The sequence below is a fragment of the Streptomyces sp. NPDC058632 genome (assembly GCF_042717095.1).
Lineage (GTDB): Bacteria > Actinomycetota > Actinomycetes > Streptomycetales > Streptomycetaceae > Streptomyces.
Genome location: NZ_JBHXQZ010000008.1, coordinates 56,831 through 111,535, shown reverse-complemented (window position 1 = coordinate 111,535; position 54,705 = coordinate 56,831). Strand labels below are relative to the sequence as shown.

Here is a 54,705-nt window from a genome sequence, read left to right as displayed (position 1 = left end):
CGTCGTCGTCATCGACTGCACCGACACCGGCGCGTCCCCACCCACCGCCACCGACCCGACCTGGATCCGCCGGCTCCTGCGCCGCGGGGCGAGCGTGGTCGGAACGGACGGCATGCCGAGAGAAATCGCAGTCATCTGCTGTGCAACCCCAAGTCGTGGATCAAGGTCCGGCTCCCGGTGAGCAGCGGGCTCCGCGCTCCGAGATTACGGCACCGCCATCGGCTCCGGCACATCCCGGTCGTAAACCCATCCAAAGGGCGACGGCCCGGAACGAAAGGGTTCCTCTACGAGGTGGCGGAGGCGGCGCGGGTCACGTGCGGGCGGGTGCCGGGCCCGAACTCGCCCGGACCGTCAGCTCGGGCGCGATCAGCACGACCTCGTCCCCGCCCCGGCCGTCGAGCTTGGCGACCAGGTGCTCCACGGCGTGCCGGCCCATCTCCTGCGCGGGGATGGCGACCGACGTCAGCCGCACCGACGCCTGGACGGCGACCTGGTCGGGGCAGACCGCGACCACCGAGACGTCCTCCGGCACGGCCCGCCCCTGCTGCCGCAGCAGGGCGAGCAGTGGTTCCACCGCCGACTCGTTCTGCACGACGAACCCGGTGGTGCCCGGACGCTCGTCGAGGATCCGGGCGAGCGTCACGGCCATCGCGTCGTACCCGCCCTCGCACGGCCGGTGCAGCAGGCGCACACCCAGCTCCCGCGCCTCGGAGCGCAGTCCCTCCAGGGTGCGTTCGGCGAAGCCGGTGTGCCGTTCGTACACCGCGGGGGCCTCGCCGATGACGGCGATGTCGCGGTGCCCCAGCTTCGCCAGATGCTCCACGCAGAGCGCGCCGGTGGCCCGGAAGTCGAGATCGACGCAGGTCAGGCCGGAGGTGTCGGCGGGCAGTCCGATCAGCACCGCCGGCTGGTCCGCCCGTACGCCCGGCCGCGCTCCACCGGGGGCGTCCAGGGCATCCCCGCCGCGCAGCAACGGCAGCCGCTCGTCCTCGAGTTCGACGTCCATCAGGATCATCCCGTCGGCGAGTCCGCTGCCCGCGACGCGGCGCACCGCGTCGGGACCCTCCTCGCCGGTGAGCAGCAGGACGTCGTACCCGTGGGTGCGGGCCGTGGTGGCCACGGCGATGGCGATCTCCATCATCACGGGTACGTACATGTCCGTCCGCAGCGGGACCATCAGCGCGATGATGTTGGACCTGCTGCTCGCCAGGGCGCGGGCCCCCGCGTTCGGGTGGTACCCGAGCTTTTGGATGCTCTCCTCGACCCGCTGCCGGGTGTTCGCGGAGATGGACCGCTTGCCGCTGAGGACATAACTCACCGTGCTCGCCGAGACTCCGGCGTGCTGGGCGACCTCGGCGAGGGTGACCATCCAGCTCTCCAATTGTTGTGAAGCGCTTCGACGGTGCGCCAGGACGATGGGACGGGTGCGGGTGGCTCGATCGGTGAGTCGACCCTAATACCAGCGCGGGTGCGTGTCCATACAGCTGTCGAAGCGCTTCGACAGCTGGAGTGCGCCGATGGGTCCGACGCTTCATGGACGGGATGCGAGCCGGACCCCGTGCACTCAGGTTGCCACGAACGCGCCGCGCCCCGAGAGGGCCCGGCGCGGCCCGGAGGTCACGGTGGGTCGGCCGAACGGGTGCACGAAGGGTGGCGGGGTCGCTACGAATCGGGTACATACGTACGGGTAGCACCAGTCGGTAACGTAACCCCCCGAGACCGCATGAAACGATCTCCGGGTCCGGTGCCCAGCCTTCACGCATTCCGCATACCCCCGACCCCCCGACCCTTTCGATACGCGGCGAGGTGAGCCTCATGTCCGCAACACCCGAGACACCCCGGTCTCCGTCTCGACCCACCGTCACCGAACGTGAGGCCCGCCAGGTGGCCGAGGCCGCCCGGGAACAGGACTGGCGCAAGCCCAGCTTCGCCAAGGAACTGTTCCTCGGCCGCTTCCGGCTCGACCTCGTCCACCCCCACCCCCTCCCGGCCCACGAGGACACCGAACACGGCGAGGAGTTCCTCGCCAAGCTCCGCGACTTCTGCGAGACGCGGATCGACGGAGCCCTGATCGACCGCGAGGCGCGCATCCCCGACGAGGTGGTCACCGGCCTCAAGGAGCTCGGCGCCTTCGGCATGAAGATCGACACCAAGTACGGCGGCCTCGGCCTGACGCAGGTCTACTACAACAAGGCCCTCGCCCTGGTCGGCTCCGCCAGCCCCGCGATCGGCGCACTGCTCTCCGCCCACCAGTCGATCGGCGTCCCGCAGCCGCTGAAGATGTTCGGCAGCCAGGAGCAGAAGGACACGTTCCTGCCGCGCTGCGCCCGCACCGACATCTCGGCCTTCCTGCTCACCGAGCCCGACGTCGGCTCCGACCCGGCACGGCTCGCCACCACCGCCGTCCCGGACGACGGGGACACCTCCCGCTCGGACGGAGCCGAGAGTGGGGGATCCTACGTCCTCGACGGCGTGAAACTGTGGACGACCAACGGTGTGGTCGCCGACCTCCTCGTCGTCATGGCCCGCGTGCCGAAGTCCGAGGGCCACCGGGGCGGCATCACCGCGTTCGTCGTGGAAGCGGACTCCGAGGGCATCACCGTCGAGAACCGCAACGCCTTCATGGGCCTGCGCGGCCTGGAGAACGGCGTCACCCGCTTCCACCGCGTCCGGGTCCCCGCCGCCCACCGCATCGGCGAGGAGGGGCAGGGCCTGAAGATCGCGCTCACCACGCTGAACACCGGACGGCTGTCCCTGCCCGCGATGTGCGTCGGCGCCGGAAAGTGGTGCCTGAAGATCGCCCGCGAATGGTCCGCGGCCCGCGAACAGTGGGGCAAACCGGTGGCGCTGCACGAAGCGGTCGGCTCGAAGATCGCGTTCATCGCGGCGACCACCTTCGCCCTGGAGGCCGTACTCGACCTGTCCTCGCAGATGGCCGACGAGAACCGCAACGACATCCGCATCGAGGCCGCCCTCGCCAAGCTGTACGGCTCGGAGATGGCCTGGCTGATGGCCGACGAACTGGTCCAGATCCGCGGCGGACGCGGCTTCGAGACGGCCGACTCCCTCCGGGAGCGCGGCGAGCGGGCGGTCCCCGCCGAGCAGATCCTGCGCGACCTGCGCATCAACCGCATCTTCGAGGGTTCCACCGAGATCATGCACCTGCTGATCGCGCGGGAGGCCGTCGACGCCCACCTGTCCGTCGCCGGCGACCTCATCGACCCCGACAAGACCCTGGGCGACAAGGCGAGGGCCGGGGCGAACGCGGGCGTCTTCTACGCGAAGTGGCTGCCCAGGCTCGTCGCGGGCCCCGGACAGCTCCCCGGCGCCTACGGAGAGTTCAAGCACGGGATCGACCTCTCCCCGCACCTGCGGTACGTCGAGCGCACGTCCCGCAGGCTCGCCCGCTCCACCTTCTACGCCATGTCCCGCTGGCAGGGCCGGATGGAGACCAAGCAGGGCTTCCTGGGCCGGATCGTCGACATCGGTGCCGAACTGTTCGCGATGAGCGCCGCCTGCGTCCGCGCCGAGCTCCTGCGCACCCGCGGCGAGAACGGCCGCGAGGCCTACCAGCTCGCCGACGCCTTCTGCCGTCAGTCCCGCGTCCGCGTCGAGGAGCTCTTCGGCCGGCTGTGGACCAACACCGACGACATCGACCGCAGGGTCGTCAAGGGTGTGCTCTCCGGCACCTACACGTGGCTGGAGCAGGGCGTCGTCGACCCCTCGGGCGACGGCCCCTGGATCACGGACGCCGCGCCCGGCCCGAGCACCCGCAAGAACCGGCACCGGCCGATCCGCTGACGCGCGAGCTGCCGGGGCGGGGCCCCGGCAGCGCCCGCGACCGGACACAATGGTGCCCATGACCGACGCTCCAGCTCCGCTCGCCGACCCGCACCTGGTGTACGACCCCGTGGCGGGGGACGGCCCCAAGGACGTGGTGATCCTCGGCTCCACCGGGTCGATCGGCACCCAGGCCATCGATCTCGTACTGCGCAACCCCGACCGCTTCCGCGTCACCGGCCTGTCCGCCAACGGCGGCCGCGTCGCGCTCCTCGCCGAGCAGGCCCACCGGCTGCGGGTGCGCACGGTCGCCGTCGCCCGCGAGGACGTCGTCGGCGCGCTGCGCGACGCCCTGGGCGCGTGGTACGGCGTGGGGGAGCCGCTGCCCGAGATCCTGGCCGGAGCGGACGCGGCCACGCGGCTCGCCGCCTCCGACTGCCACACCGTCCTCAACGGCATCACCGGCTCCATCGGGCTGGCCCCGACCCTCGCCGCCCTGGAGGCGGGCCGCACCCTCGCGCTCGCCAACAAGGAGTCGCTGATCGTCGGCGGCCCGCTGGTCAAGGCACTGGCCGAGCCGGGCCAGATCATCCCGGTCGACTCCGAGCACGCCGCGCTGTTCCAGGCGCTGGCCGCCGGAACCCGCGCCGACGTCCAAAAGCTCGTCGTCACCGCCTCCGGCGGCCCCTTCCGCGGCCGTACCAGGGAGGAACTGGCGAACGTCAGCGTCGAGGAGGCCCTCGCCCACCCCACCTGGGCCATGGGCCCGGTGATCACCATCAACTCCGCGACCCTCGTCAACAAGGGCCTCGAAGTCATCGAGGCCCACCTCCTGTACGACATTCCCTTCGATCGCATTGAGGTCGTCGTCCATCCGCAGTCGTATGTCCACTCGATGGTTGAGTTCACGGACGGATCGACACTGGCCCAGGCGACGCCCCCCGACATGCGCGGGCCCATCGCCATCGGCCTCGGCTGGCCCGAAAGGGTCCCCGACGCCGCCCCGGTCTTCGACTGGAGCAAGGCGTCCACCTGGGAGTTCCACCCCCTCGACAACGAGGCCTTCCCCTCGGTGAACCTCGCCCGGCACGTCGGCGGGCTCGCGGGAACCGCCCCGGCGGTGTTCAATGCGGCGAACGAGGAGTGCGTGGAGGCGTTCCGCGCCGGCGCGCTGCCGTTCAACGGGATCATCGATACGGTCACCCGGGTGGTCGAGGAGCACGGCACCCCCCGGCCGGGAACCTCTTTGACGGTCCCGGACGTCCTCGAAGCGGAGACCTGGGCGCGAGCGAGGGCCCGGGAACTGACAACCCGTACGGCGAGCGCGGAGGCGCGTGCATGACGACCCTGATGTTCATCCTCGGCATAGTCGTCTTCGCGGTCGGCCTGCTGTTCTCGATCGCCTGGCACGAGCTGGGACACCTGTCCACGGCCAAGATGTTCGGCATCCGGGTGCCCCAGTACATGGTCGGCTTCGGCCCGACCCTCTGGTCACGGCACAGGGGCGAGACCGAGTACGGCGTCAAGGCGATCCCGTTCGGCGGCTACATCCGCATGATCGGCATGTTCCCGCCCGGCGCCGACGGACGCCTGGAGGCCCGCTCCACCTCACCGTGGCGCGGCATGATCGAGGACGCCCGCTCCGCCGCATTCGAGGAACTGCAGCCCGGCGACGAGAAGCGCCTGTTCTACACACGGAAACCCTGGAAACGGGTCATCGTGATGTTCGCGGGCCCGTTCATGAACCTGATCCTCGCGGTCGTGCTGTTCCTCACCGTGCTGATGGGCTTCGGCATCCAGCAGCAGACCACCACCGTCAGCTCGGTCTCCCCCTGCGTCATCTCGCAGAGCGAGAACCGCGACGAGTGCGAGCGGTCCGACCCCCGGTCCCCGGCCGCCGCGGCCGGCATGGAGGCGGGCGACAGGATCGTCGCGTTCAACGGCGTCAGGACCGACGACTGGGGCACGCTCTCCGACCTCATCCGCGACAGCGCCGGCCAGGCCGTGCCGATCGTCGTCGACCGCGACGGCCAGGAGGTCACCCTCCAGGCGGAGATCGCCACCAACCTGGTCGCCAAGAAGGACTCCAACGGGCTCTACGTCGAGGGCGAGTACGTCAAGGCCGGCTTCCTCGGCTTCAGCGCGGCCACCGGCGTCGTCAAGCAGGACTTCGGCGACTCCGTGGTCTGGATGACCGACCGGGTCGGCGACGCGATCGACTCCCTCGTCGCCCTGCCGTCCAAGGTGCCCGCCCTGTGGGACGCCGCCTTCGGCGACGGCCCGCGCGAGCAGGACTCCCCGATGGGCGTCGTCGGAGCGGCCCGGGTCGGCGGCGAGATCGCCACGCTCGACATCCCCGCCTCGCAGCAGATGGCCATGTTCGTGATGCTGCTCGCGGGCTTCAACCTCTCCCTGTTCCTGTTCAACATGCTCCCGCTGCTGCCCCTCGACGGCGGGCACATCGCGGGTGCCCTGTGGGAGTCGCTGCGCCGCAACCTCGCCAGGGTGCTGCGCCGCCCCGACCCGGGCCCGTTCGACGTGGCGAAACTGATGCCGGTGGCCTACGTGGTGGCCGGGATCTTCGTCTGCTTCACCCTCCTCGTCCTCGTCGCGGACGTGGTGAACCCGATACGGATCTCGTAGGGCCCGTCCGGCACGCATCCGCCGGACACCCGCCGTTCACGATGGCCTGGCCCCCCACCACCTCGTTCCCGCTCCTCCGCCCGGTGGACGGCCCGGCCGCCCGCCGGGCGGAGACAGGGGTCAGCTGCTGCTGACCGTCAGGTTGTCGGTGCGGAAGTCCAGCCCGCCGGACGACGAGGTGATCTCGTAGCCGAACTGCACGTCACCGATGGTCTCGTTGCCCATCCAGCCCTTGGTGTCCTTGATCCAGTCGAGGATCGGCAGGATGTTGACGGTCCCGGAGTTCGAGTCGGACGTACGCAGGAACGAGAAGACCTGGTTGGCGCCGTTGTCGCCCTTGTAGACGTTCCAGGTGTGGCCGCCGAGGCTCACCGTGCCCTGCGGGCTGCCGAGCGGGCCGACGGCACCGTGGTGGTTGACCCAGAGCATGATCTCGTAGTCGTAGTCCGTGTCCCAGATGTCGTACGACGTGTTGTACGCGCCCGCGGACGGGACAGTGACGTTGTAGCTGCTGGTGAGCGAACCGAGCGAGTCGATGGGCTTGTTGACCACCTTCTTCGCGTTCGGGTACGACTTGATGCCGCCGGTGTTCGGGTGGTCGGCCCACGCGCCCCAGTTGGTGCCGGAGTTGGCCCAGACGCACTGGCTGCCTGCGCCGGAGCCCCAGATGTTGTTGTAGAGGATGTAGCCGTTCAGCGTGGTGTTGCCCCACTGGTCGCAGGAGCTCCAGACCGCGGCGTGGGCGGGGGCGGAGGCCACGCCCACGGTGATGCCGAGGGCGAGGGCGGGCGCCGCCAGGACCGTGCCGACCCTGCTCGTGATGCTTGGTGCCATGAAATGTCCTTCCATGGGTGGGGGGATGACGCCGGTGTCACCGCGTCTTCAGGGTGAGGACGCGGTCTTCGTGGGCGACGAGGTCGAGCGGCTCGGCGCCTTCGGAAGTCCTCAGTTCGATGCGGACGGTGCGGGTGGGGCGCAGGACGGCGGTGACGCCGTCCGGGGTCCAGGTGAGGTCGAGGGCGGCGCCGAAGCGGGTCCGTACGCCGCGCAGCGCCCCGCGCGGGTACTCGGCGGGCGGGGCGGGCAACAGGACCAGCCGACCGGGGGTGGACTGCACGAGCGCCTCGATCAGCACGGCGGGGAGGGTGTGGGCGGCGTCGGCGTTGTAGACGTCCCGGTGGGGGTAGTGCGCGCTCATCAGGGAGGCGTGGAAGAAGTCGCCGTCGAGCACCCGGCCGAGGGCGCCCGCGACCCGTTCCGCGTCGCGCAGACGGGCGGCGATCAGGGCGTGGTGCAGATGGCCGTGCGCGGAGTCGTTCTCGAAGCCGCGCAGTTCGAGGGCGCGGTGGGCCGCGGCCGCCAGGTCCGGGGTGTCGTACGGGGTGATCTCGTGCAGCGGCCAGACGGCGTAGAGGTGGCTGAGGTGGCGGTGGTCGTAGGAGTCCGCGAGGCCCGGCCGGGCCCATTCGGCGAGGGCGCCGTCGGCGTTGATCCGGTGCGGCGGGAGCCGGTCGGCGAGGGCCCGCCAGCGGTCGGCGTGCTCGGGGTGACGGTCGGCGGCGGTGCGCAGCGCGTGCCGGGCGGCGGAGAGGTCCATGGCCGCGTTCACGGTGCCCCAACCGGCGTTCGCGGGCCGGTTCTCGGGCGAGTAGGAGGGGACGACGACCAGGTGGCCCCCGTCGTCGGTGCGGGTGAGGAAGTCCTCGTAGAAGAGGGCGACTTCGGCGAGGGCGGCGGTGGTGCGGGAATCGTGCTCGCCGCGGGTGTCGTCGTGGTCGACGAGCGGCTTGAGGAGCCAGTCGGCGCCCGCTGTCCACAGGTGCAGCGGGTACTCGCGGTTGAAGTGGTAGCTGTGCCCGGACTCGCCGTCGGAGTGGGCGGGCGCGACCACGCCCCGGGCGCCGAAGACCTCGCGGGCGTTGTCCCGCCAGTCGGGAAGCTGACGCCGGACGAGGGACGCCAGCGCCTCGGTGACCTCGGGGAGGGCCGCCGCGGCGGCGGAGGCGGTCTGGAGGTTGAGGTTGGCGTCGTTGGTGAAGGCGCCGGACCAGGCGGTGTCCCAGTCGCCGGTCCACAGGCCGGTGAGGCGGGGCGGGAACAGGCCGCCGGAGGACAGCAGGTGATAGCGGCCGGCCGCGAAGAGACGCTCGAGCAGGGCCGCGCTGCGCGGCCGGACCAGCACCTCCGATCCCGGCAGGGCGCGTTCGGCCGGGTCGGCGGCCAGGTCGAGGGTGACGCGGTCGTAGGCGGTGCGGTGGAGGGACAGGTGGCGGGCGAGGAGGGCGTCGTACGCCTCGGCGGGGGAACCGGGCCCTGCCGGCACGCCTTCGCTCCCGCCGTCGCCGCAGCCGTCCGCGAGCAGGTCACGGAGTGCGCGGCCCTCGGCGGCCACGTCCGCCTCCCCGGTGTGCCGGCGTACCCGGGTGAGCAGGAGTACGGACCGCGCGCCCGCGACCCGCACGCCCTGCGGGGCGAGTGCCGTCGTGCCGCCGGTGACGGCGACCAGGGTGACGCCGGTGTACGCGAGGTCGCTGTCCGGGTAGCGGGCGCGCAGACTGAGCAGGGCGCCCTCGGCGGTGAGGACGGCGCCGTGCCCGACACCGAGCGTGGCCGGGGCACCGGGGAGGCGGTGGTCCAGGCTGATGTCGAGGGTGAGGTCCGGCCCGGTGACGTACTGGACGATCACGTCGTCGGCACGGGAGACGAGGACGCGGCCGGTCCGGTCGGCGCGGGTGGCCTCCGCCACCCCGGTACGGAAGTCGACGGCGCGGCGGTGGAACGGCGGGGCCCCGGTGTCGCCCCGGGCGCCGTCGGGCCGGCGCAGGCGTACCTGGAAGGCCGGGTGGAAGGGCCGGACCCACTGGAGCGGGCGGCCGTCGGTGAAGGTCTCGGCGGCGTTCGTGTCCCCGGCGAGCAAGCGGTCCTGGAGGGCCGGGAGTTCCCCGGCCAGCCGGGGCGGCAGCCGGTCCTCGTCGGCGCCGACCGGACGGACCAGGGTGTGGTGGGTGACGACGACCCGTTCGTCGTCCGGGTCACCGAACACAAGGGCGCCGTGGTGGCCGTTGCCACTCAGGAAGGCGTCCTCCCAGCGGGCGGCGGGCTTCGGTTCCCAGGTCCCGTGGACGGGTGCGGTGTGGTTCACAGGCTCGTTCACCGACGCGTTCACAAGTGCGTTCATGGGCGGAGCACCGCCGCGCCGTGGCGGCCGAGGGTGACCCGGTCGGTGACGTCGGTGCCGGTGAGCAGGTCGTGGTGGGTGCCCGGCAGGTCGACGGCGACCGGTTCGCGGCCGTGGTTGAGCAGGAACAGCAGGTCGCCCCGGCGTACCGCCTCGACCTGGTCGGGAAGCCCGTCGAGCACCGGCCGTACGCCCGCGCCGGCGGCGATCCGGGTGAGCAGGTCGCGCAGCGCCCCGGGTTCCGGGAGTGTCGAGACGTACCAGGCGCGGCCCTTGCGCAGGACGGCGGGCAGGCCGTCGAGTTCGCCGCCCTTGTAGGGGGTCGTCGCGTCGGCGGTGCCGTCGGCCTCCAGTTCCTCGGACCACAGGGTGCCGTGGAAGCCCTCGCAGGCGACGGTCTCCCCCGCGTCCAGCGGCCACCACTCGTGCAGGGTGCGGATGCCGAAGAGGTCCCGCAGCCGGGCGTCCATGCCGCCGGGCCGCACCCGGTCGTCCTCGTCGGCGACGCCGGTCAGAAAGCCGCAGACGAGGGTGCCGCCACCGTGTACGTAGGCGAGAAGGTTGTCGACGGCCGCGTCCGTGAGCAGGTAGAGCTGCGGGACGACGACCAACGGGTAGGCGGACAGGTCGTGTTCGGGGTGGGCGAAGTCTGCGGTGAGATGGGCCTGCCACAGGGCGCGGTGCCAGGCGCGCAGCATGCCGGGGTGGTCGACCTCGTGGGACGGCCGGGCGTCCTGGTCGCCGGCCCACCAGGAGTTCCAGTCGTGCAGTACGGCGACGCGGGCGGTGCTGTGCGCGCCGGTGACGTGCGGGGCGATCCGCGCCAGGTCGGCGCCGAGCTGCCTGACCTCCTGGTACGTACGGCCCTGCTCGCCGGCGTGGCTCACCATCCCGGAGTGGAACTTCTCCGCGCCCTGCCGGGACTGGCGCCACTGGAAGTAGCAGACGGCGTCCGCGCCGCGTGCCACCGCCTGCAGGGACCACAGGCGGTTGAGGCCGCGGGGCTTGGGGTGGTTCACGCCGCGCCAGTTGACCGGCCCGGCCGCCTGCTCCATGAGCATCCAGGGGCCGCGCGCCTGGGAGCGTGTCATGTCCTGGATCAGGGCGCCCTCCTGGGCGCCGAAGGGATCGCGCGGGTCGGGGTAGAGGTCGACGGAGACGACGTCCTCCTCCTCGGCCCAGCGCCAGGCGTCCTGCCCCTCCCACAACGGCATGAAGTTGGTGGTGACCGGGAGGTGCGGGGTGTGCCGGCGGACGATGTCGCGTTCGGCGGTGCAGCACTCCAGGAGCATGTCGGAGGTGAACCGTTTGAAGTCCAGCACCTGGGTGGGGTTCTTCAGGTAGTGCGGGTGGCGGGGCGGCATGACCTCGGCCCAGTCGCCGTAGCCCTGGCTCCAGAAGGCGGTGCCCCATGCGGTGTTGAGGGCGTCGAGGGTGCCGTGGCGCCCTCGCAGCCAGTCGCGGAAGCGGGCGGCGGCCTCGTCGCCCCAGTCGTACGTGCAGTACTCGTTGTTGATGTGCCACATGGTGAGGGCCGGGTGGCCGGCGTAGCGGGCGGCCAGGTCCTCGGTGATGGCGGCGGCGTAACGCCGGTAGGTGGCGCTGGAGTGGGAGAAGTGCTGCCTGCCACCCCACCACTCGGTGCGGCCTTCCTCGTCGCGGGGCAGGGTGTCCGGGTGGAGGTGCCCCATCCAGGGCGGCGGCGAGGCGGTCGGGGTGGCGAGGACGACGCCGATGCCGGCCTCGTGCATCAGGTCCATGATCCGGTCCAGCCAACCGAAGTCCCGTGCCCCCGGACGGGGTTCGAGCTTCGCCCACGAGAAGACGCCCAGCGTCACGGAGTTGACGCCGGCCTGCCGCATCAGACGGACGTCCTCGTGCCAGGTCTCCTCGGGCCACTGCTCGGGGTTGTAGTCACCGCCGTAGAGGATGCGCCCGCGGGTGGCGTCGCTCAGTCCGGGCATCAGACACGCTCCTGGCGGGTGAGGAACGTACGGGATGTGCGGGACGCGTGCATGACCTGGCCTGTCTCGTTCGGCGGATGGTGGGAAGTGGGGTGGGACGACCGGTGGGGAGCCGCGGCGGACCGCCGGGGCGCCCCCACCCGTCAGCCCTTCACGGCGCCCGTGAGCATGCCCTTCTTGAAGTGCTTCTGGACGAAGGGGGACAGCACGGCGACGGGGAGCAGGGCCATGACCATGACGGCCATCTGGACGGCCAGTCCCGACAGTTCACCGGTCTTGATGGCCTGGCCGAGGCCGACGGGGGCCTCCTGCTTCTGGACGAGCTGGATCATGACGTTCTGCAGGGGCAGCATGTTCTGGTCGTTGAGGTACAGCGAGGCGTTGAACCAGGCGCTCCAGTAGCCGACGGCGTAGAAGAGCGTGATGACCGCGATCACCGCGCGGGACAGCGGCATGACGATCTGCCACAGGACGCGGAAGTCGCCCGCCCCGTCGATGCGGGCGCTGTCGATGAGTTCCTGCGAGATGTTCATGAAGAAGCCGCGCAGGACCAGGATGTTGAAGACGCTGATGGCACTGGGGAGGATCAGCGCGAGGTAGCTGTCGGTCAGGCCGAGGGTCTGCACCAGCAGGTACGTCGGGATGAGACCGGCGCTGAAGAACATGGTCGCCAGCAGCGTCATCAGGATCCCGCGGTGCCCCAGCGAGTCGGTACGCGACAGACCGTAGGCGCAGAGCACGGACACGGTCATCGAGAACACGGTGCCGACCAGCGTGACTCCGATGCTGACCAGGGTGGCCCTGGTGACCTGGCCGCCGCTGAGCAGTTCCTGGTAGGCGATGAAGGTGATGTCCTTGGGCACCATCACCAGGCCGCCGGCCTCGTCGATGGTTTTGCGGGTGGACAGGCTGGTGACGATCACGATCCACAGCGGGAAGACGACCGCCAGACAGGCGAGGGCCAGGACGATTCCCTTGCCCGCGAGTCCGGCCCTGGTGGGCGCTTCCTCCCACACCGGGCGGGGCGGGGCGGCCCAGCCCCGGACCTTGTGCGTCGTGGGTTCGTCGATCACGGCGGTCATTTCTTGTACACCCCCTGCTCGCCCATGAGATGGGCCACCTTGTTCGCGGCGAGGACCAGACCGAGGCTGACCACGCCCTTGATGAGGCCGGCGGCGGCCGCGTAGCCGAAGTCCTGGTTGCGCACGCCGTTCCACCAGACGAAGGTGTCGAGGACCTCCGACGCCCCCGGCCCGACGGCGTCGCGTTGCAGCAGGATCTGTTCGAAGCCGACGGTGAGCGCGTCGCCCACCCGCAGGACGAGCAGCAGCGCGATCACGGGCCGCAGCGCGGGCAGGGTGACGTGCCACATCCGGCGCCAGCGTCCGGCGCCGTCCATGGCGGCGGCCTCGTACAGGTCGGGGCTGACGGAGGCCAGCGCGGCGAGGAAGACGATGATTCCCCACCCGGCGTCCTTCCACACGCTCTGCGCGGTGAGCAGGAACATGAAGGTGTCGGGGTTGGTCATGACCTCCAGGCCGTCGTGGCCGTTCTGGCGCAGGAGCTGCGAGAAGATGCCCGCGCCGCCGAACAGCTGCTGGAAGACGGCGATGACCAGGACCCAGGAGAAGAAGTGCGGCAGGTACAGGATGGCCTGCGCGACCGCCCGCACCCGGGGCCTGATCACGCTGTTGATGAGCAGCGCGAGCAGGATCGGGATCGGGAAGAACAGCACGAGCTGGAGGAAGAAGAGCACCAGGGTGTTCTCCAGGGCGCTCCAGAACGCCGAGTCCTCCATGATCCGCTGGAAGTTCTCCAGTCCCACCATGGGACTGTTCAGCATCGAGACGACGCCGTTGTCGCTGATGTAGGGGTCGTAGTCCTGGAAGGCGACGACGTTGCCGAGGATCGGCAGGTAGTTGAAGACCAGGACCAGCGCCACGGCGGGCAGGGTCATCAGCAGCAGGACGCGGTCGCGCCGGTATCTGAGCCGCAGGCTCAGCTTGCCGCGCTTTTCCCGGGGTGGTGTGTCCGGGGGGCCGGCGGCGTCACCGGACGCCGCCGGCTCCTCGACCGGCTTCGTGGCCTCGGCCTTGCTCCGAGGCACCGTGCTGTGCGACACGGCGGTTCTCCTTGCCTCGGCCCCGGATCAGCCGGCCGCCGAACCGTTCTCGTCGAGGACCTTCTGGTACCAGTCGCGCAGTTTGTCCCCGCCCTTGCTCTTCCAGTCGGAGACGGCCTGCTGTACGTCACCGATCTTCTTGCGGCCCCGGATGACGTCGTCCTCCAGCTGCTCGAAGTTGTTGGAGAGGTTGGTGTAGCGGGTGGGCTCGGTGATCTGCATGCCGTAGAAGGGCGACTTCCTGGTGAACGCGCCCATCCGCTGCTGCCACTCGACCTGGCCCTTGGCGACGTCGGGGAAGTCGGGGTGGGCGATGGTCGCGGCGGGGCTGGCGACCATCACGTAGGCGTTCATCACATCGATGTTGCCCTGGTCGTTCTTGGTGGGTACACCGTCCTTGACGGCGTAGTGGGTGCCCTCCACGCCGTAGTTGGTGAGCATGTACTCCTTGGTGCCGTACGGCGCGGCGGTGACGTTGGCGACGGCCAGCACGTCACGGATCACGGCCTCCGACGCCTTCTTGTTGACGAAGGCGAAGATGCCGGCCGGGTTCTTGGCCCACAGGGTGGGATCGCCGCCGTCGTGGCCGAAGATGTCCATGCCCCAGATCTTGAAATCCGGGTTCTGAGTGGCCTGCTCCGCGGTACGGCTCCACCACTGCGAGGAGTCCTGGTTGTAGATCAGGAACTCGCCGGCGGCGAACTTGGGCCCGGGGTCGGTGGCGTTGCTCTTGCCCAGTTCGGCGTCGGGGTGCACGACACCGGCGGCGAACAGCTTGCGCGTCCACTCCAGGGCCTCGAGGTACTCGTCGGTCTCGATGCGGTAGAGCAGCTTGCCGTCGACCTGGTTCCAGCCGAGCGACTTCTCCTCGCCGGAGAGCACGCCGAAGGCGTTGAAGGCGGTCCACTTCATGTCCAGGCAGGCCCAGCGCTTGGCCCTGGCATTGGTGGCGTCCTTGGCCAGCGCCATGAACTCGTCGCAGGAGCGGGGGACCTCGTACCCCTCCTTCTCGAAGATGTCCTGGCGGTAGAGCGGCACGATGCCCGTGACGTACGAGGAGGGCATGGGCAGGCCGCGCAGCTTGCCGCCGAAGATGGACCGCTGCCAGGCGTCGGTGGGGATCGCCGCGAGGTTCGGGTAGTCCTTCACCGCGTCACCGGAGAGGTACGGGCCGAGGTCGGCGAACTTGCCGATGATGGCGCTGGGGATCTTGCCCGTCATGTTCCAGCCGGGCACGACGACCACGTCGGGCACGTCACTGGAGGCGAGGACCGCGCCGAGCTTCTGGTCGTAGGTGTTGCCGTCCTGGTTCTGCCAGACCACGTCGACGCCGATGAGGTCGTTCATCGCCGTGTAGTAGGCGTTGCCGCCCTTGGGCGGGGAGCCCCAGAACGGCGACATGACGGTGACCTCGTTGCCCTTGCCGAGCTTCTTGGGCACCGACGTCTTCAGACCCGCGAGGTCGAGCTTGCTGGTGAAGCCGACCGCCGAACCGTTCTTGCTGGGGATGTCGGGGGCGACCACGTTGCTGGCCACGTACGTCGGCAGCAGCTTCTTGGCGTCCTTGCCCGACGTGGTGCCCTCCCGCGAACCTCCGTCGGACCCACCGCACGCGGCGAGCAACGGCATTCCCCCCGCCACCGCTGCGGTGGCGACCGCCGTGGAGGCGAGGAAGCTTCTCCGGCTGCGTCCGGAGGAGGTGGAGGCGTTCGGCGTCATTGCGTCAACCCTTCATGGCACACCAGGACACCCGGCGGTGGCCGTCGGCTGCGGTGTCTTCACTGGAACTGGCTGAGCCGAAGCGGTCGTTCGGAGGGAACGTGCCGGGGAGGCGGCCCCGCAGTCGAAGCGCTTCGATGTTGCTGCGAGGTTAAGTGAACACCCAGAGGCGCACAAGAGCTGCTTACAAGATTCCTCCGAGGTGTGCCGAGGAACTGCGCGATCACCGTGCGCGCGCACTCCTCACGGAATGTCCGTGAGATCCCCCGGGGTGTCCGATCCGTCGCACCCATGTCCTTGACACCCACCCCTGCTCGGAATGAGCATCGAAGCGCTTCGAAAGCGCCTCGCCGCTCCACCGCAAAGGGATGTCCACGTGACCGCACCAACGCCGCCCACGCCGCCTTTCCGCGATCCGCACCTGCCGTTCGCGAAGCGCATCGACGACCTTCTGTCACGGCTCACCCTCGAGGAGAAGATCGGAGCTCTGCACCAGTTCACGCCCGCTGTCGAGCGGCTCGGCATCGCCGCCTTCCGCACCGGCCAGGAGGCGCTGCACGGCGTGGCCTGGATGGGTCCGGCGACGGTGTTCCCTCAGGCCGTCGGGCTGGGGGCGACCTGGAACCCCGAGCTGGTGCGCCGGGTCGGCGAAGCGGTGTCCCGGGAGACCCGCGCGATGCGCGCCCGGGACGAGCGGGTCGGCCTCAACGTGTGGGCGCCGACCGTCAATCTGCTGCGCCACCCCCTGTGGGGCCGCAACGAGGAGGGTTACTCGGAGGATCCCCGGCTCACCTCGGCGATCGCCACCGCCTACACCCGCGGCCTGCGCGGCGATCATCCGGTGTACTGGCGGACGGCCCCGGTGCTCAAGCACTGGCTCGCGCACAACAACGAGACGGCCCGGGACACCGCCTCCAGCTCGGTCCGCCCGCGCGTGCTGCACGAGTACGACCTGCGCGCCTTCCGCGACGCCGTCGAGGCGGGCGCGGTGGCCGGGGTGATGCCCGCGTACAACCTGGTCAACGGCCGCCCGAACCATGTCTCGCCGTATCTGCGCGAGCAGCTGCGCACCTGGACGGAGGAGGAGCTGCTGGTCTGCTCGGACGCCGGCGCACCGTCCAACCTGGTCGATTCCGAGCACTACTTCGACACCCACGAGGAGGCCGTCGCGGCCTCGCTGCGGGCCGGGGTGGACAGTTTCACGGACCATGGCACGGACAGCTCGGTCATCGTGGGGCGCCTCGAGGCGGCGTTGCGGCAAGGGCTGCTGACGGAGGCCGAGATCGACGGCGCCGTCCGCCGGCAGCTCTCGGTGCGCTTCCGGCTCGGCGAGTTCGACCCGGGTGAGGACCCGTACGAGGACGGCGGTGACGGCGGTGACGGCGGTGACGGCGGGGACGCCGGTGTCCCGCAGGCGAAGGGGCGCGCCGACGAGCACGCCTTCGACACCCCGGAGCACCGGGCGCTGGCGCAGGAGGCCGCCGAGCAGGCGGTCGTCCTGCTGAAGAACGACGGCCTGTTGCCCCTGGCCCCGGCACCCACCCGTGTCGCCGTGGTCGGCCTGCTCGCCGACGAGTGCAAGCTCGACTGGTACAGCGGCACCCTCATCCACCGCTCCACTCCCCTGGAGGGGCTCTACGCGCGGTTCGGCGCCGAGCGGGTGGAGTTCACGGAGGGCGTGGACCGCGTCCTGCTGAAGACCTCCGCCGGCGCCTTCCTGCACGTCCCGCCCGCGCCCGACAGCCCCGACGAGGTGCGTGGCGCCGCGGGCGCGCTGGACCCGGCGCTGCTCGCGGGCCGGACCGACCTGGCCCCGCTCACCGCCGGGCCGGAGGGTACCGAGCTCGCCCTGGTCGACTGGGGCGAGGGCGTGCTGACCCTGCGTGCCCCGGACGGCCGGTACCTGTCGGTCGCCGAGGACGGCTACCTCCGCGCCTCCGCCGACCAGCCGGGCGGCTGGGTGGTGCAGGAGACGTTCCGGCTGGAACCGCACGGCGGCGGTCACCTCCTCAGGCACGTGGGAACGGGACGCCCTGTGCAGGTCGCCGCCGACGGTGTGAAGGTTGCCGCCGAGAACGCGGTGGACGAACCGGGTGCCGAGGTCTTCGAGCTGATCGTCACCGAGAACGGCGAGGAGGCGGTGGCGCGGGCCGCGGCACAGGCCGACGTGGTCGTGGTGGTCGCCGGCAACGACCCGCACATCAACGGCCGGGAGACCGAGGACCGGACGACGCTCCGGCTGCCCGCCCAGCAGGAGCTGCTGCTGCGCGCGGCCCGCGCCGCCAACCCGAACACCGTGCTGGTGCTGGTCTCGGCCTACCCGTACGCGGTCGATCCGACGGACCTGCCGGCGGTGCTCTGGACCGCGCACGGCGGGCAGGCCGCGGGCACCGCGCTGGCCCGGGTGCTCGCCGGTGACGTCTCCCCCGCCGGCCGGCTTCCGCAGACCTGGTACGCCGACGACGCCGATCTCCCCGGCCTGCTGGACTACGACGTGATCGGCTCCCGCCAGACCTACCTGTACTTCGGGGGCACTCCGCTGTTCCCCTTCGGGCACGGTCTGTCGTACGCGGCCTTCGCCTACGGCGGGTTGACGGCACGCGCCGAGGGGCAGGCGGTACGGGTGTCGTTCACGGTCACCAACACCGGTGCCGTCCCGGCCGACGAGGTCGCCCAGCTCTACACGCGGGCCGTGGACCCGTCGGTGCCGCGTCCGCTGCGCGAGCTGGTGGCCCACCGGCGGCTGACCCTCACGCCCGGCGAGACGGCCGAGGTCGTCTTCGAGCTCCCCCTGTCCGCCTTCGCGTTCTGGGACGTGGCGGTGGGCCGGTGGCGGGTGGAACCGGGCCGGTACGAGCTGCTGGCAGGCGCGTCCAGCACGGACGTCCGGCAGTGGACCACCGTCACGCTCGACGGCGAACCCGCCGTCCCCCGTGCGGTCCTCGAGCACGGTCTGGACGCGGCCGGCTTCGACGAGCAGAGCGGCACCGAGATCGTCGACCGGACCAGGGAGTCGGGCGACGCGGTGACGCCGGTTGCCGGGCAGGAGGGCGAACTGGTCTTCCGCCGCTGCGACCTCGGAAACGGGACGACGGGGGTGAGTGTCGAGGTGTCCGGCGAGGGCAGTGTCGAACTCTCCCTCGACAACGGCCCGGTGCTCGCCGTGCTGTCCCCGCGGGAACCCACCTCGGGCCCGTACGCCTATGTCACGCTCGAGGCCCCCCTCGCTTCCGCCGAGGTCCCCGTGGCCACCGCCGGCGTGCACGAGGTCCGCCTGAGGCTGCGCGGCGCGCTGCGGCTCGCGCGGGTCGGCTTCTCCGGCTGAAAGACAGGAAGAGGTACGCATCGGCACCGGAAGGAAGGGGCCCGGCACCGGAAGGCATCGGTGCCGGGCCCCTTCCTTCCGCTGTCAGGCACCCACCGCCCGTCTCACAGGGCGAGGCCGGTCAGGACCATCACCCGCTCGTAGGTGTAGTCGTCCATCGCGAACCTCACGCCCTCGCGGCCCACACCGGACTGCTTGGCACCGCCGTACGGCATCTGGTCGGCGCGGTAGGAAGGCACGTCGCCGATGACGACACCGCCGACCTCCAGGGCGCGGTGGGCCCGGAAGGCGGCCTGGAGGTCGTGGGTGAACACTCCTGCCTGGAGGCCGTACTTGGAGTCGTTGGCGGCGGCGAAGGCCGCTGCTTCGCCGTCCGCCTTCGTCACCGTCAGGACGGGCCCGAAGACCTCCTCGCGGGCGATCGTCACCCCGGCCGGTACGTCGGCGAGCACGGTCGGCGCGTAGGAGGCTCCGTCGCGCTTGCCCCCGGTGAGGACGGCGGCGCCGGCCTCGACGGCCTCCTGCACCCATGCCTCGACCCGCTCGGCGGCGTCCTGGCCGACCAGGGGGCCGACGTCGGTCGCGTCGTCGGCCGGGTCGCCGGTGACCTGGGCCTCGACGGCGGCGACGATGCGCGGCAGCAGCCTGTCGTACACGGAGGCGTCCGCGATGACCCGCTGCACGGAGATGCAGGACTGACCGCCCTGGTAGTTGGAGAAGGTGGCGATGCGCTGCGCGGCGTGGTCCAGGTCCTCGTCGCTCGCCCAGTCGGCGAGGACGACGGCCGCGCCGTTGCCGCCGAGCTCCAGGGTGCAGTGCTTGCGCGGCACCGAGTCCATGATCGCGTAGCCGACCTTCTCGGAGCCGGTGAAGGAGATCACCGGCAGCCGCTCGTCCTGCACCAGGGCGGGCATGCGGTCGTTCGGGACCGGGAGGATGCTCCAGGAGCCGGCCGGCAGTTCGGTCTCGGCGAGCAGCTCACCGATGAGCAGCCCGGACAGCGGAGTCGCCGGCGCGGGCTTGAGGACGATGGGGACACCGGCGGCGATGGCCGGGGCGATCTTGTGGGCGCACAGGTTCAGCGGGAAGTTGAACGGCGCGATGCCCAGGACGACGCCCTTCGGGAACCGCCGCGTGAGGGCGAGCCGTCCCTGGCCGCCGGCGTCGGTGTCGAGCCGCTGGCCCTCGCCGCCGTTGAACCGGCGTGCCTCCTCGGCGGCGAACCGGAACACGGACACGGCCCGGCCGACCTCGCCGCGCGCCCACTTGATCGGCTTGCCGTTCTCGGCGGAGATCAGCCGGGCGATGTCCTCGGCGCGCTCGACGAGCCGTCGGCCGACGTGGTCGAGAGCGGCGGCGCGGACATGGGCGGGGGTGGCCGCGAACTCGTCCCGTACGGCGTACGCGGCGGCCACGGCCTCCTCGACCTGGGCGTCGGTGGGCTCGCTCACCGTGCCGACGACCCGGCCGTCCCACGGAGAGGTGACGTCGAAGGCGGCCTCGCCGGTGGCCCGACGGCCGGCGAGCCAGAAGGCGTGGGTGGCCGCCGTGTCTTTCTGGGGCATGAGTGATCCGGCCCTTCCGCGTGGGGGTGTACGTGGCCTGCTGCGTCCACCGTAGGGGCGTGCCGACGACGTGACGCTTGTCCGAGTCGTAGCAGTCGGTTTCCGGTGCGCGCCGCTTTGGCAGATCGGTCGGCGGCCGTCAGTCGGACGACGTCGCCTTCAGTGCCAGCCACAGCTCCATGCGGACGTCCGGGTCGTCCAGGGAGCGGCCGAGGATCTCCTCGACGCGGCGCATGCGGTAGCGCAGGGTGTGGCGGTGCACGCCGAGGTCGGCGGCCGCGGCGTCCCACTGCCCGTGCCGGGAGAGCCAGGCGCGCAGGGAGGCGACGAGGTCGCCGCGCCCGGTCGCGTCGTGTTCGTTCAGGGGCCGCAGCAGTCCGTCGGCGAAGGCGCGGACCGCGTCGTCCGCGAGCAGCGGCACCACGGACCCGGCGGCCATCTGCTCGTGCTCCACCAGCACCCGCCCCCGCCTCCTGGCCACCGACAGCGCCTGTCCGGCCTGCTTGTAGGCGGCGGAGGCGGCGATGGGACCGACCGGTGCGGAGAGGCCCACGACCAGTTCGTCCTCGTCGGCGCCCACGAGGGGCTCGTGGGCGCCCCCGGCGCCGCGCGCGGCCTCCAGGGCGGCCGCGTGGTCGCGGCACGCGGCCACGGCCGCGCCGCCGTCGGCGGCCAGCACCACCAGCCGCTCTCCCTCCGGCACGACCAGAACCGCCTCGCCGGAGCGGGCGGCGGCGGACTCCACGGCTTCCGCGAGCGCGTCGAGGGCGTCGCCGTTCGGGTCGCCCTGGGCGCGGGCGGCGGGCGCCGTGCCCGTCTCGGCCACGACGATCCGGAAGGGCGCGTCCAGGAGACCGCCGTACAGGTGTCCGGCCACCGCGCGGGCGTGGTCCGGCTCCCCGGCGAGCAGCATGCGCAGGACGGCGGCCCCGATCCGCTGTTCGGCGGCGTGCAGGGAGCGGGAGCGTTCCGTGGTCAGGGTGAGCAGCGCGATGGCGGAGTGGACGGCGTACCGCTCGGCGGTGCCGAGCGTGGCGGCCGTGCCGACGGCGAGCGCGGCACGGGGGCGCCGGCCGGTGCCGAGGGAGTGCAGTTCGACCCGGTCGTCGTCCTCCGGTCCGGCGACGACCGACGAGGCGGGCGCTGCCCGCTCCCGCAGCCGCCGCACGTCGGCCGTGAGCCGTGCGGCGCGCCGGCCCGCCCAGTCGGGCGCCGTGGCGACGACGGCGCCCGAGGCGTCGTACAGCGCGGCCCATCCGTCGATCTGGGTGGCGAGCGCGGCCAGCAGGCCCTCGGGGCCGCCGGTCAGCCCCTGCCGGGTCAGCTCCCGCTGGGCCGCGAACCCCGCGGTCACCGCGCGGTACTGGTCGGCGGCGACGGCGGCGGAGACGGCCTTGCTGATCGCGAGGAAGGGGGTGCGGCGCGGCACCTCGAGGAGCGGCAGACCCTCCTGACGCGCGGCGTCGACCAGTGCCTCGGGGATGTCCTCGTAGTGGACGCCGACGGCGAAGCCGAGGCCGACGACCCCTGCCTCCACCAGCCGCTTCACATAGCGGCACATCACCGCCGCGTCCTCCGCCTCCAGCTTGAGCGCGGTGATGAGCAGCAGTTCGCCGCCCTCCATGTACGGCACGGGATCGGCCAGCTCGCTGGCGTGCGCCCAGCGGACCGGTACGTCGAGACCGTCCTCGCCCGCGCGCACGGTCAGCTTGAGCGCGGAGTGGTGGGCGAGCGAAGCGAGCGTCAGGGGCATGGCGCCTTCAGGTCGACGGCGGGAACGGTCGGTCGGTGTCCGGGTCGGTGAACGGTCTGACGTTTTGGCCGTCGCGTATGAACGACCTCTATCAATTCTGCCTCACCGTATGCACGCCGCGTCATCACATATGCGCCGCTCCCGCCGCGCTTCTCAGCCCCGCAGGTCGACCAGCAGCGGCGGCGCGTGCTCACCCCGGACATCGGTCAGGGACAGCACCGCGTGCCCGGCCGGCAGCGCGTGCGCGAGTTCGGACGCGGACCACCGCTCCCGCTCGACCTGCCGTACGGTGACCGCCCGCGCGGTGGGCGCCTTGCCGGTGATGGCCCGCCGCACCCCGTGCCAGGCCTTGCCCGCCGGGCTCTCCGCGATGATCTGCCGGTCGGTGACGTCCCGTGCCTCGGTCCACTCCTTGCCCCAGACCTCGGCGAAGTCCTGCCCGTCCCACGGGGTCAGCCCGGCCAGCGCCATCCTGCACCCGACGGTCCCGAGCAGGGGGCCGCGCAGCGGCCGCGCCACGTCGTCCAGGGTGCGCAGGGTGAGCACGGCCCCGGCGTTCGCCGACCGCAGCCGCTGGATGCCGCGTACGGCCTCGGGGGTGATGACACCGGTCGCGTCGTCCAGCACCAGGCAGGCGAACAAGGACCGGTCCTCGCGCTCCGTCACACTCGCCGTGAACTGGGCGAGGACGAGCCGCGCCAGCAGTCGCGAGGCGTCGGCGTGGCCCCGCGCGGGCAGGTCGACGCGGACCCGTACGGGATGGTCCAGCGCCTTGAGGGTGAACGGCCGGGACTGCCCGGAGGTGTCGAAGCCCCTGCTTTTGAAGAACGTCGCGAAGGCCGGCCGGTCGAGCAGCGCCACCCGGTCGGCGAGGACCCCTCCGACGTCGCCGGGGTGCGCCATCTGCCGTTCTCGGGCGTCGAGTTCGCGCAGCAGCGACTGCTGCCCCGTCTCCGTCAGGCCCTGGCGCAGCTCGGCCAGCGGGCCGGGCGAGCCGTCGAGCAGGCCGCGCAGCTCGGGGACGGAGGGGAAGCGGCCGTGCACCGCGTGGAAGGGACCGAGCAACTGGGCGAGGACGGTGGTGGCGCGCCGGCTGTCGTTGCCCGGGTGCGGATCGGCCAGGTCGCCGACCAGCGCCTCGGCGAGAACCGCGGCGGCCTCGTCGGGGTCGGTGGTCCCGCCGTACAGGTCGAGGTCGTACGCGGAGTCCGGGTTGCCGATCCGCACCACGACGTCGTACGCGTCGGCCGGGCCGGCTGCCACGCCGGCGGCACCGACGACGACCACGGCGGCGCGTCCGGCGAGCGCGTGCAGGCACAGCGACTCGGCGATCGGCCGGACGACGGCGCTGGTCTTGCCGGAGCCGGCCGGTCCGACCGCGACCAGGGAGGTGCCCAGCAGCTCGGGGCCGAGGGCGAGGCCGGTGCCCCGGTAGGCGTACGGGTTGCGGACGTCGTCGGCGGTGGTGCCGAGCCGTACCTGACCGGTGACCAGGTCGTGCCGGGCCTGCCGGGCGGGCAGGTCGCGGGCACCGGAGGGGTGCGGGCAGGCGGCGGCACCGTGGCCGAGCACGGCGCCGGTGAAGGTGGCGAGGGGGTGCCGGCCGCTGCGTACGCCCTGCCAGGCGCGGGTGATCCGGGCGTGGTCGACGTCCCGCATCAGCCCGGCGCGCGCGTCGGCGGCGAGCCGGTCCGCCGCGTCGGTGGCGCCGGCGGCACGCAGCGCGGGCCAGGTGGCGGGATCGTCCTCGGTGGTCGGCTGCGGTTCCTTCGGCCCGGGGCGTCGCAGTCGGGGTGCCCCGAAACGGCGCCAGACCTCACCCCAGCGGCCCAGCCTCCCCACCCCGATCATGATCGCGAACACGACGAGCAGGGTGTAGCCGTCCCAGACAATGAGGTTGACGATCTGGTCGTCGCTGGTGCGCCACGAATCCGGAGTGAACAGCTCCAGGGGAAGGAGCCACCAGCCGCCCAGATAGCCATTCGCCAGCAGTGACCAGATCAGCCACCCCACGAGCAGGGCGATGAGTGCTCCGCTGAGCAGTTCCCGGGTCGCGATCTGTACCGGTTCCTCCATCGGCCGGGGCCGGTGCCCGAACCGCCATACGCCGGGCAGTGCCTCGGGGCGGGGGGTGCGCAGCCAGGTCAGGAACGCCGACCCGTCCGGCAACGGCGGCATGCCCGGCGCCCTGGCCGGCCTCGGGGGCGCCGAGGGCACCTCCGGTGGCCCGGCAGGGCGCGGCACCGGGTTCGCGTGCGTGCCCCGCGCGTCCTGCGTCCCGTCGCTGTCCATCGCCCTTGCCCCCTGAGCTGCCGCGCCGTTCACCATCAGCGAGCCAATCTAACGCCCCCGCAGGGCGAGTTCACCGTTCACCCGGCCGGGCCGGGCCACGAGGGCACTTCGCACGGTGCCGGGTGCGCCCCGAATCCCGCGCGGTTCCCCGGCCGGCACCGCGCGGCGCACGCCCGCCGGGCCCCGGGCCGCCCGCACGCCCGCCGCCCCCTGCGTCGCCCTCTCCCCGCCCTCCGTCCCCCGCTATGTCCACACCGGACAACCCGGCCCCCCGGACAACGCCCACATGGAGCATGCCCAGCCTCCCTCCCCCGCCCTAGCCTGCGAGAAAAGAAGGCACGTGTCCGTTTCACCCCCCAGGAGCCCCTCATGACCGCACTTCCGCAGGAGCGCCGCGTCGTCACCGCCATCCCGGGCCCGAAGTCGCAGGAGCTGCAGGCCCGCCGTACCGCCGCGGTCGCGCAGGGCGTGGGCTCCGTGCTGCCCGTGTTCGCCGCGCGTGCGGACGGCGGGATCATCGAGGACGTCGACGGCAACCGGCTGATCGACTTCGGCTCGGGCATCGCGGTGACCTCGGTCGGCGCCTCCGCCGAGGCCGTCGTACGCCGTGCCACCGCCCAGCTCGCCGACTTCACGCACACCTGTTTCATGGTCACGCCGTACGAGGGGTACGTGGCCGTGGCCGAGGCGCTCGCCGAGCTGACCCCGGGCGACCACGCCAAGAAGTCGGCCCTCTTCAACAGCGGCGCCGAGGCCGTCGAGAACGCCGTCAAGATCGCGCGGGCCCACACCAAGCGGCAGGCGGTCGTGGTGTTCGACCACGGCTACCACGGCCGCACCAACCTCACCATGGCGCTCACCGCGAAGAACATGCCCTACAAGCACGGCTTCGGCCCGTTCGCGCCCGAGGTGTACCGCGTCCCCGTCGCCTACGGCTACCGCTGGCCGACCGGCGCCGCCCACGCCGGCCCCGAGGCCGCCGCCCAGGCCATCGACCAGATCTCCAAGCAGGTCGGCGCCGGGAACGTGGCCGCGATCGTCATCGAGCCGGTGCTCGGCGAGGGCGGCTTCATCGAGCCGGCGAAGGGCTTCCTGCCCGCGATCAGCGAGTTCGCCTCGGACAACGGCATCGTGTTCGTCGCCGACGAGATCCAGTCCGGCTTCTGCCGCACCGGCCAGTGGTTCGCCTGCGAGGACGAGGGCATCGTCCCGGACCTGATCACCACCGCCAAGGGCATCGCAGGCGGACTCCCGCTCTCCGCCGTGACCGGACGCGCCGAGATCATGGACGCGGCCCACTCCGGCGGCCTCGGCGGCACCTACGGCGGCAACCCGGTGGCCTGCGCGGGCGCGCTCGGCGCCATCGAGACGATGAAGGAGCTGGACCTCAACGGGAGGGCCAAGGCGATCGAGGCGGTCATGAGGGCCCGGCTGACCGCGATGGCCGAGAAGTTCGACGTCATCGGCGACGTCCGCGGCCGCGGCGCCATGATGGCCATCGAGCTCGTCAAGGACCGCACGACCAAGGAGCCGGACGCGGAGGCGACGGCCGCGCTGGCCAAGGCCTGCCAGCAGGAGGGCCTGCTGGTCCTGACGTGTGGCACCTACGGCAACGTGCTGCGCTTCCTGCCGCCGCTGGTCATCGGCGAGGGCCTGCTGAACGAGGGCCTGGACATCCTCGAGCAGGCGTTCGCACGCGTCTGAACAGGCATTCGTGCACATCTGAGCCGCCGACGAAGCGGGTGAGCCGCTCCGGCATCCACTGCCGGGGCGCGAGCGGCAGAGCGTGTGAAGAACGTGTGCGGGGTGGATGACAGGAGCCGGTTGGCCCTGTCGCGGGCCCACCCCCTGCCGTAGGTTCTACCGGGACAAGAGAGACACCCGCTCACAGGGGACTGTGGGCGGTACGGGCCGAGGCCTCCCCAGCTTCGACCTGGTCGTGCCCTCGCGCACACAACCGGAGCCCCCGGGTTCCGGGTCTCCTCACGATCGGACAGCCGCCCGTCCCAAACCCCCCGGGGCGCGCGGCGTTCCGGTCCGGACGGCTGCTCACGCGTTACGCGCGGCAGGCCGTCCCCTCCGAAGGGCCAGTGCTCACCCCCCCCCTTGCACTGGCCCTTCGGCATGCCCTGCCCTGCGAACGGCCGTGAGCCCGCGCATGCCACGCTGTGCACCATGCTGCTGCTCGGGCCTCCCGTTCTCCTCTTCGCCCTGATCACCTGGCAGGTCGTCACCGACGGCCCGCTGGTGGACCTGGACGAACGGCTGAGCAGGGCGCTCATCGAGCCGGACACGGCCTCCGAAGCGCTCGCCGACCTCGGCAACATCGAGGTGGCCGTGCCCCTCCTCGCGGCCGCCCTGGTGTACGTCGCGTGGCGGGGGCGGGCCGCGGGCCAAGGCCGCTGGTGGCTGCCGCCCGCCGCCGGAGCCGCGGCGATGGCCCTGGTGCCGGTGCTCGTCGTGCCCCTGAAGGAGTGGACCGACCGCCCCGGCACCCCGGCCGTGCCCCCGGCGGTCGGTTACTACCCGTCGGGCCACACCGCCACCGCTGTCGTGGCGTACGGCGCGGCGGTCCTGCTCCTCCTCCCGCTGCTGCGCTCGCCGGCGATCCGCCGCGCGCTCCTGCTGCTCTGCGCCGGCCTGGTCGCCGGTGCCTCCTACGGGCTGGTGCGCCGGGGCTACCACTGGCCGCTGGACGTGGTGGCCGGCTGGTGTCTGGGAGCGGTCCTGCTGATGTGCCTCTGGCTCCTGGCCGGCCGGGGCAGCCGTCCGGCAGCCGCTGACCGGCAGCCGGACGGTCGGCCGAAGTAGCCGTCGAGGGTCCGCCGGACCTCCGCCCCCGAACCAGTCGGGTTCGGGCCGCCGCACGCCCCATGGGCCGCGCCGCAGTCTCCGCCTGTTCTCAGCTGTCGAAGCCCAGCCCCAGCCTGTCCATCGTCCGCAGCCACAGGTTCCGGTGTCCGTCGTGGGTGTCGGCGTGCGCCAGCGACCACTTGGTGAGCGCGATGCCGGTCCAGGCGAAGGGCTCGGGCGGGAACGGCAGCGGCTTCCTGCGCACCATCTCCAGCTCCGTCCGCTCGGTGCGCTCCCCCGCCAGCAGGTCCAGCATCACCTCGGCGCCGAAACGGGTGGCGCCGACGCCGAGCCCCGTGAAGCCGGCCGCGTAGGCGGCCCTGCCCCGGTGGGCGGTGCCGTAGAACGCCGAGAAGCGGGAGCAGGTGTCGATCGCACCGCCCCAGGCGTGGGTGAAGCGGACGCCCTCCAGCTGCGGGAAGCAGGTGAAGAAGTGCTGGGCGAGCTTCGCGTAGGTCTCCGGCCGGTCGTCGTACTCGGCGCGCACCCGCCCGCCGTACGGGTAGACCGCGTCGTAGCCGCCCCACAGGATGCGGTGGTCGGCGGTCAGCCGGAAGTAGTGGAACCGGTTGGCGCTGTCGCCGAGTCCCTGCCGGTTGTGCCAGCCGACGGACGCCAGCCGGGCGTCGGTGAGCGGCTCGGTCATCAGGGCGTAGTCGTAGACCGGAACGGTGTAGGCGCGGGCCCGTTTGACCAGGCTGGGGAAGACGTTGGTGCCGAGGGCGGCGGTGCGGGCGCGGATCTGCCCGTAGGGGGTGCGCACGGCCAGTCCGGCGCCGTAGGAGCGCAGGGTGAGGGCGGGGGTGTGCTCGTACACGCGGACGCCGAGGCCGAGGCAGGCCCGCTTGAGCCCCCAGGCGAGTTTCGCCGGGTGGAGCATGGCCACGCCCCTGCGGTCCCAGAGGCCGGCCAGGAAGGTGGGCGAGTCGACCTGGGCGCGGACCTCGTCCGTGTCCAGGAACTCCACCCCCTCCGCGAGTCCCCGGCGGTCGATCTCCCGGTGCCAGTCGCGCAGTTCGCGTGCCTGGTGGGGCGCGGTGGCGACGTCGAGCTCGCCGGTGCGTTCGAAGTCGCAGTCGATGGTGTGGCGGGCGACCGTCTCCTCGATGGCGTCGAGGTTGCGGGAGCCCAGCCGCTCCAGCGCGTGGATCTCGTCCGGCCAGCGGGCCAGGCCGTTGGACAGGCCGTGGGTGAGGGAGGCGGCACAGAATCCGCCGTTGCGGCCCGAGGCCGCCCAGCCCACCTCGCGCCCCTCCACCAGGACGACGTCCCGTCCCGGGTCGCGTTCCTTGGCGATCAGCGCCGTCCACAACCCGCTGTATCCGCCCCCCACCACCAGCAGGTCGCAGGTCTCGGCGCCGGTGAGGGCGGGCCGGGGCCCCGGCCGGCCGGGGTCGTCCAGCCAGTACGCGGACGGGCGGGCATCGGCGAGGGATTTCGTCCAGCGGTTCATGGTCCCGGCCCCCTACGCCTTCTGCCGCTTGCGGCGGTTGCCGACGGCCATGGAGGCCAACACCAGCAGCACGGCGACGACGAACATGGCCGTACCGACGACGTTGATCTGTACCGGAGTTCCGCGCTGCGCGGAGCCCCAGACGAACATCGGGAAGGTGACGGTGGACCCCGAGGTGAAGTTGGTGATGATGAAGTCGTCGAAGGACAGGGCGAAGGCGAGGAGCGCGCCCGCCGCGATGCCGGGCGCCGCGATCGGCAGGGTGACCCGCAGGAACGTCTGGACCGGACCGGCGTACAGGTCCTGGGCGGCCTGCTCGAGGCGCGGGTCCATCGACATCACGCGCGCCTTGACGGCGACCACGACGAAGCTGAGGCAGAACATGACGTGGGCGATGAGGATCGTCCAGAAGCCGAGCCGGACGCCCATGTTGAGGAACAGGGTCAGCAGCGACGCCGCCATGACCACCTCGGGCATCGCCATCGGCAGGAAGACCAGCGAGTTCACGGCGCCACGGGCGCGGAAGCGGTAGCGGACCAGCCCGAAGGCGATCATGGCGCCGAGCACGGTGGCGCCGAGGGTCGCCCACAGGGCGATCCGGAGGCTGAGCGACAGCGAGCCGCACAGGCCGGAGACCCCGCACGGGTCCTTCCAGGCGTCGGTGGAGAACTCCTGCCACTCGTAGTTGAAGCGGCCCTTGGGCCTGTTGAAGGAGAACACGGCCACCACCACGACCGGCAGCAGCAGATACGCGAGCGTCAGCAGCCCCGCGATGACGACGAGACGGCGCTTGAGCCAGTTGACGAAGGCCATTTACACCAGATCCTCCGTGCCGGACTTGCGGATGTGGAACGTGACGACGAAGAGAATCGCGGCCATCAGGATGAAGGAGAGCGCCGCGGCCGTCGGGTAGTCCAGGACGCGCAGGAACTGCGTCTGGATCACGTTGCCGATCATGCGGGTGTCGGTGGAGCCGAGCAGGTCCGCGTTGATGTAGTCGCCGGTGGCCGGGATGAAGGTCAGCAGCGTGCCGGAGACGACGCCGGGCATGGACAGCGGGAGGGTGACCCTGCGGAAGGTGGTCGAGGGCTTGGCGTACAGGTCGTTCGCCGCCTCGTGCAGCCGGGGGTCGATGCGCTCCAGGGAGGTGTAGAGCGGCAGGATCATGAACGGCAGGAAGTTGTACGTCAGACCGCAGACGACGGCGAGCGGTGTGGCCAGCACCCGGTCGCCGGCGGTCAAGCCGAGCCAGGAGGTGACGTCCAGGACGTGCAGCGTGTTCAGGATCCCGACCACGGGGCCGCTGTCGGCGAGGATCGTCTTCCAGGCGAGGGTGCGGATCAGGAAGCTCGCGAAGAACGGCGCGACCACCAGGATCATGATCAGGTTCCGCCAGCGTCCCGCGCGGAAGGCGATCAGATATGCCAGCGGGTAGCCGAGCACCAGGCACAGCACGGTCGCGGAGGCCGCGTAGAGCACCGAGCGGCCGAACTGCGGCCAGTACGCGGACAGCGCGTCCCCGTAGGTGGCGAAGTGCCAGGTGACCTCGTAGCCCTCCTCCAGGGAACCCGTCTGGACGGAGGTGGAGGCCTGGTAGATCACCGGCAGCGCGAAGAAGACGAACAGCCACAGCAGGCCGGGCAGCAGAAGCAGGTACGGCGTCCAGCGGCCCCGCTTCCGCGGCGGTTTCGCCTGCGGGGCCGGCGCCAGGGGCGCCGACCGGGGCGGCGGCGACTGGGTGACGGTGACCATCAGGCGGCCTCCTCCTCGACGGTCTCCGCACCGGCGGAGCCCGCTGTCCCCGCGAGCGGGGACCGAGCGGCGTCGAGACCGAAGGTGTGCGCCGGGTTCCAGTGCAGGACGACCTCGGCTCCGGGCACCAGCCGGTCGTCGCGGTCGATGTTCTGGACGTAGACCTCGAACGCGGTGCAGACCGGGCTGTCGACGACGAACTGGGTGGAGACGCCCAGGTAGCTGGAGTCGGAGATCCGGCCGGTGATCCGGTTGCGGCCCTCGGGGATCCGGCCGGCGTCGTCGGCGTGGACGAGGGAGATCTTCTCCGGGCGCACTCCGAGCAGTACCTTGCCGCCGGTCGCCGTGGGGCCGCTGTTGCGCGCCGAGGGCAGGACGAGCTTGCCGCCGCCCGCCTTCAGCACGATGTCGTCGCCCGACCTGGTGTCGACGTCGGCCTCGATGAAGTTGGACGTGCCGAGGAAGTCGGCGACGAACGTGGTGCGCGGGTTCTCGTACAGCTCGGTGGGCGGGCCGAGCTGCTCGACGCGGCCCGCGTTCATCACGGCGACCGTGTCGGCCATCGTCATGGCCTCCTCCTGGTCGTGCGTGACGTGCACGAAGGTGATGCCGACCTCGGTCTGGATGCGTTTGAGCTCCAGCTGCATCCGGCGGCGCAGTTTCAGGTCGAGGGCGCCGAGCGGCTCGTCGAGCAGCAGCACCTTCGGGTGGTTGATCAGGGCGCGGGCCACGGCGACGCGCTGCTGCTGGCCGCCGGAGAGCTGGTGCGGCTTCTTGCGGGCCTGCTCGCCGAGCTGGACGAGCTCCAGCATCTCCCCGACCTGCTTCTTCACGCTCCTGATGCCGCGCCGGCGCAGACCGAAGGCGACGTTCTCGAAGATGTCGAGGTGCGGGAAGAGGGCGTAGGACTGGAAGACGGTGTTCACCGGCCGCTTGTACGGCGGGAGCGCGGTGACGTCCTGGTCGCCGAGGTGGACGGCACCGGTGGTGGGTTCCTCCAGGCCGGCGATCATCCTGAGGGTGGTGGTCTTGCCGCAGCCGGACGCGCCGAGCAGGGCGAAGAAGGAGCCCTCGGGCACGGTCAGGTCGAGGGGGTGGACGGCGGTGAACGCGCCGTAGGTCTTGCCGAGGCCGGTGAGGCGGACGTCCCCGCCGTGGGCGGCCGTGTCGTTGGTCGTCTTCATCTCGTCACGCCCCCGTGAGCTTCGCGAACTTCGTTTCGAATGCCGTCTCTTCCTCGGTGCTCAGGGAGCGGAAGGCACGGGACTTGGCCTGCATGGCCTGGTCGGGGAGGATCAACGGGTTGTTCGCCGCGTCCACGTCGATCTTCGCGAGCTCGTCCTTCACACCTTCGACCGGACAGACGAAGTTGATGTAGGCGGCGAGTTCGGCGGCCGGCCGCGGCTCGAAGTAGTAGTCGATGAGCCGCTCGGCGTTGGTCTTGTGCCGGGCCTTGTTCGGAATCAGCAGGTTGTCGCTGGACATCATGTAGCCGCTGTCCGGGATCAGGAAGTCGATGTCCGGGTTGTCCGCCTTCAGCTGAACGACGTCCCCGGCCCAGGCCACGCAGGCGGCGAAGTCGCCCTTGCTGAGGTCGGAGGTGTAGTCGTTGCCGGTGAAGCGGCGGACCTGCCCCTTGTCGACGGCCTTCTGGAGCCGGGCGATCCCCGCGTCGTACTCGTCGGCGGTGAACTTCCCCGGGTCCTTGTCCATGTCGAGCAGGGTCAGCCCCATGGTGTCGCGCATCTCGGTGAGGAGGCCGACGCGCCCCTTGAGCTTCGGGTGGTCCAACAGGTCGGAGAGGGTCTTCACCTCGACGCCGTCGAGCGCCTTCTTGTTGTAGGCGATGACGGCCGCGATGCCCTGCCAGGGGTAGGAGTAGGCGCGGCCCGGGTCCCAGTCGGGGCTGCGGAACTGCGGCGACAGGTTGGCGTAGGCGTGCGGCAGGTGGGACGGGTCCAGCTTCTGCACCCAGCCCAGGCGTATCAGGCGGGCGGCCAGCCAGTCGGTGAGGACGACGATGTCGCGGCCGGTGTCCTGGCCGGCGGCGAGCTGCGGCTTGATCTTGCCGAAGAACTCGGTGTTGTCGTTGATGTCCTCGGTGTACGTGACCTTGATGCCGGTCCGCTCGGTGAACGCGTCCAGCGTGGGGTGCCGGTGCCCGCCGTCGTCGACGTCCATGTACTCGGTCCAGTTGGAGAAGGCGACGCGCTTCTCCTTCTCCGAGTGGTCCTCGGCCGGTACGCCGCCCCGGGTGTTGCCCGCCGGCGGGATGCCGCAGGCACTCAGCGCCCCGATTCCGCCGGCCGCGAGCACACCGCCCGCGGAGGCGCGCAGCAGGGACCGGCGCGACAGGGCCGCCCTGCCGCTGCGGAAGCCGCGCCGCGTGGCGGCCGCCCGGGCCGGGGAAAGGCGGTCGGAATCGTACTGCTCCATACGCGTGGTGCCTTTCGGGAGTGGGGCCGCGGGTCGGGCGGCCCGGCTGCTATCGGTCCCCGAAGATCGTGCGGTGCCAGTCCTTGCGGACCACCGCGGTGGTGTCGAACATGACGTGCTTGAGCTGGGTGTACTCCTCGAACGAGTACGCGGACATGTCCTTGCCGAAGCCGGAAGCCCGGTAGCCGCCGTGCGGCATCTCGCTGATGATCGGGATGTGGTCGTTGATCCACACGCACCCGGCCCTGATCTCGCGCGTGGCACGGCCGGTGCGGTACACGTCCCGGCTCCAGGCCGAGGCGGCGAGTCCGTACGGCGTGTCGTTGGCGAGCGCGATGCCCTCGTCGTCGGTGTCGAAGGGCAGGGCGACCAGCACCGGTCCGAAGATCTCGGCCTGCACGGCCTCGCTGTCCTGCGGGGCGTCCGCGATCAGGGTGGGCCGGTAGTAGGCGCCGGCGGCGAGTTCCCCGCCCGGGGCCTCTCCGCCGGTGACGACGCGCGCGTGGGCGCGCGCCCGGTCGACGAAGCCGGCCACCCTCTCGCGCTGCGCGTGCGAGACCAGCGGGCCGAGGTCGGTGCCGGCGGCGAAGGGATCGCCGAGCCGCACGGTCTCCATCAGCGCGGCGGTGCGCTCCACGAACGCCTCGTAGAGGGGCCGCTGCACATACGCGCGTGTGGCGGCCGTGCAGTCCTGGCCGGTGTTGATGAGCGCGCCCGCGACCGCTCCGTTGACGGCGGCGTCGAGGTCGGCGTCGTCGAAGACCACGAAGGGCGCCTTGCCGCCGAGTTCGAGGTGGACGCGCTTGACGGTGGCGGTGGCGACGGCGGCGACCCGCTTGCCCACGGCGGTGGAGCCGGTGAAGGAGGTCATGGCCACGTCGGGATGGCCGACGAGGTGCTCGCCCGCCTCCCGGCCGGTGCCGGTGACGATGTTGATCACGCCGTCCGGGATGCCGGCGTCGGTGGCTGCCCGGGCGAAGAGCAGTGAGGTCAGCGGGGTGATCTCGGCGGGCTTGAGGACGATCGTGTTGCCCGCGGCGATCGCCGGGAGGATCTTCCACGCGGCCATCTGGAGCGGGTAGTTCCAGGGTGCGATCGAGCCGACGACGCCGATGGGTTCGCGGCGCACGTAGGAGGTGTGGTCGCCGGAGTACTCACCGGCCGACCGGCCCGTCAGGTGCCGGGCGGCACCGGCGAAGAAGGCGATGTTGTCGACGCTCCCGGGGACGTCGAACTCCCGGCTCAGCTTCAGGGGCTTGCCGCACTGCAGGGACTCGGCGCGGGCGAAGTCCTCGGCACGCTCGGCGACCACGGCGGCGAACCGGTGCATCGCGTCGGACCGCTCGCCCGGCGTGGCACCGGCCCACGCCGGAAACGCCTCCCGCGCGGCGGCGACGGCCGCGTCCACGTCGTCGGTGCCGGCGAGGTCGTAGGTGTACACGTCCTCGCCGGTGGCCGGGTCGACGACCGTGTGCGTACGGCCCGAGGTGCCCTTCACCGGGCGGCCCGCGACGAACTGCGCCCCGTCGGCGAATCGTTCCCGGGCCGGGAATCGTTCCGGGGTGGCCCTGCGCGGGTGCTGCATGTCGCTCTCCTCCGTTTTCCCCGAGGGGGCGGCGTGGCGCCGGCTCGATTTGAGTGCCGATCCTGACAGAGCCATACGACACCAACAAGTGATTCCGTTGTTTCCATTTGGTTACGCAACGAAATCTGTCGACGGACCCCTGGCTGTCGCGGAAAAGGCAGGCCGATTGCCGGTGCCGACTGCGAAACTCACGCGCATGGGGAGAAACACGGAAACGAAGACGGGGACGGCGGGAGCCGGAGCCGAGCCCGGGGCTGCGGCGGGAGCGGGGGCGATCGATTCCCGCGAGGCCCTGATCGAGGCACTGGCGGTCGGGGAGCGGATCGAGTACCTGCACTTCTGGGGGCACCGGCCGCTGCCCGACGGCCGGATCGGGGCGGGTTGCCTGAGCCAGTGGTGGCCGTCGCCGTTCACGGTGGACGGCGTGACCTACGCGACCGCCGAGCACTGGATGATGGCGGCCAAGGCCCGGATATTCGCCGACCCGGAGGCGGAACGGAAGATCCTGACCGCACAGCACCCCGCCGACGCGAAGAAGGAGGGCCGGCTCGTCCGGGGCTTCGACGAGGCGACCTGGCGGCGCGAGCGGTTCCGTGTCGTCGTCGAGGGCAGCACGCACAAGTTCGCGGCCCACGCGGACCTGCGCGCCTTCCTGCTGGACACGGGCGACCGCGTCCTGGTCGAGGCGAGCCCCAGGGACCGCGTCTGGGGCATCGGTCTCCCGGCCGGCGACGAGAGGGCGTCGGACCCCGCCCGGTGGCGCGGCCCGAACCTCCTGGGCTTCGCCCTGATGCGGGCCCGCGCACATCTCCGGGAGAGCGGGGCCGGGTGACCCGTGGTGCGGCACGCGGCGTTCGCCCTGGTGCGGCCGGTGCCGTCCGGGCGGCCCGGCGGACACCACACCGTCCGGACCAGTATGTGGACGGCGCGTCACAGCACCGTGGGGCAAGGTCCTCCGACGCGGTGCCGGAAGCGCTCAGAGCAGGGCGACGAGGACACCGAAGCCGCCGCCCAGCACGATGCCGGCCCCGCCGCAGATGAGGCCGGCCAGGGCGTGGCCCGGGTTCGTGGCCTCGCCCCGGGCCGCCTTGCCCCGGCCGAGGGCGCTGAAGATCACGGCGAGGACGCCGAGCCCGATGGCCAGCGGCCAGAGGCAGAAGACGCAGGCCGAGATGATCCCGAGCACGAGTCCGGTGACACCCATGCCGTTGGCCGGCTGCGGTGGCATGCCGGTCCAGCCGTAGTAGCCCTGGTCGGGCATGCCGCCGTGGACGGGAGCACCGGCGTGGTCGGGCGGCTGTGCGGCCGGGTGGGCGTACCCGCCCTGGTACCCGTTCCCGCCCGGGTAGCCGTACGGCACCTGGCCGGGACCGCCGGGGGCGATGGGCGGCGGCGGGACCGGCTCGGTGGCCGGGGGCGCGAAGGGGTTGGAGGCCGCCGCCCCGGGGCCGGCGGGCGCGGGCGGTGCGGGAGCGGACGGGGTGGAAGGACCGGCGGGGCCCGCCCAGGGCTGGGCGGGCGGCGTGGCCGAAGGTGCGGTCGGGGCACCCGCCGCGGGGAAGGACGTGACCGTCCGCTGGTCGTGCACGGAGGGCGTCGAGGGAGCGGACGGGGTGCCGGAGGCCGGGGGTGCGCCGGTCGCGCCGGGTGTTCCCGGGGCGGGAGCCGGCGGGTCGAACTCCGGGAGGGCGAACGGGTCGGTGACTCCGGCGGAGCCCGACGGTCCGGACGCGCCGTGGCTGCCGAGGTCCACCTGGGTCAGCTCGGGCGGCGCCACCTCCCGCGGTGGGCTCTGGGGCGGCTGGGCCTGCGCGGCCCCGCTGTCGGCCGGCGCCGCCCAGACGTCGTCATGAGCATGCGGGTCCCGGGGCGGAGTGCCGCCCGCCGGGTTCCCCCGCGCTTCCGGCGCCTGCGCGTCGTCGGACATGCGCTGGACCCCCTCCGTCGAACGTCCCGTCATGGTACGGCCCGGCACCGCCTCGTGCGCGCCCGGCCTACGATGACCCCCGATCCACCGATCAGCCGATCACCCGCGTCCCGCCACAGCCGCACCCCGGCCGGGGACGCCGTTTTTGGGAGGGACCATGACCGAACGTCTCGCCGCGTCCGCCGAGGCGGCGGGCAGCGGCCCGCACGACTTCATCGCCGGACTGCCCAAGGCCGAACTGCACGTGCACCACATCGGTTCCGCCTCCCCCCGCATCGTCTCGGAGCTGGCCGCGCGCCACCCCGACTCCCGGGTCCCCGTCGACCCCGAGGCGCTCGCCGGTTACTTCACCTTCACGGACTTCGCCCACTTCATCGACGTGTACCTGTCCGTCGTCGACCTGATCCGCACGCCGGAGGACGTCCGGCTGCTCACCTACGAGGTGGCGCGTGAGCTGGCCCGGCAGCAGGTGCGGTACGCCGAGCTGACGATCACCCCGTTCTCGTCGACCCGTCGCGGGATCGACGAGCGGGCGTTCATGGAGGCGATAGAGGACGCCCGCAAGGCGGCCGAGTCGGAGTTCGGGACCGTGCTGCGCTGGTGCTTCGACATCCCCGGCGAGGCCGGCCTGGAGTCCGCCGAGGAGACCACGCGGCTCGCCACCGACGACCGGCTGCGCCCGGAGGGCCTGGTCTCCTTCGGGCTGGGCGGACCCGAGATCGGGGTGCCCCGGCCGCAGTTCAAGCCGTACTTCGACCGGGCCATCGCCGCGGGCCTGCGCTCGGTGCCGCACGCCGGTGAGACCACCGGCCCCGGGACGGTGTGGGACGCCCTGGTCGACCTGCGCGCGGAGCGGATCGGGCACGGCACCAGCGCCGCACAGGACCCCGAACTGCTCGCGCATCTCGCCGAGCGGCGCATCGCGCTGGAGGTGTGCCCCACCTCCAACATCGCCACCCGCGCGGTCACCAGCCTCGACGAGCACCCGATCAAGGAGTTCGTCCGCGCCGGTGTGCTGGTCACCGTCAACTCCGACGACCCGCCGATGTTCGGCACCGACCTGAACACCGAGTACGCGATCGCCGCACGGCTGCTGGGCCTCGACGAACGGGGTCTGGCGGCACTGGCGAAGAACGCGGTGGAGGCCTCGTTCCTGGACGAGCCGGGCAAGGCACGGCTGGCCGCCGAGATCGACGCGTACACCACGTCCTGGCTCTCCTCCCGACCGCTGCGGTGAAACCGTCCTCCACCACCGTGAACCAGCCGTCCCGTGAGCCGAACCCGCGAAGGACCGCCATGCACCACGTGACCGCCGTGGCCCACCGCGGCGACCCGTACCACGTCCGCGAGAACACGCTCGCCTCGCTGTGTTCCGCGCTCCACAAGGGCGCGGACGCGGTCGAGTTCGACGTACGCCTCACCCGGGACGGCGTACCGGTCCTGCTGCACGACGAGACGCTGAAGCGGCTCTGGGAGCACGACCGCCCGCTGCGGTCACTGTCCTGGGAGGAGGTGCGCGGCCTGACCGACGGCGGTGTGCCCACGCTGCCGGACGCGCTGTCGGCGACCGAGGGCGCCAGGGTCATGCTGGACCTGCCGGGCGATCCGGGCCCCCGGGCGGTGCGCCGGATCGTGGACGCCGTACGGGAGCACGGCGCCCGGGACCGCGTCTACTACTGCGCGGGCGCCGCCACGATGCTCGCCGTGCGCGCGGCGGACCCGTCCGCCGAGATCGCCCTCACCGTCTCCTCGTCGGCCCCGCCGCGCGCCGGTGTCCTGGAGGCGGTCCGGCCGCGCTGGCTGAACTACCGCTTCGGCCTGGTCGACCGGGCCCTCGCCGACCGGGTCCACGCGGACGGCTGTCTGCTCTCCGTGTGGACCCCGGACACCCGCCGCTCCATGCGCCGCCTGCTGGCGCTGGGCGTCGACTCGATCACCACCAACCGCATCGACGTCCTGTGCGCCCTGCGCACCACCGCCCGGTAGGGCCGGAGGGGCCCGCCCGGCGGATCACGCCGGCACCGCGGCGGTCGGTACGGCGTACGGCGTGAGCGCCTCCAGCCGCTTGGCCTTCTTGCGCACGGCGTACAGCGGGATCACGCCGAACACCCCGAACGCCATGTCGATGACGCTCCACCAGAACGGGATGCCGCGGACCGGGCCGCAGACGAGGGCGAGCGGGACGACGCCGGCGCAGGCGATCATGCCGAACTCGATGACCCAGATGCTGCGGACCGGGTCGCGGTAGGGGCCGTAGAAGGCGACGGCGACGACCAGGTGGGCGAAGGCCAGCCAGTCGGTGCCGTAGAGGAGGAACGGATACTCGGCGTCGGCGGCGTCGAGCCCGTCCCGGACCTGTTCGATCCACTCCATGAGAGCGGGAAGGTGCTCCGGTGTCCCCAGGGAGCGGAGCACCTCCTCGGCCCAGCGCGGTTCGTGCACCAGGGGGAAGGCCGTGGCGCCGCTGAGCACCAGGCAGACGACGAAGAGGACCAACCAGGCGCGAGCGCCCTTGAGCAGGGCGGCTCTGTCGCTCATGACGGCAGGGTACGCCCGGAGTTGAACGTGTTCAAAAGTAGGCCGCGCCCCCGAAGGGGCGCGGGAAACTGCGCGACCGACCGCAGACGGCCCGCGGACTGCGGACTGCGGACTGCGGACGACCCGGACCCGGACGGCGCCCAGGACGTCCGCCTCCTCGGCGGAGCGCTTACGCGTCGAGCGACGTCATCACGTGCTTGATGCGCGTGTAGTCGTCGAAGCCGTACGCGGACAGGTCCTTGCCGTAGCCGGACTTCTTGAAGCCGCCGTGCGGCATCTCCGCGACCAGCGGGATGTGGGTGTTGATCCACACGCAGCCGAAGTCGAGTTTCTTGGACATGCGCATCGCGCGGGAGTGGTCCTTGGTCCACACCGAGGAGGCCAGCGCGTACTCGACGCCGTTGGCGTACGTGACGGCCTGGTCCTCGTCGGTGAAGCTCTGGACGGTGATGACCGGGCCGAAGACCTCCTTCTGGATGATCTCGTCGTCCTGATTCAGGCCCGAGACGACGGTCGGCGCGAAGAAGTAGCCCTTGTCGCCGACGCGCCGCCCGCCGGCCTCCACGCGCGCGTGCGCGGGCAGCCGGTCGACGAAGCCCTGGACCTGGGCCAGCTGACCGGCGTTGTTGAGCGGGCCGAAGAGGACGTCCTCGTCGTCGGGGGCGCCCGTCTTCGTGTCGGCGGCGGCCTTGGCCAGCGCGGTGACGAACTCGTCGTGGATCGACTCGTGGACGAGGACGCGCGTGGCCGCCGTACAGTCCTGGCCGGCGTTGAAGAAGCCCGCGACGGAGATGTCCTCCACGGCCTTGGCGATGTCGGTGTCCTCGAAGACGACGACCGGCGCCTTGCCACCCAGCTCCAGGTGGACGCGCTTGAGGTCCTTGGACGCGGACTCGGCGACCTGCATGCCGGCCCGCACCGAACCGGTGATGGACGCCATCGCCGGTGTCTCGTGCTCGACCATCATGCGGCCGGTGTCGCGGTCGCCGCAGACGACGTTGAAGACGCCCGTCGGCAGGACCGAGCCGAGGATCTCGGCGAGCAGGACGGTGGAGGCCGGGGTGGTGTCCGAGGGCTTGAGGACGACCGTGTTGCCCGCCGCGATCGCCGGGGCGAACTTCCACACGGCCATCATCATCGGGTAGTTCCAGGGGGCGACCTGGGCGCAGACGCCGACCGGCTCACGGCGCACGATGGAGGTCAGGCCCTCCATGTACTCACCGGCCGAGCGGCCCTCCAGCATCCGCGCCGCGCCCGCGAAGAAGCGGACCTGGTCGACCATCGGCGGGATCTCCTCGGTGCGGGTCAGCCCGATGGGCTTGCCCGTGTTCTCCACCTCGGCCGCGACGAGTTCCTCGGCGCGCTCCTCGATGGCGTCCGCGACCTTCAGCAGGGCCTTCTGCCGCTCGGCCGGCGTGGTGTCGCGCCAGCCGGGGAAGGCCGCGGCGGCGGCGGCCATCGCGGCGTCCACATCGGCCTGTCCGGACAGCGGCGCGGTCGCGTACGCCTCGCCGGTCACGGGGTTGACCACCTCGGTGGTCCGTCCGTCGGCGGCGTCACGGAACTCGCCGCCGATGTAGTTGCGCAGACGTCGCAGCTCGGTGCTCACTGCAGGTCCTCCCGGTGTTCCTCGTGGGTGTCGGAGGTGTCCAACCTCTGAGACACCCACCCTAGACGGACCCCTGACGCATCCAATACCCCCACCCACGTCGAGTCTGCGAAATCCGCAAAGATTAACCCTTGCGACAACGGATTTCATCGAATGTGCCTTGCGGAACGATCGAGACGTCGTGCACAGTGACCGTGTGGCCAGTCGAAGCGCAGAACCCAGGGACTCCCGCGAGTCCGGAAACGGCGGCGGTCCCCACCTGGACGCCGTCTCCCTCGCCATCATCGAGCAGCTCCAGGAGGACGGCCGCAGGCCCTACGCCGCCATCGGCAAGGCCGTCGGCCTGTCGGAGGCGGCCGTGCGCCAACGCGTCCAGAAGCTGCTCGACCAGGGCGTGATGCAGATCGTCGCCGTCACGGACCCGCTCACGGTGGGCTTCCGCCGGCAGGCGATGGTCGGCGTCAATGTCGAGGGTGACGTGGAGTCCGTGGCCGACGCGCTGAGCGCCATGGACGAGTGCGAGTACGTGGTGATGACCGCGGGTTCCTTCGACCTCATGGTCGAGATCGTCTGCGAGGACGACGACCACCTTCTGGAGGTCATCAGCCGACGCATCCGGGCCGTGCCCGGCGTGCGCTCCACCGAGAGTTTCGTCTACCTCAAGCTCAAGAAGCAGACCTATATGTGGGGAACCCGATAATCGTGAGCACCGACAGCCCCAAGGACCTCAGCCGGACCGCGTACGACCACCTGTGGATGCACTTCACCCGCATGTCCTCGTACGAGAACTCCCCCGTGCCCACCATCGTCCGCGGCGAGGGGACCCACATCTACGACGACAGGGGCAAGCGGTACCTCGACGGTCTCGCCGGGCTGTTCGTCGTCCAGGCGGGGCACGGCAGGGTCGAGCTCGCCGAGACCGCCTTCAAGCAGGCGCAGGAACTGTCGTTCTTCCCGGTGTGGTCCTACGCCCACCCCAAGGCCGTGGAACTGGCGGAGCGGCTGGCCCACGAGGCGCCGGGCGACCTGAACAAGGTCTTCTTCACGACCGGCGGCGGCGAGGCGGTGGAGACCGCCTGGAAGCTCGCCAAGCAGTACTTCAAGCTGACCGGCAAGCCGACCAAGTACAAGGTCGTCTCCCGCGCGGTGGCCTATCACGGCACCCCGCAGGGGGCCCTGTCGATCACCGGCCTGCCGGCCCTGAAGGCCCCGTTCGAACCCCTGGTGCCGGGCGCCCACAAGGTGCCGAACACCAACATCTACCGCGCCCCGATCCACGGCGACGACCCGGAGGCGTTCGGCCGCTGGGCCGCCGACCAGATCGAGCAGCAGATCCTCTTCGAGGGCCCGGACACGGTCGCCGCGGTCTTCCTGGAACCGGTGCAGAACGCGGGCGGCTGCTTCCCGCCGCCGCCCGGCTACTTCCAGCGGGTCCGCGAGATCTGCGACCAGTACGACGTGCTGCTCGTCTCCGACGAGGTCATCTGCGCCTTCGGCCGTCTGGGCACGACGTTCGCGTGCGACAAGTTCGGCTACGTCCCGGACATGATCACCTGCGCCAAGGGCATGACGTCCGGCTACTCCCCCATCGGCGCGTGCATCGTCTCCGACCGGCTCGCCGAGCCGTTCTACCGGGGTGACAACGTCTTCCTGCACGGCTACACCTTCGGCGGCCACCCCGTCTCGGCCGCGGTGGGCGTCGCCAACCTCGACCTCTTCGAGCGCGAGGGGCTCAACCGGCACGTGCTGGACCACGAGGGTGCCTTCCGCGCGACGCTGGAGAAGCTGTACGACCTGCCGATCGTCGGCGACATCCGCGGCAACGGCTTCTTCTACGGCATCGAACTGGTCAAGGACAAGCACACCAAGGAGTCCTTCGACGACGCGGAGACCGAGCGCGTCCTGTACGGCTTCCTGTCCAAGAAGCTGTACGAGAACGGCCTGTACTGCCGTGCCGACGACCGCGGCGACCCGGTCGTCCAGCTCGCCCCGCCGCTGATCTCCGACCAGGAGACCTTCGACGAGATCGAGCAGATCCTGCGCGCCACCCTGTCGGAGGCATGGACGAAGCTGTGACCCCGCACTGCGCCCTTCAGCCGTGATCTTCCGCTGTGATCTTCGGTTGGAATGATCGCATACGGCCCCGGTGCCGCCCGTTCGAGTGAGAAACGGCGGTCCGGGGCCGCGTGCTGTCCGGCGTCCCGCCGTGCGCTGCCTAGCGTGCCCAGTGACCGATCGGCTCTGCTTTCGTTCCCCCGCATGGGGGATTCACGAATCTCGCACGGCATTTCTGATCCGAACCGAGGTGTACGCCATGGTGGCCCCACCGGACAACGACGTGCTGTGGGCACGCGCCCTGCACTTCCGGCACGACGACGGCTCACCCGGGCTGAGCGGGGTCTCGCTCGGCGTCGGGGAGGGCGAGATCCTCGCCGTCGGCGGCCCGCGCGGCAGCGGCAAGACGACCCTGCTGCGATGCCTGTCCGGACTGGCCCCCGTGGCGGACGGCGAGGTCTGGTTCAACAGCGTGCCCGTGCACACCATGCGCCCGGCCGCCCGCGAGCGGCTGCGCCGGGAGCGCTTCGGCTGGATCGACCCGGCACCGGTGCTCGTCCCCGAGCTGAACGTCTGGGAGAACACCGCCCTCCCCCTGATGCTGCGCGGCACCGCCCGCCGCCGGGCCAGGGCGACGGCCCTGGAGTGGCTGGAGCGCCTCGACATCGGCGACAAGGCCCGCAAGCGGCCGGCGGAGCTGGTGCACGCGGAGCGGCAGCGGGTCTGCATCGCCCGCGCCCTCGCCCCGGCCCCCTCGGTGCTGTTCGCCGACGAGCCGACCGCCCCGCTGCACCGCGCCGACCGGCGGCACGTCCTGCGCACGCTCACCACGGCGGCCCGTTCGCACGGCATCACGGTGCTCCTCGCCACCGCCGACGCGGACACCGCCGCCCTCGCCGACCGCACGGTGTCGCTGCTCGACGGGCGCCGGGTGCGCACCGTACATCTGCCTCCGGTCTCCGGGACCGCCGAGACGGAGGGCCGGGCGGCGTGCTCGCTCTCCGTCTGACCCGGGGTGCCCGTCCGGCCGTCCAGCTGCGCCGTCTCCTGGTCACGGCGGCCTCGGCGGGTACGGGCTTTCTGCTGCTGTGCGCCCTCGGCCACGCGATCGGCCACGCGGGCACGCCGTCCGCCTCGCTGCTCCGGCTGGCCTGGTGCGCGGCCCCGCTGGCGGCCACGGTGTACTTCGCGGTCGCGGTGGCCCGCACCGACCCGGGGACCCGGCCCCGGTCCGGGCTCTCGGCGCTCGGCCTCGGCCCGGCACGGCTGATGGCGGTCTCCGCGACGACCACGGCCCTGGCCTGCACGCTGGGGTCGATGATCGCCCTGCTCGTCTTCCTCCACCTGCGCGGCGACCTCACCGGCATGCCCTTCGACGGCACCGGCACCGACTTCCTGGCCGCCGGTCGGCCGCTGCCGCTCCCGGCGGCCCTGACGCTGCTGACGCTGGTGCCGGTGAGCGCCTCGGTGGCGGTGGCGACGGCGCTGCGTCCGCGCGAGCGGGCGGCGGGCCCGTCCCGTAAGGAGCGGACGGTGTACGGCCGCTTCGGCGCATACCGTGCCACCACGGCGCGGGAGACGTTCGGCGCGTACGGACGCTTCGGCGCACACCTGGAGCCGGCGGCCCACGGCCGCAGGCCGGCCGCAGGCCGGCGGGCGGCGCCGGAGCAGGCACAGGCAGAGGCACAGGCACAGGCACAGGCACAGGCACAGGCACAGGCACAGCAGGATCGGGTGCGGGCGGATCTTCCGGGGAGGGATTCCGGACGGCCGCAGGGCGCGGAGGGCAGCCCCGCGCCGGTCGCCGCGGGGCCGTCGCCCGGCGCCGGCACGGCACCGTCCGGTCTGCCCTGGGGCATCGCGGTGCTGGCCATGGGGCTGGCCGTGGAGGCCTACGCGGGCCGCACCGGCACCGCGCCCGGCGACCGGCCCGGCGCGCCGGCCGGTCTGGTGCTGGCCGCCGTCGGCCTCGCGCTGGCCGGTCCCGGTCTCACCCACCTGTGCGGCCGGCTGCTCCAGTCGGTCCGCCCGGGTGCCCTGCGGCTGCTGGCCGGAAGGGTCCTCATGGCGGAGGCCACCAGGATCGGCCGCCCGCTGGGTGTGGTCTGCGCCGTGCTGTCGGGCGCGTACGCCATGGGCTCGCTGCACTACGCCGACGGCCCGTCGGCCGGCCCGCTCACCCTGCTCGGGGCACTGCTGGTGACCGGCTGCACCGTGGCGACGCTGCTCACGGCGGCCGTCGAGGCCAAGCAGGCGCACGCCGGTACCACGGCCGCGCTGCTGCGCCTCGGGGCTCCCCCCTCGACACCGCGCCGGGCCGCGGCCCTCAGGGCCGGCGCGCTCCTCGCCCTGTTCGGCCCGCTGACCGTGATCGTGGCCGAACTCTCGACCCTGCCCCTGGCCCTCTGAGACCGCGCACCACACGCCACCGGAATCCGAAGAGATTCTCCGCAGGGCGATGAGTTCCGTACCCGCCCCCGGTCCACCCTCTCGAACGACGCGGTACCCCCCGGAACCGGGACGGAACCGACGAACCCCACGGGAGAGGCACCACCATGACACAGCAGATGATCTTCGTGAACCTGGCCACCGACGACCTCGACGCCTCGAAGAAGTTCTTCACGGCGCTCGGCTACGAGATCGACGAACAGTTCAGCGACGAGAGCACCGCCTCCGTCGTGATCGGCGAGGCCGTCGTCGCGATGCTGCACACCAAGCAGCGCTACGCGGAGTTCACGAAGAAGGAGATCGCCGACTCCACGAAGACCAGCGAGGTGCTGCTGGCCCTGAGCTCCGAGAGCCGCGAGAAGGTCGACGAGCTGGTCGAGAGGGCCCTCGCGGCGGGCGGGTCGGTCAGCCTCGAGACCCAGGACGAGGGCTTCATGTACGGCCGCGCCTTCGACGACCTGGACGGCCACACCTGGGAGGTCGTGTGGATGGATCCGTCCGCACTGAAGGGCTGAGGGGAGACCTGCGGCCGGGGGCGGGGGCCCACCGAGGAGACTCCCAAGGCGTTGAAACGCCTTGGGAGTTAACGAATGAGTAAAACGATGGCCTGCTATCGGCATATGCGTTGACACTACTTATGCGGCGCTTATAGACCTGGGAGCCTCATGGGAGCGCTGATGCTCCATCAGTGCCCCCTCAACCCCCCGCATTTGCGTATCCCGTAAGGACAAACGTGACAGTTCTGTCCGTATCACGCCGTACGGCCTCGCGCCGTAACGTCGCGCGCACCGTACGTACCCTCGGTGTCGTCTCCGCGTCGGCCGCACTCACCATCGGCCTCGCCGGCAGCGCGGCCGCGTGCAACATCAACGAGTTCTCGGCCGAGGCGAAGTGCGTCGGTGACAAGGGTGTCATCACCGTCACCGACGTCGACCCGGCGGGTGTTCCCGCGACCGTCACCGTGTTCCTGGAGAACAACGGTGCCGACGAGAAGAAGATCGGCGAGCAGGTCGTCAAGGGTTCCCGCGAGGGTGTGACCATCACCTTCGAGGAGGACTGGCAGCCCAACGCCGAGTACCGCATCCACGTCAAGGCCGAGCCCTACGTGGACGAGGACATCAAGCCGAACCTGACCACCCCGGCCACGGCCTGCAAGGAAGAGGAGGAGCCCCCGGCTCCGTCGGAGCCCGCTCCGACGCCGTCGGACTCCGCCTCGACCCCGCCCGGGGACGAGGACGAGCCCGGTACGCCGGCTCCGTCGGAGTCGGAGCCCGGGACCACCGCCCCGGCGGAGACCTCGGACAACGCTCCGTCGCCCGCCGTCGGTGAGTCGAACCTCGCCGAGACCGGCGCCGACTCCAACACCGGCCTGATCGCCGGTATCGCGGCGGCCCTGGTCGCCGTCGGTGGCGGTGCGGTCTTCTTCGGCATGCGCCGTCGCGGGGCGAACAGCGACAGCTGACGCCTCGAGGACATGACGTGATGGCCCGTCCCGGTGGGGGCGGGCCATCGCTGTGCGCGGGCCCTCGTCCCTCCCGGCGGTTCACCTCACCAGGGCAAGCTGTTCCGGCGACCGTTTCGGGGTGTCATGCCGCTCACCCCTGGCAGGGCCTCTTGTCCGAGCACGACGATTTCGTCCGTGTCGAACTCCACCCCGGTCTCGTCCCCGACCTCCGGTGCCGCCCGCAGCGCACAGGCAGCCTCGAGAACGGGCGCGTCCTCGGGCTGGAGGCGGACGGCGACATGGGTGCCGCGGAAGGTACGCGCGGCCACGGTGCAGCGCAGGCCCGCCCCGACCGGGACCAGACGGACGCCGGCGGGCCGGACCAGCAGGGTGCGGGTGCCCTGCGGGGCGTTCGCCGGCACCGGGATCCTGCCCCAGGGCGTCACCGCGACGTCCGCGGCGATCGTCGCCTCGGCCACGTTCTCGAAGCCGAGGAAGCGGGCCACGAACGCGTCGGCCGGGCGCTGCCACACCTCGAGCGGTGTACCGGACTGGGCGATCCGCCCGTCCCGCATCACCACGACCCGGTCGGCCAGGGCGAACGCCTCGCCCTGGTCGTGCGTCACGGCGAGCACGGTGGTGCCCAGCCGCCCGAACAGCTCCCGGAGTTCGACGACGAGCCGTTCCCTCAGCGATCGGTCGAGCTGACCGAGCGGCTCGTCGAGCATCAGCAGCCGCGGGCTGGGCGCCAGCGCGCGGGCGAGCGCCACACGTTGCTGCTCGCCGCCGGACAGGGCCGCCACCGCCCGCCGGGCCGCCCCGGGCAGCCCGACGAGGTCCAGCAGCTCCCTTACCCGACGGGTCTGTTCGGCGCGAGACGCGCCGCGCATCCGCAGCCCGAAGGCCACGTTGCCGCCCACGTCCCGCTGCGGGAACAGCTGGTGGTCCTGGAACATCAGCCCGACCCCGCGCCGGTGTGCGGGCACGCCCGCCTGGTCGCGCCCGGCGAGCGAGATCCGCCCCGCGTCGAGGGGCTGCAGCCCGGCCACCGCCCGCAGCAGCGTGGACTTGCCGCTGCCGCTCGGCCCGAGCACGCAGACGATCTCGTGTTCGGCGACCTGGAGATCCACGGTGGCAAGCACCGCCCGCCCGCCGAAGCGGACGGTGGCACCCTCGAGGCTCAGCAGCATCTAGAACTCCCCGGACCGGTCGGTCCGCAGCCGCTCGAGGAGCAGCAGCGCCACCGCGCACACGATCATCAGAATCGTCGACAGGGCCATCGCCTGTCCGTAGTTGAGCTCCCCCGGCCGGCCCAGCAGCCGTGCCACGGCCACCGGCAGCGTCGGGTTGTCCGGGCGCGCGATGAACACCGTCGCCCCGAACTCCCCCAGCGACACGGCGAAGGCGAACCCCGCCGCGACGAGCACGGCCCGCCGTACCATCGGCAGGTCCACCTCCCGCCACACCCGCCACGGCGACGCCCCGAGCACCGCCGCCGCCTCCCGCAGCCGCATGTCGACGGCCCGCAGCACGGGCAGCATGGTCCGCACGACGAAGGGGACACCGACCAGTGCCTGCGCGAGGGGCACCAGGAGCCAGGAGGAGCGCAGGTCCAGCGGCGGCTCGTCGAGGGCGATCAGGAACCCGAAGCCCACGGTCACCGCGGACACTCCCAGCGGCAGCATCAGCAGGGCGTCGAAGCCCCGCACCAGCCGTCCCGCGTCGCGCCGGGTGAGCGCGACGGACGCCAGGGTCCCGATCACCACGGCGATGGCGGTGGCTGCGACCGCGTAGCGCAGGGAGTTGCCGACCGCCTCGATCGGCGCGACCAGGAACACGCCCCCGTCGTCGTGGGTCAGTGCCCGGTAGTGGCCGAGGCCGACGTCGCCGAAGGACCGTTCCACCAGTACCGCGAGCGGCAGGAGCAGCAGCACGGCGACGGTGGCGACGACCCCGGCGAGCAGCGCCCACTGCCCGGTGCCGCTCGGCCGGCGCGCGGTCCGGGAGGCGTCCACCAGCCGCAGCGCGGTCTCCCGCCGCCGTACGGTCCAGGCGTGCAGGGCGAGGATCGCGCCCACCGCGACGAACTGGATCATCGTCAGGACGGCGGCGGTGGACAGGTCGAAGATCTCCGACGTCTGCCGGTAGATCTCCACTTCGAGGGTGGCGAAGGTGGGTCCGCCGAGGATCTGCACCACACCGAACGAGGTGAAGGTGAACAGGAAGACCATCAGCGCGGCGGCTGCCACGGCGGGGGCCAGCGCGGGCAGTGTGACGGTCCGCCAGGCCGTGAGCCGGGAGGCGCCGAGCATCCGCGCGGCCTCCTCCTGCCGCGGGTCGAGCTGTCCCCACAGCCCGCCGACGGTCCGTACGACGACGGCGTAGTTGAAGAAGACGTGCGCGAGCAGGATCGCCCACACGGTGGTGTCCAGCCGCAGACCCCACAGCTCGTCGAGAAGCCCGCCGCGCCCCACGAGCGCCATGAACGCCGTACCGACGACGACCGTCGGCAGCACGAACGGGACGGTGACCACGGCCCGCAGCAGCTGCTTGCCGGGGAAGTCGAAGCGGGCGAAGACATACGCGCCGGGCAGGGCGATCAGGAGGGTGAGGGCGGTGGAGACCAGCGCCTGCCAGGTGGTGAACCACAGCACCTGCCGGACGTCGGACTGCGCCAGCACCTCCCCGATCCGCCCGAGCTGCCAGACCCCGTCGGCCCTCAGGCCGCGTGCGACGATCGCGGCGACGGGGTGGGCGAAGAAGACGGCGAAGAACGCGACGGGCAAGACCATCAGGGCGAGCCGGGCCGCGGCCCCGCGCCGCCGCGCCGCGGCCCGGCTCACTTCGGGACGGCTCACTTCAGGACGGCTCACTTCAGGACGAGCGAGGTCCACGACTTGATCCACTGGTCACGGTGGTCGGCGATCTTCGCCGGGTCCATGGTCTCGGGGTTCTCGGCCTGCGGTCCGAACTCCACGAACTCCTCGGGCACCTGGGCGGCCTCCCGCACCGGGTAGACGAACATGTTGAGCGGCATGTCGTCCTGGAACGGCTTGCTGATCAGGAAGTCGAGCAGCGCCTTGCCGCCCTCGGGGTTCTGCGCGTTGCTCAGCAGCCCCGCGTACTCCACCTGGCGGAAGCAGGTGCCGTCGGCGACACCGGTGGGCGCGGTCCTCGGCTTCGGGTCGGCGTAGATCACCTCGGCGGGCGGCGAGGAGGCGTAGGACACCACCAGCGGCCGGTCGCCCCCCGCCTGCTTGCCGCCGGCCGAGCCGGAGAACTCCTCGTTGTAGGCCTGCTCCCAGCCGTCGACCACCTTCACGCCATTGGCCTTGAGCTTCTTCCAGTAGTCCTGCCAGTTCTCGTCGCCGTACTTGGCGGCGGTGCCGAGGACGAAGCCGAGGCCGGGCGAGGAGGTGGAGGCGTTCGACGTGACGAGCAGGTCCTTGTACGCGGGCTCGGCCAGGTCGTCGAAGGTCCGCGGCGGGGCCAGGTCGCGCTCCTCGAACCATGCCTTGTCGTAGTTGACGCAGACGTCACCGGTGTCGACGGGGGTGACCCGGTGCTTGTCCTCGTCGGCGCGGTACTCGGGAAGGACGAGGTCGGAGCCCTTCGCCTCGTACGGCTGGAACAGCCCGTTGTCGAGGGCGCGGGACAGCAGGGTGTTGTCGACGCCGAAGAAGACGTCGCCCTGGGGGTTGTCCTTGGTCAGGATCGCCTTGTTGACGGCCTGCCCGGCGTCGCCGTCCTCCAGGACCTTCAGCCGGTAGCCGGTCTGCTTCTCGAAGGCCGCGACGACGTCCTCGGACGCGGCCCACGAGTTGTGGCTGACGAGCGTGACGGTCTTCGAACCGCCGCCGCTTCGGCCGTCGCCGCCGGAGCCGTCCGACCCGTCGGACGAGGAACCACAGGCGGACAGTGTGACCAGACCCAGCCCTACGGCCAGGCTCGTGACCTTCTTGGTGATGTTCACCGGTATTTCCTCCTGGGGGTGACCAGGAAGAGACGCGGCCCTGCCCGGGACCCCTGCGGGTGTCCCGGGCAGGGCGCAACAGCTCGAGTGATGACCGATCTCCCTACCCAGAATGACCTGGGCGAGGTTCGGAGGGTCTGCGGCCGATGCCGCACTCTCAGCGCTGTGGCGCTCCCCTGTCGGAATATGAACGTGTGATGGCCCGGTATGCAGTTGTTGTTCCTGTGCCGGTCAGGTTACCGCTCGCTCGCGGCGAGCTGACCGCAGGCCCCGTCGATCTCCTGTCCACGGGTGTCCCGGATCGTCACCGGCACACCGTGCGAGGCGATCGCGTCCACGAACGCCTTCTCGTCCTCGGGCCGCGAGGCGGTCCACTTGGAGCCGGGCGTCGGGTTGAGCGGGATGAGGTTGACGTGCACGGGCTTGCCCTTCAGCAGCCGCCCGAGCCGGTCACCGCGCCACGCCTGGTCGTTGATGTCCCGGATCAGCGCGTACTCGATGGACAGCCGCCGCCCGGACCTGGCCGCGTACTCGAACCCGGAGTCCAGGACCTCGCGCACCTTCCACCGCGTGTTCACGGGGACGAGGGTGTCGCGCAGTTCGTCGTCGGGCGCGTGCAGGGAGATGGCGAGGCGGCACTTGAAGCCCTCGTCGGAGAACCGGTTGATCGCCGGCACGAGCCCGACCGTCGACACGGTGATCCCGCGCTGGGACAGCCCGAGACCGTCCGGCTCGGGGTCGGTCAGGCGGCGGATGGCGCCGACGACCCGGTTGTAGTTGGCGAGCGGCTCGCCCATCCCCATGAAGACGATGTTGCTCAGCCGCGCCGGCCCACCGGGGACCTCCCCGTCCCGCAGCGACCGCATCCCGTCCACGATCTGGTGCACGATCTCCGCGGTGGACAGGTTCCGGTCGAGACCGGCCTGCCCGGTCGCGCAGAACGGGCAGTTCATGCCGCAGCCCGCCTGCGAGCTGATGCACATCGTCACCCTGTCCGGGTAGCGCATGAGCACCGACTCGACGAGCGTCCCGTCGAACAGCTTCCACAGCGTCTTGCGGGTGGTGCCCTGGTCGGTGGACAGATGCCGGACCACCGACATCAGCTCCGGAAGCAGCACCTCCTGCAGCTTGGACCGGGAACCGGCGGGAATGTCGGTCCACTGCTCCGGGTCGTGCGCGTACCGCGCGAAGTAGTGCTGCGAGAGCTGCTTCGCCCGGAACGGCTTCTCACCGGCCGCTGCGACCGCCTCCTTGCGCTCGGCGGGCGTGAGGTCGGCAAGGTGCCGCGGCGGCTTCTTCGCTCCGCGGGGGGCGACGAAGGCGAGCTCACCGGGAGCAGGACGGGCCACGGTCGGGCAACTCCTCATGACGACGGGTCCTACGGCACCCCCGTATCGGCGGGGAGGGCTCAGGTCTCCTGGCTCCGGCATGGCCGTACCGTCGGGACACCCCCGCATCGGCGGGGGAATGTGAAAAGGGCCCGCAGCCAGTGCCGCAGGCCCTTCCAGCGTACCTGATGACCGTCAACCCGAGCCGACGAAGATCACCAACAGCAACCACACCACCGGCGCCGTCGGCAGCAGCGAGTCCAGCCGGTCCATACCGTACCCACGTGCGGCTACCGCCGCGCGGCACCGTGGCCTTCCCTCACCCCGAGCCGACGAACACCACCAACAGCAACCACACCACCGGCGCCGTCGGCAGCAGCGAGTCCAGCCGGTCCATGATGCCGCCGTGCCCCGGGAGCAGTGTGCCCATGTCCTTGATGCCGAGGTCCCGCTTGATCATGGATTCACCCAGGTCGCCGAGGGTGGCGCTGACCGAGACCGCGAGGCCGAGCAGCAGCCCCTGCCACCAGGTGCCGCCTTCGATCAGGAACTGCATGCACAGTGCGCCCGCCACCATGGCGAACCCGACCGCGCCCAGCAGGCCCTCGCGGGTCTTGCCGGGGCTGATGCGCGGGGCGAGCTTGTGCGTGCCGAACCGCCAGCCGACGGCGTACGCGCCGGTGTCGGCGACGACCGTGATCACTATGAACGTCAGCACCCGCCAGGACCCGTCGTCCGCGGCCAGCATCATCGACACGAAGGTCGCCAGGAACGGCACGTAGAACGCGGCGAAGACCCCCGCCGTGACATCCCTGAGGTAGTTCTCGGGCGGCTGGGCCATCCGCCAGACCAGCACCGCCAGCGCGGTGAGCGCCACGGCCATCCAGGCGCCGTCGCTGCCCCAGACGTACCCGGAGACGATCATGGCCGCCCCGCCGGCCGCGAGCGGCACGAACGGCGCCTTGATGCCCTTGCGCTCCTCGAGCCGCTTCGTCAGCTCCCGCAGGCCCACCACTATGGCGACGGCGACAACGCCGACGAAGACGGCCTTCACGATGAACAACGAGACGACGACCAGCGCACAGAGGCCGACGCCGACACCTATCGCAGCACCCAGATCACGCCCCGCGGTCTTCTTCCGCGGTGGGGGCACCGGCTGCGGGGCGTCGGACATGGACTCCGGATTCTGCGGGTGGTACGGCATCTCCCCGAGGTGGGGGCGCGCCCGCGTCGTCTCGTCTCGGAACAGGGAGCCGCTCAGCCGAGCAGCCCCCTGATCCGCGTCCTGGTCACCGCCGTGTTCGGGTTCGTCGGGCACGATGGGCATGGGGCGAGTCTGCTGCGCGTAGTGCGCATCGTACGGGGAACCCGCCGGGCCGGCTTCCTGGACGGGCCCCTGGTCGGGCGGCCCCCAGTACCCGGCCTGTGGCGGCGCCCCCCAGGAAGAGTCGTTCATCAGACCTCGAGCAGTTCCGCTTCCTTGTGCTTCAGGAGCTCGTCCACCTGGGCGACGTACTTCGCGGTGGTGTCGTCGAGCTCCTTCTCCGCACGGCGTCCCTCGTCCTCGCCGACCTCGCCATCCTTGATCATCTTGTCGATGGCGTCCTTGGCCTTGCGGCGCACGGAACGGATGGAGACCTTGGCGTCCTCGGCCTTGGCCTTGGCCACCTTGATGTAGTCGCGGCGGCGCTCCTCGGTCAGCTCGGGAAACACCACGCGGATGATGTTGCCGTCGTTGCTCGGGTTGACTCCCAGGTCGGAGTCGCGGATCGCCTGCTCGATGTTGCGCAGCGCGCTCTTGTCGAACGGCGTCACCACGGCCATGCGCGGCTCGGGCACGGAGAACGAGGCCAGCTGGTTGATCGGCGTCGGCGCGCCGTAGTAGTCGGCCACGATCTTGTTGAACATCGCCGGGTGCGCACGGCCGGTGCGGATCGCGGCGAAGTCCTCCTTGGCGACCACGACGGCCTTCTCCATCTTCTCCTCGGCTTCGAGGAGGGTCTCTTCGATCACCACTTGCTCCTGCGTGTCTTGAGTAGGCCCGGCCGCGGTTCCCTGTCGGGGCAACGGCCGGCTGCGTCGCGTCTTCTTCCTGCACGGTTCCCGACCGGTGGGACATTGTCCATCCCCCGGCCCGGTCCGTCCCGTCCGTCCCCCGGAGGTGTCGCCCCTCGGACGGGTGCTTGTGGTCCGGTCACTTCCGGTACGTCGGGTCACCCACCAGCGTGCCGATCTTCTCACCCTTGACGGCGCGCGCGATATTGCCCTCCGCCAGCAGTTCGAAGACGACGATGGGGAGCTTGTTGTCGCGGCACAGGGTGACGGCCGTGGCGTCGGCGACCTTCAGATCACGTGTGATGACCTCGCCGTACCCGAGGTGGTCGAACTTCACCGCGTCGGGGTTGGCCTTCGGGTCGGAGTCGTAGACCCCGTCCACGCCGTTCTTGCCCATCAGCAGTGCCTCGGCGTCGATCTCCAGGGCGCGCTGGGCGGCGGTGGTGTCGGTGGAGAAGTACGGCATGCCCATGCCGGCGCCGAAGATGACCACGCGTCCCTTCTCCAGGTGTCGTACGGCCCGCAGCGGGATGTAGGGCTCGGCGACCTGGCCCATGGTGATGGCGGTCTGGACCCTGCAGTCCACGCCCACCTTCTCCAGGAAGTCCTGGAGCGCGAGGCAGTTCATCACGGTGCCGAGCATGCCCATGTAGTCCGAGCGGGCCCGGTCCATGCCGCGCTGCTGGAGTTCCGCGCCGCGGAAGAAGTTGCCGCCGCCGATGACGATGGCGATCTGCGCGCCGTCACGGACGACCGCCGCGATCTCGCGTGCGATGGCGTGCACCACGTCGGGGTCGACGCCCAGGCCCCCGCCACCGGAGAAGGCCTCGCCGGACAGCTTCAGCAGAAACCGTCCGTGCACGGTGCCGTCGTCGCTCTTCTCAGCCTTGGTCATCGGGGATCCCGCC

At 71.5% G+C, this 54,705-nt stretch carries 40 protein-coding genes, 2 pseudogenes and 1 riboswitch; of the genes and pseudogenes, 15 read left to right on the top strand and 27 right to left on the bottom strand.

Annotated features, from left to right (window positions below):
• Window positions 1-135 (bottom strand): annotated as a pseudogene (locus ACFWVE_RS05630) (4-hydroxy-3-methylbut-2-en-1-yl diphosphate synthase); the annotation flags it as partial.
• Between the two features lie 175 nt (window positions 136-310).
• Entirely contained in the window at window positions 311-1,369 is a 1,059-nt protein-coding gene (locus ACFWVE_RS05625; protein ID WP_384008516.1) for a LacI family DNA-binding transcriptional regulator, read from the bottom strand.
• 446 nt (window positions 1,370-1,815) lie between these two features.
• Between ACFWVE_RS05625 and ACFWVE_RS05620 the strand changes: the two genes are divergently transcribed.
• From ACFWVE_RS05620 to ACFWVE_RS05610, 3 genes are read left to right on the top strand one after another with little or no spacing between them, the layout of a single operon-like run.
• On the top strand, window positions 1,816-3,801 hold the full coding sequence (locus ACFWVE_RS05620; protein ID WP_384008514.1) for an acyl-CoA dehydrogenase family protein: 1,986 nt from the start codon (window positions 1,816-1,818) through the stop codon (window positions 3,799-3,801).
• A gap of 58 nt (window positions 3,802-3,859) precedes the next feature.
• Window positions 3,860-5,122, top strand: coding sequence for a 1-deoxy-D-xylulose-5-phosphate reductoisomerase (gene dxr, locus ACFWVE_RS05615; RefSeq protein WP_384008512.1), 1,263 nt, complete (start codon window positions 3,860-3,862; stop codon window positions 5,120-5,122).
• Window positions 5,123-5,130: 8 nt separating this feature from the next.
• On the top strand, window positions 5,131-6,423 hold the full coding sequence (locus ACFWVE_RS05610; RefSeq protein WP_384008525.1) for a M50 family metallopeptidase: 1,293 nt from the start codon (window positions 5,131-5,133) through the stop codon (window positions 6,421-6,423).
• Window positions 6,424-6,543: 120 nt separating this feature from the next.
• On the opposite strand, the gene ACFWVE_RS05605 is transcribed toward ACFWVE_RS05610, so the two are convergent.
• The 6 genes from ACFWVE_RS05605 to ACFWVE_RS05580 all read right to left on the bottom strand — a co-directional run bounded on the left by ACFWVE_RS05605 (window position 6,544) and on the right by ACFWVE_RS05580 (window position 15,406).
• On the bottom strand, window positions 6,544-7,257 hold the full coding sequence (locus ACFWVE_RS05605; RefSeq protein ID WP_384008510.1) for a hypothetical protein: 714 nt from the start codon (window positions 7,255-7,257) through the stop codon (window positions 6,544-6,546).
• Between the two features lie 37 nt (window positions 7,258-7,294).
• The gene (locus tag ACFWVE_RS05600) at window positions 7,295-9,601 is read right to left on the bottom strand and encodes a glycoside hydrolase N-terminal domain-containing protein (RefSeq protein WP_384008508.1); all 2,307 of its coding nucleotides are present in this window, start codon (window positions 9,599-9,601) and stop codon (window positions 7,295-7,297) included.
• Window positions 9,598-11,565, bottom strand: a complete 1,968-nt coding sequence (locus ACFWVE_RS05595) for a beta-galactosidase (protein WP_384008506.1) — start codon at window positions 11,563-11,565, stop codon at window positions 9,598-9,600. Before ACFWVE_RS05595 ends, ACFWVE_RS05600 begins: the two co-directional genes overlap by 4 nt.
• A 143-nt stretch (window positions 11,566-11,708) precedes the next feature.
• On the bottom strand, window positions 11,709-12,647 hold the full coding sequence (locus ACFWVE_RS05590; RefSeq protein ID WP_384008504.1) for a carbohydrate ABC transporter permease: 939 nt from the start codon (window positions 12,645-12,647) through the stop codon (window positions 11,709-11,711).
• Window positions 12,644-13,687, bottom strand: a complete 1,044-nt coding sequence (locus ACFWVE_RS05585; protein WP_384008502.1) for an ABC transporter permease — start codon at window positions 13,685-13,687, stop codon at window positions 12,644-12,646. The genes ACFWVE_RS05590 and ACFWVE_RS05585 overlap by 4 nt, the downstream gene beginning before the upstream one ends.
• Before the next feature lie 27 nt (window positions 13,688-13,714).
• Window positions 13,715-15,406, bottom strand: coding sequence for an extracellular solute-binding protein (locus ACFWVE_RS05580; protein WP_384008500.1), 1,692 nt, complete (start codon window positions 15,404-15,406; stop codon window positions 13,715-13,717).
• A 376-nt stretch (window positions 15,407-15,782) separates the two neighbouring features.
• Here ACFWVE_RS05580 and ACFWVE_RS05575 point away from each other — a divergent pair, with 376 nt between their 5' ends.
• The gene (locus tag ACFWVE_RS05575; RefSeq protein WP_384008498.1) at window positions 15,783-18,731 is read left to right on the top strand and encodes a glycoside hydrolase family 3 C-terminal domain-containing protein; all 2,949 of its coding nucleotides are present in this window, start codon (window positions 15,783-15,785) and stop codon (window positions 18,729-18,731) included.
• A 104-nt stretch (window positions 18,732-18,835) separates the two neighbouring features.
• Here ACFWVE_RS05575 and ACFWVE_RS05570 read toward each other — a convergent pair whose 3' ends face one another.
• The 3 genes from ACFWVE_RS05570 to ACFWVE_RS05560 form a co-directional block, all read right to left on the bottom strand.
• Window positions 18,836-20,296: an aldehyde dehydrogenase family protein gene (locus ACFWVE_RS05570; protein WP_384008496.1), complete on the bottom strand. Its 1,461-nt coding sequence runs from the start codon at window positions 20,294-20,296 to the stop codon at window positions 18,836-18,838.
• Window positions 20,297-20,435: 139 nt separating this feature from the next.
• Entirely contained in the window at window positions 20,436-22,049 is a 1,614-nt protein-coding gene (locus tag ACFWVE_RS05565; RefSeq protein WP_384008494.1) for a PucR family transcriptional regulator ligand-binding domain-containing protein, read from the bottom strand.
• A gap of 153 nt (window positions 22,050-22,202) precedes the next feature.
• Entirely contained in the window at window positions 22,203-24,341 is a 2,139-nt protein-coding gene (locus ACFWVE_RS05560) for an ATP-binding protein (RefSeq protein WP_384008493.1), read from the bottom strand.
• A 369-nt stretch (window positions 24,342-24,710) separates the two neighbouring features.
• Here ACFWVE_RS05560 and gabT point away from each other — a divergent pair, with 369 nt between their 5' ends.
• Together gabT and ACFWVE_RS05550 are read left to right on the top strand one after the other, a co-directional pair.
• Complete coding sequence (gene gabT / locus ACFWVE_RS05555; RefSeq protein WP_384008491.1) at window positions 24,711-26,045, top strand: 4-aminobutyrate--2-oxoglutarate transaminase; 1,335 nt, start codon at window positions 24,711-24,713, stop codon at window positions 26,043-26,045.
• A 471-nt stretch (window positions 26,046-26,516) separates the two neighbouring features.
• The gene (locus ACFWVE_RS05550; RefSeq protein WP_384008489.1) at window positions 26,517-27,152 is read left to right on the top strand and encodes a phosphatase PAP2 family protein; all 636 of its coding nucleotides are present in this window, start codon (window positions 26,517-26,519) and stop codon (window positions 27,150-27,152) included.
• Between the two features lie 91 nt (window positions 27,153-27,243).
• On the opposite strand, the gene ACFWVE_RS05545 is transcribed toward ACFWVE_RS05550, so the two are convergent.
• Genes ACFWVE_RS05545 through ACFWVE_RS05520 form a run of 6 tightly spaced genes read right to left on the bottom strand, consistent with a single transcriptional unit; the run spans window position 27,244 to window position 34,420 of the window.
• A complete protein-coding gene (locus ACFWVE_RS05545) occupies window positions 27,244-28,647 on the bottom strand; it encodes an NAD(P)/FAD-dependent oxidoreductase (protein ID WP_384008487.1) in 1,404 nt (467 codons plus the stop codon).
• A gap of 12 nt (window positions 28,648-28,659) precedes the next feature.
• Window positions 28,660-29,460 carry an ABC transporter permease gene (locus tag ACFWVE_RS05540; protein ID WP_384008485.1) on the bottom strand — a complete coding sequence of 267 codons (801 nt, stop codon included), beginning with the start codon at window positions 29,458-29,460 and terminating at the stop codon, window positions 28,660-28,662.
• Window positions 29,461-30,399, bottom strand: a complete 939-nt coding sequence (locus ACFWVE_RS05535) for an ABC transporter permease (protein ID WP_384008483.1) — start codon at window positions 30,397-30,399, stop codon at window positions 29,461-29,463.
• The gene (locus tag ACFWVE_RS05530) at window positions 30,399-31,583 is read right to left on the bottom strand and encodes an ABC transporter ATP-binding protein (protein WP_384008481.1); all 1,185 of its coding nucleotides are present in this window, start codon (window positions 31,581-31,583) and stop codon (window positions 30,399-30,401) included. The genes ACFWVE_RS05535 and ACFWVE_RS05530 overlap by 1 nt, the downstream gene beginning before the upstream one ends.
• 4 nt (window positions 31,584-31,587) lie before the next feature.
• A complete protein-coding gene (locus ACFWVE_RS05525) occupies window positions 31,588-32,835 on the bottom strand; it encodes a PotD/PotF family extracellular solute-binding protein (protein WP_384008478.1) in 1,248 nt (415 codons plus the stop codon).
• Window positions 32,836-32,884: 49 nt separating this feature from the next.
• On the bottom strand, window positions 32,885-34,420 hold the full coding sequence (locus tag ACFWVE_RS05520; RefSeq protein ID WP_384008476.1) for a gamma-aminobutyraldehyde dehydrogenase: 1,536 nt from the start codon (window positions 34,418-34,420) through the stop codon (window positions 32,885-32,887).
• Between the two features lie 196 nt (window positions 34,421-34,616).
• Here ACFWVE_RS05520 and ACFWVE_RS05515 point away from each other — a divergent pair, with 196 nt between their 5' ends.
• Window positions 34,617-35,252, top strand: coding sequence for an NADAR family protein (locus tag ACFWVE_RS05515; RefSeq protein ID WP_384008475.1), 636 nt, complete (start codon window positions 34,617-34,619; stop codon window positions 35,250-35,252).
• Window positions 35,253-35,396: 144 nt separating this feature from the next.
• On the opposite strand, the gene ACFWVE_RS05510 is transcribed toward ACFWVE_RS05515, so the two are convergent.
• Window positions 35,397-36,347 (bottom strand): hypothetical protein, encoded by a 951-nt coding sequence (locus ACFWVE_RS05510; protein WP_384008527.1) that lies wholly within the window; start codon window positions 36,345-36,347, stop codon window positions 35,397-35,399.
• A gap of 98 nt (window positions 36,348-36,445) precedes the next feature.
• Here ACFWVE_RS05510 and ACFWVE_RS05505 point away from each other — a divergent pair.
• Window positions 36,446-37,584: pseudogene (locus ACFWVE_RS05505) on the top strand (adenosine deaminase).
• A 59-nt stretch (window positions 37,585-37,643) separates the two neighbouring features.
• Window positions 37,644-38,333: a glycerophosphodiester phosphodiesterase gene (locus ACFWVE_RS05500; protein WP_384008473.1), complete on the top strand. Its 690-nt coding sequence runs from the start codon at window positions 37,644-37,646 to the stop codon at window positions 38,331-38,333.
• A 24-nt stretch (window positions 38,334-38,357) separates the two neighbouring features.
• On the opposite strand, the gene ACFWVE_RS05495 is transcribed toward ACFWVE_RS05500, so the two are convergent.
• Both ACFWVE_RS05495 and ACFWVE_RS05490 read right to left on the bottom strand, forming a co-directional pair.
• Complete coding sequence (locus tag ACFWVE_RS05495) at window positions 38,358-38,885, bottom strand: hypothetical protein (protein WP_384008471.1); 528 nt, start codon at window positions 38,883-38,885, stop codon at window positions 38,358-38,360.
• 169 nt (window positions 38,886-39,054) lie between these two features.
• Window positions 39,055-40,494: a gamma-aminobutyraldehyde dehydrogenase gene (locus ACFWVE_RS05490; protein WP_384008469.1), complete on the bottom strand. Its 1,440-nt coding sequence runs from the start codon at window positions 40,492-40,494 to the stop codon at window positions 39,055-39,057.
• Between the two features lie 181 nt (window positions 40,495-40,675).
• Here ACFWVE_RS05490 and ACFWVE_RS05485 point away from each other — a divergent pair, with 181 nt between their 5' ends.
• The 6 genes from ACFWVE_RS05485 to ACFWVE_RS05460 all read left to right on the top strand — a co-directional run bounded on the left by ACFWVE_RS05485 (window position 40,676) and on the right by ACFWVE_RS05460 (window position 46,459).
• Entirely contained in the window at window positions 40,676-41,194 is a 519-nt protein-coding gene (locus tag ACFWVE_RS05485; protein ID WP_384008467.1) for an Lrp/AsnC family transcriptional regulator, read from the top strand.
• A 2-nt stretch (window positions 41,195-41,196) separates the two neighbouring features.
• Window positions 41,197-42,570, top strand: a complete 1,374-nt coding sequence (locus ACFWVE_RS05480; protein WP_384008465.1) for an aspartate aminotransferase family protein — start codon at window positions 41,197-41,199, stop codon at window positions 42,568-42,570.
• Window positions 42,571-42,808: 238 nt separating this feature from the next.
• Window positions 42,809-43,558, top strand: coding sequence for an ABC transporter ATP-binding protein (locus ACFWVE_RS05475; protein WP_384008463.1), 750 nt, complete (start codon window positions 42,809-42,811; stop codon window positions 43,556-43,558).
• The gene (locus ACFWVE_RS05470; protein WP_384008461.1) at window positions 43,540-44,958 is read left to right on the top strand and encodes a hypothetical protein; all 1,419 of its coding nucleotides are present in this window, start codon (window positions 43,540-43,542) and stop codon (window positions 44,956-44,958) included. Before ACFWVE_RS05475 ends, ACFWVE_RS05470 begins: the two co-directional genes overlap by 19 nt.
• 146 nt (window positions 44,959-45,104) lie before the next feature.
• The gene (locus ACFWVE_RS05465; RefSeq protein WP_384008459.1) at window positions 45,105-45,512 is read left to right on the top strand and encodes a VOC family protein; all 408 of its coding nucleotides are present in this window, start codon (window positions 45,105-45,107) and stop codon (window positions 45,510-45,512) included.
• A gap of 218 nt (window positions 45,513-45,730) precedes the next feature.
• Entirely contained in the window at window positions 45,731-46,459 is a 729-nt protein-coding gene (locus ACFWVE_RS05460) for an LAETG motif-containing sortase-dependent surface protein (RefSeq protein ID WP_384008457.1), read from the top strand.
• An 86-nt stretch (window positions 46,460-46,545) separates the two neighbouring features.
• On the opposite strand, the gene ACFWVE_RS05455 is transcribed toward ACFWVE_RS05460, so the two are convergent.
• The 7 genes from ACFWVE_RS05455 to pyrH all read right to left on the bottom strand — a co-directional run bounded on the left by ACFWVE_RS05455 (window position 46,546) and on the right by pyrH (window position 54,692).
• Window positions 46,546-47,631: an ABC transporter ATP-binding protein gene (locus tag ACFWVE_RS05455; protein WP_384008455.1), complete on the bottom strand. Its 1,086-nt coding sequence runs from the start codon at window positions 47,629-47,631 to the stop codon at window positions 46,546-46,548.
• Complete coding sequence (locus ACFWVE_RS05450) at window positions 47,632-49,233, bottom strand: ABC transporter permease (RefSeq protein WP_384008523.1); 1,602 nt, start codon at window positions 49,231-49,233, stop codon at window positions 47,632-47,634.
• Between the two features lie 77 nt (window positions 49,234-49,310).
• Complete coding sequence (locus ACFWVE_RS05445) at window positions 49,311-50,414, bottom strand: thiamine ABC transporter substrate binding subunit (RefSeq protein ID WP_384008453.1); 1,104 nt, start codon at window positions 50,412-50,414, stop codon at window positions 49,311-49,313.
• 82 nt (window positions 50,415-50,496) lie between these two features.
• Window positions 50,497-50,602, bottom strand: a riboswitch (TPP riboswitch).
• Between the two features lie 48 nt (window positions 50,603-50,650).
• Window positions 50,651-51,781, bottom strand: a complete 1,131-nt coding sequence (rlmN, locus tag ACFWVE_RS05440; RefSeq protein ID WP_384008451.1) for a 23S rRNA (adenine(2503)-C(2))-methyltransferase RlmN — start codon at window positions 51,779-51,781, stop codon at window positions 50,651-50,653.
• 280 nt (window positions 51,782-52,061) lie between these two features.
• On the bottom strand, window positions 52,062-53,069 hold the full coding sequence (locus tag ACFWVE_RS05435; protein WP_384008449.1) for a phosphatidate cytidylyltransferase: 1,008 nt from the start codon (window positions 53,067-53,069) through the stop codon (window positions 52,062-52,064).
• A gap of 128 nt (window positions 53,070-53,197) precedes the next feature.
• The gene (gene frr, locus ACFWVE_RS05430) at window positions 53,198-53,755 is read right to left on the bottom strand and encodes a ribosome recycling factor (protein WP_004924833.1); all 558 of its coding nucleotides are present in this window, start codon (window positions 53,753-53,755) and stop codon (window positions 53,198-53,200) included.
• 181 nt (window positions 53,756-53,936) lie between these two features.
• Window positions 53,937-54,692 carry a UMP kinase gene (gene pyrH / locus ACFWVE_RS05425; protein WP_384008447.1) on the bottom strand — a complete coding sequence of 252 codons (756 nt, stop codon included), beginning with the start codon at window positions 54,690-54,692 and terminating at the stop codon, window positions 53,937-53,939.
• Window positions 54,693-54,705: the final 13 nt, after the last annotated feature.

What these genes read in the sequence shown, in the direction of transcription:
- ACFWVE_RS05625 (WP_384008516.1), bottom strand. Translation starts at nt 1,369, where the DNA reads ATGGTCACCCTCGCCGAGGTCGCCCAGCACGCCGGAGTCTCGGCGAGC.
- ACFWVE_RS05620 (WP_384008514.1), top strand. Translation starts at nt 1,816, where the DNA reads ATGTCCGCAACACCCGAGACACCCCGGTCTCCGTCTCGACCCACCGTC.
- dxr (WP_384008512.1), top strand. Translation starts at nt 3,860, where the DNA reads ATGACCGACGCTCCAGCTCCGCTCGCCGACCCGCACCTGGTGTACGAC.
- ACFWVE_RS05610 (WP_384008525.1), top strand. Translation starts at nt 5,131, where the DNA reads ATGTTCATCCTCGGCATAGTCGTCTTCGCGGTCGGCCTGCTGTTCTCG.
- ACFWVE_RS05605 (WP_384008510.1), bottom strand. Translation starts at nt 7,257, where the DNA reads ATGGCACCAAGCATCACGAGCAGGGTCGGCACGGTCCTGGCGGCGCCC.
- ACFWVE_RS05600 (WP_384008508.1), bottom strand. Translation starts at nt 9,601, where the DNA reads ATGAACGCACTTGTGAACGCGTCGGTGAACGAGCCTGTGAACCACACC.
- ACFWVE_RS05595 (WP_384008506.1), bottom strand. Translation starts at nt 11,565, where the DNA reads ATGCCCGGACTGAGCGACGCCACCCGCGGGCGCATCCTCTACGGCGGT.
- ACFWVE_RS05590 (WP_384008504.1), bottom strand. Translation starts at nt 12,647, where the DNA reads ATGACCGCCGTGATCGACGAACCCACGACGCACAAGGTCCGGGGCTGG.
- ACFWVE_RS05580 (WP_384008500.1), bottom strand. Translation starts at nt 15,406, where the DNA reads ATGACGCCGAACGCCTCCACCTCCTCCGGACGCAGCCGGAGAAGCTTC.
- ACFWVE_RS05570 (WP_384008496.1), bottom strand. Translation starts at nt 20,296, where the DNA reads ATGCCCCAGAAAGACACGGCGGCCACCCACGCCTTCTGGCTCGCCGGC.
- ACFWVE_RS05565 (WP_384008494.1), bottom strand. Translation starts at nt 22,049, where the DNA reads ATGCCCCTGACGCTCGCTTCGCTCGCCCACCACTCCGCGCTCAAGCTG.
- ACFWVE_RS05560 (WP_384008493.1), bottom strand. Translation starts at nt 24,341, where the DNA reads ATGGACAGCGACGGGACGCAGGACGCGCGGGGCACGCACGCGAACCCG.
- gabT (WP_384008491.1), top strand. Translation starts at nt 24,711, where the DNA reads ATGACCGCACTTCCGCAGGAGCGCCGCGTCGTCACCGCCATCCCGGGC.
- ACFWVE_RS05550 (WP_384008489.1), top strand. Translation starts at nt 26,517, where the DNA reads ATGCTGCTGCTCGGGCCTCCCGTTCTCCTCTTCGCCCTGATCACCTGG.
- ACFWVE_RS05545 (WP_384008487.1), bottom strand. Translation starts at nt 28,647, where the DNA reads ATGAACCGCTGGACGAAATCCCTCGCCGATGCCCGCCCGTCCGCGTAC.
- ACFWVE_RS05540 (WP_384008485.1), bottom strand. Translation starts at nt 29,460, where the DNA reads ATGGCCTTCGTCAACTGGCTCAAGCGCCGTCTCGTCGTCATCGCGGGG.
- ACFWVE_RS05535 (WP_384008483.1), bottom strand. Translation starts at nt 30,399, where the DNA reads ATGGTCACCGTCACCCAGTCGCCGCCGCCCCGGTCGGCGCCCCTGGCG.
- ACFWVE_RS05530 (WP_384008481.1), bottom strand. Translation starts at nt 31,583, where the DNA reads ATGAAGACGACCAACGACACGGCCGCCCACGGCGGGGACGTCCGCCTC.
- ACFWVE_RS05525 (WP_384008478.1), bottom strand. Translation starts at nt 32,835, where the DNA reads ATGGAGCAGTACGATTCCGACCGCCTTTCCCCGGCCCGGGCGGCCGCC.
- ACFWVE_RS05520 (WP_384008476.1), bottom strand. Translation starts at nt 34,420, where the DNA reads ATGCAGCACCCGCGCAGGGCCACCCCGGAACGATTCCCGGCCCGGGAA.
- ACFWVE_RS05515 (WP_384008475.1), top strand. Translation starts at nt 34,617, where the DNA reads ATGGGGAGAAACACGGAAACGAAGACGGGGACGGCGGGAGCCGGAGCC.
- ACFWVE_RS05510 (WP_384008527.1), bottom strand. Translation starts at nt 36,347, where the DNA reads ATGTCCGACGACGCGCAGGCGCCGGAAGCGCGGGGGAACCCGGCGGGC.
- ACFWVE_RS05500 (WP_384008473.1), top strand. Translation starts at nt 37,644, where the DNA reads ATGCACCACGTGACCGCCGTGGCCCACCGCGGCGACCCGTACCACGTC.
- ACFWVE_RS05495 (WP_384008471.1), bottom strand. Translation starts at nt 38,885, where the DNA reads ATGAGCGACAGAGCCGCCCTGCTCAAGGGCGCTCGCGCCTGGTTGGTC.
- ACFWVE_RS05475 (WP_384008463.1), top strand. Translation starts at nt 42,809, where the DNA reads ATGGTGGCCCCACCGGACAACGACGTGCTGTGGGCACGCGCCCTGCAC.
- ACFWVE_RS05465 (WP_384008459.1), top strand. Translation starts at nt 45,105, where the DNA reads ATGACACAGCAGATGATCTTCGTGAACCTGGCCACCGACGACCTCGAC.
- ACFWVE_RS05455 (WP_384008455.1), bottom strand. Translation starts at nt 47,631, where the DNA reads ATGCTGCTGAGCCTCGAGGGTGCCACCGTCCGCTTCGGCGGGCGGGCG.
- ACFWVE_RS05450 (WP_384008523.1), bottom strand. Translation starts at nt 49,233, where the DNA reads ATGGTCTTGCCCGTCGCGTTCTTCGCCGTCTTCTTCGCCCACCCCGTC.
- rlmN (WP_384008451.1), bottom strand. Translation starts at nt 51,781, where the DNA reads ATGAGGAGTTGCCCGACCGTGGCCCGTCCTGCTCCCGGTGAGCTCGCC.
- ACFWVE_RS05435 (WP_384008449.1), bottom strand. Translation starts at nt 53,069, where the DNA reads ATGCCCATCGTGCCCGACGAACCCGAACACGGCGGTGACCAGGACGCG.
- pyrH (WP_384008447.1), bottom strand. Translation starts at nt 54,692, where the DNA reads ATGACCAAGGCTGAGAAGAGCGACGACGGCACCGTGCACGGACGGTTT.